The organism is Streptomyces sp. 4N509B, assembly GCF_052245655.1.
GTDB lineage: Bacteria > Actinomycetota > Actinomycetes > Streptomycetales > Streptomycetaceae > Streptomyces.
The window spans coordinates 57,672-114,484 of sequence record NZ_JBQQBZ010000006.1; the positions used below are offsets into that span (position 1 = coordinate 57,672).

49 protein-coding genes (2 of these 49 cut by a window edge) are annotated in these 56,813 nt (G+C 74.3%); 29 read left to right on the forward strand and 20 right to left on the reverse strand.

Annotated elements, in window-relative coordinates:
- From ACTWP5_RS09005 to ACTWP5_RS09015, 3 genes are all read right to left on the reverse strand, one after another.
- Positions 1-1,367, reverse strand: partial view of a GAP1-M domain-containing protein gene (locus tag ACTWP5_RS09005; RefSeq protein WP_443220261.1) — the 5' portion only. Its footprint begins 259 nt before the window's first position; 1,367 of the gene's 1,626 nt are visible here — the first part of the coding sequence; its start codon is at positions 1,365-1,367; its stop codon lies beyond the left edge, outside the window.
- Between the two features lie 178 nt (positions 1,368-1,545).
- Positions 1,546-1,653 carry a methionine/alanine import family NSS transporter small subunit gene (locus ACTWP5_RS09010; RefSeq protein ID WP_443220262.1) on the reverse strand — a complete coding sequence of 36 codons (108 nt, stop codon included), beginning with the start codon at positions 1,651-1,653 and terminating at the stop codon, positions 1,546-1,548.
- Positions 1,653-3,215 carry a sodium-dependent transporter gene (locus ACTWP5_RS09015; protein WP_443220383.1) on the reverse strand — a complete coding sequence of 521 codons (1,563 nt, stop codon included), beginning with the start codon at positions 3,213-3,215 and terminating at the stop codon, positions 1,653-1,655. Before ACTWP5_RS09015 ends, ACTWP5_RS09010 begins: the two co-directional genes overlap by 1 nt.
- 285 nt (positions 3,216-3,500) lie before the next feature.
- Between ACTWP5_RS09015 and ACTWP5_RS09020 the strand changes: the two genes are divergently transcribed.
- From ACTWP5_RS09020 to ACTWP5_RS09035, 4 genes are all read left to right on the forward strand, one after another.
- Positions 3,501-3,860 (forward strand): histidine triad nucleotide-binding protein, encoded by a 360-nt coding sequence (locus ACTWP5_RS09020; RefSeq protein WP_443220263.1) that lies wholly within the window; start codon positions 3,501-3,503, stop codon positions 3,858-3,860.
- Positions 3,861-4,045: 185 nt separating this feature from the next.
- Complete coding sequence (locus ACTWP5_RS09025) at positions 4,046-4,963, forward strand: ribonuclease Z (protein WP_443220264.1); 918 nt, start codon at positions 4,046-4,048, stop codon at positions 4,961-4,963.
- A gap of 252 nt (positions 4,964-5,215) precedes the next feature.
- Positions 5,216-6,295 carry a carbohydrate kinase family protein gene (locus ACTWP5_RS09030; protein ID WP_443220265.1) on the forward strand — a complete coding sequence of 360 codons (1,080 nt, stop codon included), beginning with the start codon at positions 5,216-5,218 and terminating at the stop codon, positions 6,293-6,295.
- A gap of 149 nt (positions 6,296-6,444) precedes the next feature.
- Positions 6,445-7,260: an alpha/beta hydrolase gene (locus tag ACTWP5_RS09035; RefSeq protein WP_443220266.1), complete on the forward strand. Its 816-nt coding sequence runs from the start codon at positions 6,445-6,447 to the stop codon at positions 7,258-7,260.
- Positions 7,261-7,265: 5 nt separating this feature from the next.
- Here the strand turns inward: ACTWP5_RS09035 and ACTWP5_RS09040 are convergent, their stop codons facing one another.
- Genes ACTWP5_RS09040 through ACTWP5_RS09055 form a run of 4 tightly spaced genes read right to left on the reverse strand, consistent with a single transcriptional unit; the run spans position 7,266 to position 11,410 of the window.
- Entirely contained in the window at positions 7,266-8,240 is a 975-nt protein-coding gene (locus tag ACTWP5_RS09040) for a tryptophan 2,3-dioxygenase family protein (protein WP_443220267.1), read from the reverse strand.
- The gene (locus ACTWP5_RS09045) at positions 8,233-9,204 is read right to left on the reverse strand and encodes a diiron oxygenase (protein WP_443220268.1); all 972 of its coding nucleotides are present in this window, start codon (positions 9,202-9,204) and stop codon (positions 8,233-8,235) included. Before ACTWP5_RS09045 ends, ACTWP5_RS09040 begins: the two co-directional genes overlap by 8 nt.
- The gene (locus ACTWP5_RS09050) at positions 9,201-10,526 is read right to left on the reverse strand and encodes an aminotransferase class I/II-fold pyridoxal phosphate-dependent enzyme (protein ID WP_443220269.1); all 1,326 of its coding nucleotides are present in this window, start codon (positions 10,524-10,526) and stop codon (positions 9,201-9,203) included. Before ACTWP5_RS09050 ends, ACTWP5_RS09045 begins: the two co-directional genes overlap by 4 nt.
- On the reverse strand, positions 10,523-11,410 hold the full coding sequence (locus ACTWP5_RS09055; RefSeq protein ID WP_443220270.1) for an SDR family NAD(P)-dependent oxidoreductase: 888 nt from the start codon (positions 11,408-11,410) through the stop codon (positions 10,523-10,525). Before ACTWP5_RS09055 ends, ACTWP5_RS09050 begins: the two co-directional genes overlap by 4 nt.
- A 276-nt stretch (positions 11,411-11,686) precedes the next feature.
- Between ACTWP5_RS09055 and ACTWP5_RS09060 the strand changes: the two genes are divergently transcribed.
- The 7 genes from ACTWP5_RS09060 to era all read left to right on the forward strand — a co-directional run bounded on the left by ACTWP5_RS09060 (position 11,687) and on the right by era (position 18,175).
- Complete coding sequence (locus ACTWP5_RS09060; RefSeq protein ID WP_443220271.1) at positions 11,687-12,808, forward strand: IS701 family transposase; 1,122 nt, start codon at positions 11,687-11,689, stop codon at positions 12,806-12,808.
- Between the two features lie 123 nt (positions 12,809-12,931).
- Complete coding sequence (locus tag ACTWP5_RS09065; RefSeq protein ID WP_443220272.1) at positions 12,932-13,957, forward strand: PhoH family protein; 1,026 nt, start codon at positions 12,932-12,934, stop codon at positions 13,955-13,957.
- A gap of 12 nt (positions 13,958-13,969) precedes the next feature.
- Positions 13,970-14,467 (forward strand): rRNA maturation RNase YbeY, encoded by a 498-nt coding sequence (gene ybeY, locus ACTWP5_RS09070; protein ID WP_443220273.1) that lies wholly within the window; start codon positions 13,970-13,972, stop codon positions 14,465-14,467.
- Positions 14,468-14,497: 30 nt separating this feature from the next.
- A complete protein-coding gene (locus ACTWP5_RS09075) occupies positions 14,498-15,805 on the forward strand; it encodes a hemolysin family protein (protein ID WP_443220274.1) in 1,308 nt (435 codons plus the stop codon).
- Positions 15,806-15,901: 96 nt separating this feature from the next.
- Positions 15,902-16,792 carry a hypothetical protein gene (locus tag ACTWP5_RS09080; RefSeq protein WP_443220275.1) on the forward strand — a complete coding sequence of 297 codons (891 nt, stop codon included), beginning with the start codon at positions 15,902-15,904 and terminating at the stop codon, positions 16,790-16,792.
- 28 nt (positions 16,793-16,820) lie between these two features.
- Positions 16,821-17,183 carry a cytidine deaminase gene (locus tag ACTWP5_RS09085; RefSeq protein ID WP_443220276.1) on the forward strand — a complete coding sequence of 121 codons (363 nt, stop codon included), beginning with the start codon at positions 16,821-16,823 and terminating at the stop codon, positions 17,181-17,183.
- Entirely contained in the window at positions 17,180-18,175 is a 996-nt protein-coding gene (era, locus tag ACTWP5_RS09090) for a GTPase Era (RefSeq protein WP_443220277.1), read from the forward strand. The genes ACTWP5_RS09085 and era overlap by 4 nt, the downstream gene beginning before the upstream one ends.
- Positions 18,176-18,325: 150 nt before the next feature.
- On the opposite strand, the gene ACTWP5_RS09095 is transcribed toward era, so the two are convergent.
- Together ACTWP5_RS09095 and leuA are read right to left on the reverse strand one after the other, a co-directional pair.
- Complete coding sequence (locus ACTWP5_RS09095) at positions 18,326-19,090, reverse strand: TerB family tellurite resistance protein (protein ID WP_443220278.1); 765 nt, start codon at positions 19,088-19,090, stop codon at positions 18,326-18,328.
- 128 nt (positions 19,091-19,218) lie between these two features.
- Positions 19,219-21,015, reverse strand: a complete 1,797-nt coding sequence (leuA, locus tag ACTWP5_RS09100) for a 2-isopropylmalate synthase (protein WP_443220279.1) — start codon at positions 21,013-21,015, stop codon at positions 19,219-19,221.
- A 532-nt stretch (positions 21,016-21,547) separates the two neighbouring features.
- Between leuA and ACTWP5_RS09105 the strand changes: the two genes are divergently transcribed.
- The 3 genes from ACTWP5_RS09105 to ACTWP5_RS09115 all read left to right on the forward strand — a co-directional run bounded on the left by ACTWP5_RS09105 (position 21,548) and on the right by ACTWP5_RS09115 (position 25,747).
- On the forward strand, positions 21,548-23,725 hold the full coding sequence (locus tag ACTWP5_RS09105) for an MMPL family transporter (protein ID WP_443220384.1): 2,178 nt from the start codon (positions 21,548-21,550) through the stop codon (positions 23,723-23,725).
- Positions 23,726-23,732: 7 nt separating this feature from the next.
- Positions 23,733-25,055: a sensor histidine kinase gene (locus ACTWP5_RS09110; RefSeq protein ID WP_443220280.1), complete on the forward strand. Its 1,323-nt coding sequence runs from the start codon at positions 23,733-23,735 to the stop codon at positions 25,053-25,055.
- Positions 25,056-25,123: 68 nt separating this feature from the next.
- Positions 25,124-25,747: a response regulator gene (locus tag ACTWP5_RS09115; RefSeq protein WP_443220385.1), complete on the forward strand. Its 624-nt coding sequence runs from the start codon at positions 25,124-25,126 to the stop codon at positions 25,745-25,747.
- Positions 25,748-25,877: 130 nt separating this feature from the next.
- Here the strand turns inward: ACTWP5_RS09115 and ACTWP5_RS09120 are convergent, their stop codons facing one another.
- Positions 25,878-26,786, reverse strand: coding sequence for a formate/nitrite transporter family protein (locus ACTWP5_RS09120; RefSeq protein WP_443220281.1), 909 nt, complete (start codon positions 26,784-26,786; stop codon positions 25,878-25,880).
- Between the two features lie 281 nt (positions 26,787-27,067).
- Here ACTWP5_RS09120 and cynS point away from each other — a divergent pair, with 281 nt between their 5' ends.
- Together cynS and ACTWP5_RS09130 are read left to right on the forward strand one after the other, a co-directional pair.
- Positions 27,068-27,526, forward strand: coding sequence for a cyanase (gene cynS / locus ACTWP5_RS09125; protein WP_443220282.1), 459 nt, complete (start codon positions 27,068-27,070; stop codon positions 27,524-27,526).
- Positions 27,527-27,577: 51 nt separating this feature from the next.
- Positions 27,578-27,937, forward strand: coding sequence for a hypothetical protein (locus ACTWP5_RS09130; protein WP_443220283.1), 360 nt, complete (start codon positions 27,578-27,580; stop codon positions 27,935-27,937).
- Between the two features lie 43 nt (positions 27,938-27,980).
- On the opposite strand, the gene ACTWP5_RS09135 is transcribed toward ACTWP5_RS09130, so the two are convergent.
- Entirely contained in the window at positions 27,981-28,316 is a 336-nt protein-coding gene (locus ACTWP5_RS09135) for an antibiotic biosynthesis monooxygenase (RefSeq protein ID WP_443220284.1), read from the reverse strand.
- Positions 28,317-28,427: 111 nt separating this feature from the next.
- Between ACTWP5_RS09135 and recO the strand changes: the two genes are divergently transcribed.
- From recO to pip, 3 genes are all read left to right on the forward strand, one after another.
- Positions 28,428-29,177 carry a DNA repair protein RecO gene (gene recO / locus ACTWP5_RS09140; RefSeq protein WP_443220285.1) on the forward strand — a complete coding sequence of 250 codons (750 nt, stop codon included), beginning with the start codon at positions 28,428-28,430 and terminating at the stop codon, positions 29,175-29,177.
- A 51-nt stretch (positions 29,178-29,228) separates the two neighbouring features.
- Entirely contained in the window at positions 29,229-30,104 is an 876-nt protein-coding gene (locus tag ACTWP5_RS09145) for an isoprenyl transferase (RefSeq protein ID WP_443220386.1), read from the forward strand.
- Positions 30,105-30,216: 112 nt separating this feature from the next.
- On the forward strand, positions 30,217-31,182 hold the full coding sequence (pip, locus tag ACTWP5_RS09150) for a prolyl aminopeptidase (protein WP_443220286.1): 966 nt from the start codon (positions 30,217-30,219) through the stop codon (positions 31,180-31,182).
- A gap of 41 nt (positions 31,183-31,223) precedes the next feature.
- Here pip and ACTWP5_RS09155 read toward each other — a convergent pair whose 3' ends face one another.
- Positions 31,224-31,901 carry a DedA family protein gene (locus ACTWP5_RS09155; protein ID WP_443220287.1) on the reverse strand — a complete coding sequence of 226 codons (678 nt, stop codon included), beginning with the start codon at positions 31,899-31,901 and terminating at the stop codon, positions 31,224-31,226.
- A 106-nt stretch (positions 31,902-32,007) separates the two neighbouring features.
- Positions 32,008-32,448 (reverse strand): cupin domain-containing protein, encoded by a 441-nt coding sequence (locus ACTWP5_RS09160; RefSeq protein ID WP_443220288.1) that lies wholly within the window; start codon positions 32,446-32,448, stop codon positions 32,008-32,010.
- Positions 32,449-32,632: 184 nt separating this feature from the next.
- Between ACTWP5_RS09160 and ACTWP5_RS09165 the strand changes: the two genes are divergently transcribed.
- Entirely contained in the window at positions 32,633-33,790 is a 1,158-nt protein-coding gene (locus tag ACTWP5_RS09165; RefSeq protein WP_443220289.1) for a histidine kinase, read from the forward strand.
- Positions 33,790-34,464, forward strand: coding sequence for a LuxR C-terminal-related transcriptional regulator (locus tag ACTWP5_RS09170; RefSeq protein ID WP_443220387.1), 675 nt, complete (start codon positions 33,790-33,792; stop codon positions 34,462-34,464). The genes ACTWP5_RS09165 and ACTWP5_RS09170 overlap by 1 nt, the downstream gene beginning before the upstream one ends.
- A 63-nt stretch (positions 34,465-34,527) precedes the next feature.
- On the opposite strand, the gene ACTWP5_RS09175 is transcribed toward ACTWP5_RS09170, so the two are convergent.
- From ACTWP5_RS09175 to ACTWP5_RS09190, 4 genes are read right to left on the reverse strand one after another with little or no spacing between them, the layout of a single operon-like run.
- Positions 34,528-34,953: a Fur family transcriptional regulator gene (locus ACTWP5_RS09175; protein WP_443220290.1), complete on the reverse strand. Its 426-nt coding sequence runs from the start codon at positions 34,951-34,953 to the stop codon at positions 34,528-34,530.
- 37 nt (positions 34,954-34,990) lie between these two features.
- Positions 34,991-35,971: a metal ABC transporter permease gene (locus ACTWP5_RS09180; protein WP_443220388.1), complete on the reverse strand. Its 981-nt coding sequence runs from the start codon at positions 35,969-35,971 to the stop codon at positions 34,991-34,993.
- Between the two features lie 42 nt (positions 35,972-36,013).
- Positions 36,014-36,862 (reverse strand): metal ABC transporter ATP-binding protein, encoded by an 849-nt coding sequence (locus ACTWP5_RS09185; protein ID WP_443220291.1) that lies wholly within the window; start codon positions 36,860-36,862, stop codon positions 36,014-36,016.
- A gap of 60 nt (positions 36,863-36,922) precedes the next feature.
- The gene (locus ACTWP5_RS09190; protein ID WP_443220292.1) at positions 36,923-37,972 is read right to left on the reverse strand and encodes a metal ABC transporter substrate-binding protein; all 1,050 of its coding nucleotides are present in this window, start codon (positions 37,970-37,972) and stop codon (positions 36,923-36,925) included.
- Between the two features lie 176 nt (positions 37,973-38,148).
- On the opposite strand from ACTWP5_RS09190, the gene ACTWP5_RS09195 reads away from it, so the two are divergent.
- The 3 genes from ACTWP5_RS09195 (at position 38,149) to ACTWP5_RS09205 (ending at position 44,150) form a co-directional block, all read left to right on the forward strand.
- Entirely contained in the window at positions 38,149-39,531 is a 1,383-nt protein-coding gene (locus tag ACTWP5_RS09195; RefSeq protein ID WP_443220293.1) for a glycine--tRNA ligase, read from the forward strand.
- 101 nt (positions 39,532-39,632) lie between these two features.
- Positions 39,633-40,793 (forward strand): tRNA dihydrouridine synthase DusB, encoded by a 1,161-nt coding sequence (gene dusB, locus ACTWP5_RS09200; protein ID WP_443220294.1) that lies wholly within the window; start codon positions 39,633-39,635, stop codon positions 40,791-40,793.
- Between the two features lie 174 nt (positions 40,794-40,967).
- Positions 40,968-44,150, forward strand: coding sequence for an AfsR/SARP family transcriptional regulator (locus ACTWP5_RS09205; protein WP_443220295.1), 3,183 nt, complete (start codon positions 40,968-40,970; stop codon positions 44,148-44,150).
- A gap of 171 nt (positions 44,151-44,321) precedes the next feature.
- Here ACTWP5_RS09205 and ACTWP5_RS09210 read toward each other — a convergent pair whose 3' ends face one another.
- On the reverse strand, positions 44,322-44,903 hold the full coding sequence (locus ACTWP5_RS09210) for a GNAT family N-acetyltransferase (protein ID WP_443220296.1): 582 nt from the start codon (positions 44,901-44,903) through the stop codon (positions 44,322-44,324).
- 714 nt (positions 44,904-45,617) lie between these two features.
- Between ACTWP5_RS09210 and ACTWP5_RS09215 the strand changes: the two genes are divergently transcribed.
- From ACTWP5_RS09215 to ACTWP5_RS09225, 3 genes are all read left to right on the forward strand, one after another.
- On the forward strand, positions 45,618-46,319 hold the full coding sequence (locus tag ACTWP5_RS09215) for a TetR/AcrR family transcriptional regulator C-terminal domain-containing protein (RefSeq protein WP_443220297.1): 702 nt from the start codon (positions 45,618-45,620) through the stop codon (positions 46,317-46,319).
- A gap of 134 nt (positions 46,320-46,453) precedes the next feature.
- A complete protein-coding gene (locus tag ACTWP5_RS09220; RefSeq protein ID WP_443220298.1) occupies positions 46,454-47,137 on the forward strand; it encodes a hypothetical protein in 684 nt (227 codons plus the stop codon).
- Positions 47,138-47,751: 614 nt separating this feature from the next.
- Positions 47,752-48,744: an NAD(P)-dependent alcohol dehydrogenase gene (locus tag ACTWP5_RS09225; protein WP_443220299.1), complete on the forward strand. Its 993-nt coding sequence runs from the start codon at positions 47,752-47,754 to the stop codon at positions 48,742-48,744.
- 265 nt (positions 48,745-49,009) lie between these two features.
- Here the strand turns inward: ACTWP5_RS09225 and ACTWP5_RS09230 are convergent, their stop codons facing one another.
- Positions 49,010-51,067, reverse strand: a complete 2,058-nt coding sequence (locus ACTWP5_RS09230; protein WP_443220389.1) for an amylo-alpha-1,6-glucosidase — start codon at positions 51,065-51,067, stop codon at positions 49,010-49,012.
- 185 nt (positions 51,068-51,252) lie between these two features.
- On the reverse strand, positions 51,253-52,680 hold the full coding sequence (locus ACTWP5_RS09235; protein ID WP_443220390.1) for an MGH1-like glycoside hydrolase domain-containing protein: 1,428 nt from the start codon (positions 52,678-52,680) through the stop codon (positions 51,253-51,255).
- A 226-nt stretch (positions 52,681-52,906) separates the two neighbouring features.
- On the opposite strand from ACTWP5_RS09235, the gene ACTWP5_RS09240 reads away from it, so the two are divergent.
- Positions 52,907-54,166, forward strand: a complete 1,260-nt coding sequence (locus ACTWP5_RS09240; protein ID WP_443220300.1) for an ROK family transcriptional regulator — start codon at positions 52,907-52,909, stop codon at positions 54,164-54,166.
- Between the two features lie 445 nt (positions 54,167-54,611).
- A protein-coding gene (gene ppdK, locus ACTWP5_RS09245) for a pyruvate, phosphate dikinase (protein WP_443220391.1) crosses the window boundary here: on the forward strand, positions 54,612-56,813 show its 5' portion. It continues 426 nt past the right edge of the window; only the first 2,202 of its 2,628 coding nucleotides appear in the window; it begins with the start codon at positions 54,612-54,614; the stop codon falls past the right edge of the window.

The following is a 56,813-nucleotide window of genomic DNA, read 5'->3' on the forward strand; positions in this document are numbered from 1 at the left end:
ACCGTCTCGTCCTGCGACAGCCGCCGCAGCACCGCGAGGCGCAGCTCCGCGTCGGTGACGACGGCGGGTGTGCAGGTCTCGACGATCGCGCGGGCCCCGGCCAGGTCGGGGGCCCAGGCCGACCAGACGATCTCGCGCACCTGTCGCAGCTCGGCCGCGGTCTCGGGGTGGCGGGCGGGCAGCCGGCCGATCAGCGCGCGGTAGAGCTCGGCGGGGTGCTGGGCGTAGCGCGCGGCGTGCGGCCCGCTGCGCAGCTGGTGCGCGGCGTCGGCCAGGGCACCGACGGGATGCCTGGTGCGGGCGCCGGAGGGCGCGGGGGTGGGTGGCGGGGCCGTCCTCGGGCGCGGTGGCGCGGCCGGCTCGGGCGGCCACGCCACCGTGACGGTGTCGGCGCCGTCGTGGGCCGGGGGCGAGGAGGAACGCGGCGGCTGCGGGGGAGGCGCGCCCGGAGTCCTCTGACCGGAGGAGGGGAGGGGCCGTTCCTGCTGCTGCGGCAGCGGCTGCTGCTGGCGGGGCTGGCGCGAGGGCTGCCGCGTCTGCCGCGGCTGCCGCGCGCGCGGCGCGGGATCGGGCGCGGCGGCCGGCGGGACGAACGCCGGCAGGGACGTGCCCTCAAGCCAGCAGCGCGCCGCCCGCTCCGCCCACGTGTCCTCCCGTGGCGGGCTGCTCGCCTCGCCCACGCCGTCGTGAATCCGGTAGGGGAGGAGGGCGTCGGGGTCCTCGCGGTCGAGCGCCGCCTCGGGGCCGATCCCGAGTAACTGCTGCGGGGCGTCGTCCGGCCGGTCGGTGCGGGTGGTGAACGTCAGCACGCGGGCGTGGGGCTCTCCGAGGGAGCGGCACGCCAGCGCGACCCAGCGCGCCACCGTGTCCGGGTCGCGTTCGACGATGACGAGCTGGCGCCCGGCCGGGTGGGCGAAGAGCCGACGCACGTCGGCGAGGAACGGCGCGAGCCGGTCCCGCCGCTCGCGGGCGAACTCGGTCAGCGACTCCCTGTCGAAGACCCCGACGGCCGGCCGCGGCCCGCCGTCGCCGTCCGCCTCGCCGTCGAGCCAGGTGGGGGAGCGCCACAGGTCGATGGGCCACATGTGGTCCATCGACCGCCCACCGGGCGGCAGGTACAGCACCTCCACGCCGCCGGGATCCGCTCCCGCCCGGCACACCATCGCGCCGCCCCGCGGCAGACGGGTGTGGGCGAGCGAGTCGCGCCCCACCGGGGCGGCGAGGTCGAGCAGGGAGCCGAGCTCCTCGGCGAGCTCCGGCGGTGTGCCGGGGTCCGGACGGGCGCCGGCCAGCCGGTAGCCGCCGCTGCCGTCCCGCGCGCGCTGCCGGGCGTAGCTGAACCGGTGAACCTGGCGACCGTCGCCCATGCGCCCCCCTCGACCCTCCGTGACCGGCCGTCGCGACCGGTGTGGCGAAGATACCCGTCGGCCGTGGGGAGTTGGTGACGTTCCCCACGTCCCGTGGGGAGGAGGACGCGGAACGCGGCCGTGGCGGTTTCCGGGTGGCCGGGAGCGCCTCCGCCGCGACGGGGTGGCGGTCGGCGCGTCACCCCTGCTGGTCGGGGTGGCGGGTCAGCCACACGACGGCGGCGACCAGGCCACCCCAGACGATGCCGCAGGCGATGATCATCATCGTGATGGCGGACCCGGACATCACTGGCCCCTCTCGTCGGTCGTTCCGTTCGTGCCCGTCGTGCCCGTCGTGCCCGTCGTGCCGTTCGTGCTCGTGCCCGTGGCCGTCGTCGCCCCGTCCTCCTCGGCGGCGGGCTGCCGCGGTGTGCGCCGCCACCGGACCAGCGAGAGCAGGACACCGACCACCAGCGCCCCGACCGCCGCGCCCCAGCCGGCCCACAGCAGGAACGACGTGTCGTAGCCGCCGTAGTTCTCGTCGAACTCGTCGGTGAGGCTGTCCCAGACCATCCAGGCCAGCATCAGCGGGGTGATGACGCCGAGGCAGATCCGCCACCAACGCCCCAGGCCCACCGCGGACGTGGCGTCCGCGTCCCGCTGGAGGGACTTCAGGGAGCGCGTCACCCAGGCCACGGTGACGACCAGCACCAGCGCGGCCACCACGATGCCGTACTGGTTGATGAAGTGGTCGGAGGCGTCGAGGATGTACAGGCCGCTGTCGTTGGCGAAGAGGAGGACGGAGACCACTCCCACCGCGCCGCCGACGCTCAGGACGGCCGCGCGACGGCCGAGCCCGACGCGGTCCTCCACGGCCGAGACGATCACCTGCGTGATGCTGATGAGCGAGGTGAAGCCGGCGATCACCAGCGAGGCGAAGAACAGCACGCCGAAGAAGGCGCCGCCCGGCATCTCCGAGATGATCTGGGGAAAGACGACGAACGCCAGCCCGACGCCGCTGTCGCTGACCTCGCTCACCGCGACCCCGGCCTGGGCCGCCATGAAGCCGAGGGTGGCGAAGACGGCGATGCCGGCCAGGATCTCGAACGAGCTGTTGGCGAAGCCGGCCACCAGCGCGGAACCGGAGAGGTCGGAGCGGCGGTGCAGGTACGAGGCGTAGGTGATCATGATGCCGAAGCCGACGGAGAGCGAGAAGAAGATCTGCCCGTAGGCCGCGACCCACACGCCGCCCTCGTCCAGCGCGCTCCAGTCCGGCGAGAACAGCGCGTCGAGGCCGTCGCCGGCGCCGTCGAGTGTGAGGGCGCGGACCACCAGGACCAGGAAGAACACCACCAGCAGCGGGATGAAGACCAGGTTGGCGCGCTCGATGCCGCCGCGGACGCCGGCGATGAGGATCGCCAGCACCAGCACCCAGATCAGGATGAGGGGCCAGGCCACGCCCGGGACGAACGTGGAGATCTCCCCCGGTGTCTCGGCGCTCTCGAGGAAGTCGGTGAAGAAGAAGCCCTCGGGGCCGTCGGGGTTGTCCTCCCACGCCTGGGTGACGGAGAAGCCGATGTACCGCACGGCCCAGGCCAGCACGGCGGCGTAGTAGACGGCGATGACGAAGCAGATCGCCACCTGCCACCAGCCGATCGCCTCGGCGGGCCGGGTCAGCAGGCGGAGCGCACCCGGTGGGGAGGAGCGGTAGCGCCGGCCCAGGGTGTACTCCAGGATCAGGAGCGGGATGCCGGCCGTGAGGAGGGCCAGCAGGTACGGCACGATGAACGCGCCGCCGCCGTTCTCGTAGGTCACCGCGGGGAAGCGCCAGATGTTTCCGAGGCCGATGGCCGAGCCGATCGCGGCCATCAGGAAGCCCAGGCGCGATCCCCACTGTTCGCGTGCTGGCTCGCCGGTCCGCGAACCCGACACCTTCGCCATGGTGGATGCAGCCCCTTGAACGCTAGATCGTTGGATCGCTAGGTCGCTTGATTGCTTGATTGCTTGATTGTTTTTCGGTCGAATCGTCCGGGTGTGACGCGGCGGACGTTACCACCGTGACGGACGTGGGGACCGCCCGCGCGTCGGCGTGGGGCGGAGTACCATCCGTGCGTACCCGAAGCTGACGTGACGCGTGTGTTGGGAGCCCGATCCGTGGCGGGAGAAGCCCAGGCCGACTGCCTGTTCTGCAAGATCGTGTCGGGGGACGTCCCGGCCACCATCGTCCGGGAGACCGCCACCACGGTCGCCTTCCGGGACATCAACCCGCAGGCGCCGACCCACGTGCTCGTCATCCCGCGCGCCCACTACCCCGACGCGGCGACGATGGCCGCCGCCGACCCGGGCCTCGCGGCCGACCTGCTGCGCGAGGCGGGGGTCGTGGCCTCGGAGGACAAGGTCGACGGCACGGGCTATCGGGTGGTGTTCAACACCGGCACGGGCGCCGGTCAGACGGTCTTCCACACCCACGCCCACGTGCTGGGCGGCCGTGGCCTGGAGTGGCCTCCCGGCTGAGCGCCGGCGACCACGCGGTGGGCCGACGCCGTGGGGCGGTCAACGCCGCGGGTCCGACGCCGTGGGGCCGACGCCGTGGGGCCGCCGGCGCCGTCGGGTCACCGAGTCCGACCAGTTCCCGGCGCACATGACCGAATCAGAACGATTCTGGCCGAAACCGGTCGGACGCCTGGAGGGTTGATCCGTTGTCCGCGGCCCGCGAGCTGGTCGTCCTCGGCACCGCCAGTCAGGTGCCCACCCGCCACCGCCACCACAACGGGTACGTGCTGCGCTGGGACGGTGAGGCGCTCCTGTTCGACCCCGGTGAGGGCACGCAGCGACAGATGCTGCTGGCGGGGGTGAGCGCCCACGACCTGACGCGGATCTGCGTCACCCACTTCCACGGTGACCACTCCCTCGGCCTGGCCGGGGTCATCCAGCGCATCCACCTCGACCAGGTCCCGCACCCCGTCGTCGTCCACTACCCGGCCGGCGGCCAGTCGTACTTCGACCGGCTGCGCCACGCCACCGCCCACCGCAGGACCGCGCGGCTGGTGCCCGAGCCCGTCGCGACCGACGGCGGCCCCCAGCCGTCGCCGCCCGCCTACCGGCTCTCCGCCCGCCCGCTGTCCCACTCCGTGGAGACCGTCGGCTACCGCCTCGTCGAGCCCGACGGCCGCCGCATGCTGCCGGAGCGGCTCGCCCACCACGGCATCCACGGCCCCGACGTCGGCGAACTCCAACGCCGCGGCAGCCTGCGCGGCGTCCGACTGGCCGACGTCAGCGTCCCCCGCCCCGGGCAGCGTTTCGCGTTCATCATGGACACGCGGCTGTGCGACGCGGCGTTCGCCCTCGCGGAGGGCTGCGACATGGCCGTCATCGAGTCCACCTTCCTCGACGCCGACGCGGCCCTGGCCCGGGAGCACGGCCACCTCACCGCCGGGCAGGCGGCGCGCGTGGCCGCCGAGTCGGGCGTGCGGCATCTCGTCCTGACCCACTTCTCGCAGCGCTACACGGACCCCGACGCCTTCGCCGTCGAGGCCCGCGAGGCGGGGTTCGAGGGCGAGTTGACGGTGGCGGAGGATCTCGGGCGGGTGCCGTTTCCCCGGCGCCGCGCGACGTAGCGGGCCGCCCCCGCCGACGCGGATCGCCGGCGAACCGGTCGCCTGCCCGTAATCTGGAACCATTCGGGTGGACCAGGGCAATAGTGGCGCCGACGGGGAGGGGGACGGGGACGGCGGGGGAGAGGCGTCGGGAGAGGCCCGGCGCGCGACGTGGGACGGACGACGAGGGTGACGGGCCGACGAGGTCTCGAAGGCCGTGAGGCCGTGAGGGAGCGAGGCCGTGAGGCCGTGAGGCGAGGAGCAGGAGGGCTGATGGATCCGCTGGCCGCCGTGCGGGCGGAGGGGGACCCGGCGTGCGACGTGTATCTGACGGGGACGGTCTTCCTCGACATCGTCTTCACCGGTTTCGACGCCGAACCCGTGCGGGGCGGCGAGACGTGGGCCAGGGGGATGGGCTCCAGCCCGGGGGGCGTCGCGAACATGGCCGCCGCCCTGTCCCGGCTGGGCCTGCGCACCTGCCTGGCGGCGGCCTTCGGCGACGACAAGTACGGCGAGTACTGCTGGGAGACCCTCGAACAGGGCGAGGGCATCGACCTGTCGCGCTCCCGCACCGTGCCCGGCTGGCACTCACCCGTCACCGTGTCCCTGGCCCACGACGGCGAGCGGACCATGATCTCCCACGGCCACGAGCCACCGCCCCTCGACCCCGACCACCTCGCCGAGGCGCCGCCCGCCCGCTCCTGCGTCGCCAGCCTCCGCCCGGGACACACCCAGGAGTGGGTCCGACGAGCCGCGCGTGAGGGCGCCCTCGTCTTCGGCAGCACCGGCTGGGACGAGACCGGCAGCTGGGACCTGGCCGGGCTGCCGGACCTTCCGCACTGCGACGCGCTGCTGATGAACGCGGAGGAGGCCCTGCGCTACACCCGTGCCGCCTCGCCCCAGCTCGCCGTGCACGCGCTCGCGGAGCACGTGCCGGTCGCGGTCGTCACCCTCGGCGCCCAGGGGGCCTGCGCGGTCGACGGGCGCACGGGGGAGAAGGCCGAGGTCCCCTCGATCCTCGTCGACCCGTTGGACACCACGGGGGCGGGCGACGTCTTCATGGCGGGCTTCGTCACCGGCACCCTCGCGGGCTGGCCTCTGGCCGACCGGCTGGCCCTGGCCGGCCTGACGGCCGCGCTCTCGGTGCAGGAGTTCGGCGGCTCGCTCTCGGCGCCCGGCTGGGGGGAGATCGCCGCCTGGTGGGAGCGGGTGCACGCGGTGGAGGAGGGCGAGGAGAACGCGCCGACGCTGGAGCGGTACGCCTTCCTCTCCCGCCTGGCCGGCCCGCTGCCCGACGTGACGACGCCCTGGCCCCGCCGCAGGGCCGTGCCGACCCTCGGCTTCCGGGGCTGACGGCTGTCCCGGCCCCACCTCCGTCCTCCGGATCTCCGGGGAGGCCCACGCCGCCTGGCATCAACGGGGCGAGGTGGGGGAGTGAGCGCGTGAGGCGTGTCAGAGGCGTCCGCCACACTGGTGTGAGACTCGATGAGGAGGCGCGGAGCGTGACGACGGAGAGCCCGACGGCGGGGGAGGACCGCTCGGTCTTAGGGCGCGCGGCGCCGCCCCCGCCGCTGAGCGTGCGGTACGGGGACGAGCCGGAGCACGTGGCGGACGGCTGGCGGGGCGACGAGCGGGCCGCCGGCCGGCCGCTGCTGCTCCTCCTCCACGGCGGCTTCTGGCGCCCGGAGTACGACCGGGTCCACACCCGCCCGATGGCGGCGGCCCTGTCGCGGTCCGGATGGTCGGTGGCGTCCGTGGAGTACCGACGGCGCCCCGGCGACCCGCGGGCCACGTTGGACGACGTGCGGGCGGCGCTGGCCCGACTGCCGCGGCTGCTGGCGGGTGAGGGCGCCGCGTTCGACGGGTCGGTGCTGACCGTCGGGCACTCGGCGGGGGGACACCTGGCGCTGTGGGCCGCGGCCACGGCCGCGCCGCCCGGCCTCGTCGGCACGCTGGCGCTGGCCCCCGTCTGCGAGCTGGCCATGGCCCACGAGCTCGGCCTCGACGAGGGCGCCGTCGAGGACTTCCTCGGCGGCCCGCCGGGCGAGGCCGCCGAGGTGGACCCGGCGCGGCTGCCGGCCCCGGGCACGCCGGTCCACATCGTCCACGGCACCCACGACATCCGCGTCCCGCTCGCCCTCAGCGAGGCGTACGTCGCCGCGCATCCCGCCGCCCGCCTGCTGCGGGTGCCCGGCACGGGACACTTCGAGCTGATCGACCCGCTCAGTGGTGCCTGGCCGGTGGTCACCGAGGCGCTGACCGGGCTCATACCGGCCCTCCGTCGGGACGCCACCGGCGCCGGCACCGGCACCGGCTGAGAACGTCAGCCGACGGCGGTCGCGTCGGCCCGCGTGACGGGGTCGCCGACCTCCCACAGCTCGGGGAAGAAGCGACGGTCCAGCATCGCCCGCAGGTGTGGCACGCCGGAGGTGCCGCCGCTGCCGGGGAGCCTGCCGATCTGCCGCTCCACGAGCAGCACGTGGGCGTTGCGCCACTCGGCCCACAGCGCGTCGTGTTGCACGAGCAGTTCCGCCACCTCCGCCACCTCCGCCAGATCCACCGCACCCGACGGGCCGGTGGCCTCGGTCGGCTCGCCCGGCTCCGGGGCGGGGGCCTGCCCCCGCGCCAGCCGGGCCAGGCTCGCGGCCCGCTCCGCCCGCGTGTCCACCGCGAGCCCCGCGCCCCGCAGCAGGTGCAGGAACGCGTCCCAGAGGCTGGGTTCGGCCTGGCGACGGCGCAGCCGGTTCCGCTCGGCGGCGGTGAGGCCGGGCGGCAGGCGGTCGACGCGGAACCAGGGCGCACCGCACAGGGCCTCGATCTCGCGGTACTGCGCGGACTGCGCGCCGCTGGCCGTGCCCAGACGGCCCCGGAAGGAGTGGAACGCGTGCGGCGGCAGCGTCCCGAGTGGGCGCAGGCTCGCCACGAGCGTGCGGTCCACGACCAGGCAGCGGCCGAGCCGGCTCCGCGCCCACCGTGGCCGACCGGCGAGCATCAGGTCGCGAGCCTGCGCGAGCTCCGTCAACAGCCGGGCGAACCACAGCTCCTGCACCTGGTGGGTGACGATGAACAGGGCCTCCTCGGCGTCCTCGGCCACGGAGGGGGTCTGGAGGGCGAGTAACTCGGGGACGCGGAGGTAGCGGCTGTAGGTCAGGCCGGGCTCCGTGACGTGACGGCCCTCGACCTCCACCCCGACCCCGGGACCGGGACCGGGCCCGGGCCCGACCGCGCCGTCCGGACCGCTTCCGTCCGTGGCGTTCGCCACCCCCGAGGCCTCCGTCATCTGCGCCGTCTCAGCCATGGGTGTCCGTGTCCTCCGGTTCGTGGAGCCCGTACGCGGCGAAGGCGTCGGAGACGCCCGGCAGGTCGAAGGCCCCGACCTGGGCGCACAGCCGCACCGTCGCCCGCGAGACCGTCTGGATGCGTGCGGCGCCCGCGTCCCCGCCGTAGCAGTCCGCGACCACCGCCCGCGCCCGCTCCTCGTCGAGCCCCGCCAGGCGCAGTGACGCGAGCACCGGGCGGACGTCCCAGTCCAGTGCCGCGCGGATCATCGCCGGCAGGGCGCGGCCCGCCGCGATCCTGCGGTCGCGGTCCAGCCGCGCCCACAGCTGGAGCAGGAAGTCGGAGAAGAAGCGGTGATGTCGGCCCTCGTCCCTGGCGTGGTCGCGCATCAGCTCGCGCACCGTGCTGACGACGGTCGGGTCCTGCGGCACCTCGTTGAGCACCGCGGTGACGAGCGTCTCGAAGACGACGGCCTGTAACTGCCCGGCCAGCAGCGGGTCGTCGGGCAGCAGCGCGCGCCCGGCGGACCTCAGCGCCGTGACGAAGCCGCCGTAGTCCAGGCGCGGCACGGCGATCCCGGTGACGGCGGCGACCTGGTCGGCCAGGTCCAGGCTGTAGAGGGCGTGGTAGCCCTCGTCGCAGTAGACCTTGAAGGCGTCCATGCGCAGCGCCGTGGGGAAGTCCATGCCGGCGCGGCCGTTGGCGACCGGCTCGGCGGCGCCGTTGACCACCCGGGTCTCCAGGTGGGTGGTGGAGTGCAGGAACTGGTAGAGGTGGCGGACCGTCAGCTCCCTGATCCGCTCCGGGCCCAGGCCGCGCACCTCGGGGTGGTCGAGGTGGGGCACGAGCCGCGCGGGGAAGAAGACCCTGCCCTGCTCGGCCTCGGCGTGGAAGATCCGCCGCACGCCGCCGCGCACGCCGGCGGACTCGTACCAGCGGTCCAGCGGCCCGGGGGCCGCCGCGGACGATGGCGTCGTGGTCACGGACGGGCTCCGTTCGTCTCGGCGTTCGTCTCCGCGTACTTCTCGGCGTACTTCTCGGCGGCGCCCTGGGTCCGCAGGTGGGCGGCGACACGTCGGACCGCCTCGGCCACGAGCGGGGCGTCGACCGTGTGACACAGCCGGAACCAGCCGGGCTTCGGGCAGTGGAACGCGGCGCCCGGCAGGACGTTGACCCGGGCCTGTTCGAACAGGCCGCGCCGCAGCCGCTCCTCGGCCGCGAAGCCCGCCGCGCTCCCGTCGGCCGCGTCGGCGCCCGGCAGCCACCTGCCGAGGTCCAGCCAGACGGAGAACCCCGCCTCGGCCGGGACGAACGGGATGCCCCACTCCGTCAGGCACGCCACGGCGTGCTCGTAGCTCGCGGCCAGCCGGGCCCGCCCCTCGGCCAGCACCCCGGACACCCACGCCCGGTCCGCCAGCATCCGGGCCAGCAGGTCCTGGGTGGCCGTCGACACCGGCGCGAAGTACGCCAGCGCCCGCGCCGCCGCCAGCACCCCGGGGTGCCGGGTGTGGAGCACCCCGACCTTGAGCCCCGGCAGGGCGAAGTCCTTGGCGAAGCCCCACACCAGGTGGGTGCGGTCGGCCCAGTCGGGGTTCACCGACGGGTCGAGGGCGCTGGTGAACGGCCGCGGGCCGAAGACCGCGTGCGCGTAGATCTCGTCCGCGACCAGGTCGACGTCGTGCTCCCGCACCACGCGCAGCACCTCGGCGAGGACGTCGGGCGGGTGCACCTCGCCGACCGGGTTGGACGGCGAGGACAGCGCGACGGCGCGCACCACCACGCCCGCGCGCCGGGCCCGTTTCAACGCCCGGTCCACCGCCCGGGCCGTCAGCCGGAAGCCGTCGGCGGCCGACAGGGGGGCGGGCAGCAGGCGGGCGCCCGAGCGGCCGGCGAGGTCCGTGTCGAAGGCGCCGTAGTACGGGGCGGGCACCACGATCGCCTCGCCCGGGTCGCACAGCGCGGTGGCGACGACGTCCAGCGCGGCGGTGGCGCCGGAGACCACCACCAGCTCCTCCGCCGCGAGGGGGGCGCGGCAGGCGTCGGAGAGCAGGGCCGCGACCCGTTCGCGCAGCACCGACGTGCCGTGCAGGGGCGCGTAGCGGACGGCCTCCTCGGTCAGCCCGGCCGCGAGCCGCCGCAGCCGCTCCCCGACGGCGTCCCACAGCAGCCGGTTCTCCGCGGTGCCGAGGTTGAGGTAGCCGTTCGGCCGCAGGCGTGGGTGGTAGGGCTCGGCCTCGGCACGGAAGTGGGCGTCGGCGATCGCGGGCGTGTCCGCGAGGAGCCGGGCGGCCTGGCGGGACGTCACGGGGCCCCCTCGGCGTGGTCGTCGGGGGCCGCCCCCGCCGGGTCGTCGGGGGCCGCCTCCGCGTCGTCTGCGGCCTCGTCCATCAGGTCGGGCCGGACGCCGAGACCCATGGAGGCGTCGATGACCGCGCCGTGCAGCGCGGCGGCGTGGTCCCCCGCCAGCCACCACACGAGCTCGGCGATCTCCTCCGGGGTGATGAGCCGGCCGCCGGGCAGCCGCGCGGTGAACGCGGCCCGCCGCTCGGGCGTCAGCCGCGCCAGCGTGCTGGCCTCGAACATGCCGGTCTCGACCGCCCCGGGGCACAGCGCGACGACACGCACCGGCGTGTGCACGAGCTCCGCGGCCAGATGCCGCGTCAGGTACGCGAGGGCGGCCTTGCTCATGCCGTCGGCCGCACGCATGCCGGGGAAGTGGGTGACGCCGCCACCGACGCTGGCCACGTTGACGATCGTGCCGCGGCCCCGCTCCAGCATGCCGGGCAGGAGCTGCTCGACCAGCCACAGCGGCCCCACCGCGTTGATCTGGAAGAACGCCGACGCGTGCCGGTGCGGGGGACCTGGTGCGTGCCACTCGACGGTCTTCGAGCCGACGGCGGCGTTGTTGACGAGCACGTCCACCGGGCCGGGGAGCGCGGCCAGCAGCCGCTGGTGGCTGTCCCAGTCCCCCTGGTCCAGCGCGAACGCCGCGACGTCGCCACCGCCCCCGCCTCCCGTGCCGGCGGCGCGGGCCTCGTCGCGGAGCCGCTCCACCAGCTCCCGCGCCCGGTCGGCGCCGTGGCGGTAGGTGAACCACACGCGCCAGCCGTCGGCGCGGGCGAAGCGCTCCACGGCGGCGCGGCCTATGCCCGCGGAACCACCGGTGATGAGCACGTTGCGAACCGTCATCGATCCCTGCCCGTCTCTCCCCGCCACCTCGTCACGCCCACGCTAGGCCGCGGGACCGGCGGCGGGTACGGGGGCCGGGGAATCCGGTGTGACTTGTGCAGATCCACGGGCGTGGTGCCCCTTCGGGGTAGCTGATGCTCCCCACCGGTCGTGCCTGGTGCGGCCGGTGGCGGGCCGTTAGCGTGCGGGCCGAGCCGAGCAGGGAGACAGCGGGCAGTCAGGGGGACAGCGGTGTCTTCACGTTCCTTGGTCCCGACGGCGACGGTCCCGATGTCCGTGCCCCCGTCGTCCGGGTGTCCGACGCCCCGCGCGCCGGCCGCCCCGGGCGAGGAGACCCCGACCGCCCTCGCGTCCTTCGCCGCGCGGGTCTTCCGGTCGCTGCCGAGGGCCGACCAGCGCAGGTGGGCCGAGGTCTACCTCCGTGGCCTCCTGCACACCGAGGGCAGGAAGTCCGTCAGCAGGATGACGGACGGCCCGCCGTCCCCGCGCGTCACACAGTCCCTCCAGCAGTTCGTCAACCAGAGCCCGTGGGAGTGGGCACCCATCAGGGGCGCCCTCGCCCACGAGTACCTCGGGCGTGGCGAGGCGCGCGCCTGGGTGGTGGGCCGGGTCGTGATCCCGAAGAGCGGCAGCCACTCCGTCGGCGTGGCACGGCGTTTCGTGGCCGAGCACGGCAGGGTCGTCAACTGCCAGATCGGCGTCGCCCTCTTCCTCGTCACGCCCGGCGCCGTGGGGCCGGTCACCTGGCGCCTCCTGCTCGGCGGGAAGTGGGACCACGACGCGGACGCGCGGGAGCGCGTCCACCTGCCCGACGGCGTCAGGGGCCGCGCCGCGTGGGCCGAGACCGTCTCGCTGGTGGACGAGGCATCGCGGCGCTGGGGACTTCCGCCCGCGCCCCTCGTGGCCACGGTGGCGGCGGCGCACGCCCCGTCGTTGGCCGGGGCCCTTCGGGCACGCGGCGTCGACCACGTCCTCGGCGTCGACGCCGCCTCCCCCGGCCACGTGGCGGGCGGCCTCCCCATCAGCCCCTCCGGCCCCACCAGCCCCGGCCCCCCCGCCGTCGGCGTGAGGACGGGGGCGGGGCCGGGCCCGACGTGGCTGACCAGCCTCTCCCACGGCAACCCCGCGGCCGACGTCCCCCGCCTGGCGGCCCTGACCGCCCGCGTCGCCCGCGCGACGCGGCGGCTGGAGTCCGACTTCGGGCTCCGCGACTTCGAGGGGCGCTCCTTCCGCGGCTGGCACCACCACATGACGATGGTGTCGGCCGCCTGGGCCTACAGCCAGCTCCACGGGCAGCCGCACGGGCGGTCCCACAGGCCACCGGACGGCCCGCGCGGCGGGTCGCGGCACGAGCACGGCCACGAGCCGCCCCACGGCCCGCCCGACGTCCCCTGGTGAACAGGGCGGATCGTGTGTGATGCACACGGTTATTCCCTACGGGTCTGTCGGTCCCGCGTCGTACGCTTGGAACCTGTCGTCCAGGAGCACAGAGAGGGATGAGCAGGCCCACGGCGGCCGCCCATGACGCAAACACCGACACACCAGGCACCCGCGCCCCCGGCCGAGCAGGCCACCGCCCGCTTCACCGTGCCGGCCAAGCACCCGATGGTCACCGTGCTGGGCTCCGGCGACGCGCTGCTGCGGGTCATCGAGAAGGGCTTCCCCGACACCGACATCCACGTCCGGGGGAACGAGATCAGCGCCACCGGCGCACCGGCCGAGGTCGAGCTGGTGCAGCGTCTCTTCGACGAGATGATGGTGGTGCTGCGCACCGGTCAGCCGCTGACGGAGGACGCGGTGGAGCGGTCCATCGCGATGCTGCGCGGCAGCGCCGACGGCTCGGGCCCCACCAGCCCCGCCCAGGTCCTCACGCAGAACATCCTGTCCAACCGCGGCAAGACGATCCGTCCCAAGACGCTGAACCAGAAGCGGTACGTCGACGCCATCGACCGCCACACCATCGTCTTCGGCATCGGCCCCGCCGGCACCGGCAAGACGTACCTGGCGATGGCGAAGGCGGTGCAGGCCCTCCAGTCCAAGCAGGTCACCCGCATCATCCTCACGCGGCCCGCGGTGGAGGCGGGGGAGCGCCTCGGCTTCCTCCCCGGCACGCTCTACGAGAAGATCGACCCGTACCTGCGCCCGCTCTACGACGCGCTCCACGACATGCTCGACCCCGACTCCATACCGCGCCTCCTCAGCGCGGGCACGATCGAGGTCGCGCCGCTGGCGTACATGCGCGGCCGGACGCTCAACGACGCCTTCATCATTCTCGACGAGGCGCAGAACACCAACGCCGAGCAGATGAAGATGTTCCTCACGCGGCTCGGCTTCGAGTCCAGGATCGTGGTCACCGGCGACGTCACCCAGGTCGACCTCCCCGGCGGCACCCAGAGCGGCCTCAGGCAGGTGCAGAGCATCCTCCACGACGTGGACGACGTCCACTTCGCGCGCCTGACCAGCCAGGACGTGGTTCGCCACAAGCTGGTCGGCCGCATCGTGGACGCCTACGACCGCTACGAGGACCGCGACCGGAACGGAAAGTAGCAGCGGCTGACCATGGCCATCGAGGTCAACAACGAGTCCGGCGTCGAGATCGACGAGCGGGCCCTGCTGGACATCGCCCGTTACGCCCTCGCCAGGATGCGGATCCACCCCCTCTCCGAGCTGTCGGTGATCGCGGTGGACGCGGCGGCGATGGAGCAGCTCCACCTCCAGTGGATGGACCTGCCCGGCCCCACCGACGTGATGTCGTTCCCCATGGACGAGCTGCGGCCGCCCAGCCGGGACGAGGAGGAGCCGGCGCAGGGCCTCCTCGGGGACATCGTGCTCTGCCCCGAGGTCGCCCGCCGGCAGGGTGAGCAGGCGCCCACCCGCCACTCCATGGACGCGGAGCTCCAGCTGCTGACCGTCCACGGGGTGCTGCACCTGCTCGGGTACGACCACGAGGACCCCGCGGCCAAGGCGGAGATGTTCACGCTCCAGAAGGCCATCGTCGACGGTTGGCGCGCCGAGCGCGGGCTCTCCGGGCCCTCACCCGCGCCCACCACCACGTGACGGCGGGCAGGGGCCCCGGAGGGACATGAGATGAGTGCCGTGCTCCTGCTCTGGGTGGTGTGCCTGCTCGTCGCGGCCTGGCTGGCCTCGTGTGCCGAGGCCGCCCTGACCTCCGTCACCGGGTACCGCGCCGAGCAGGCGGCGGCGGCCGGGCGGCGTGGCGCGGCCCGGCTGGCGAGCCTGGCCGCCGACCCCACCCGGTACCTGAACCTGGCGCTGCTGCTGCGCGTCGCCAGCGAGACCGGCGCGGCGGTCCTCGTGACCTACGCCTGCCTGGAGGAGTTCCGCGAGGTATGGCAGGCCCTGGCGGTGGCCTTCGTCGTGCTCGTGCTGCTGTCGTTCGTCGCCGTCGGCGTCTCGCCGCGCACGATCGGCCGCCAGCACCCGCTGACCACCGCGATCGCCGCCGCGCACGTGCTGGTGCCGCTGGCCCGCGTCCTCGGGCCGCTGCCGCAGGCCCTGATCCACCTGGGGAACGCGCTGACCCCGGGGAAGGGCTTCCGCAGGGGGCCCTTCGCCTCCGAGGCGGAGCTGCGCGCCATGGTCGACCTGGCGGGGCGGGAGTCGCTGATCGAGGACTCCGAGCGGCGCATGGTGCACTCGGTCTTCGAACTCGGCGACACCCTCGTGCGCGAGGTGATGGTGCCGCGCACCGACCTCGTCTCGATCGACCGGCACAAGACGCTCCGCCAGGCCCTCAGCCTCGCGCTGCGCTCCGGCTTCTCCCGCATCCCGGTCACCGGCGAGAGCGACGACGACATCGTCGGCATCGTCTACCTCAAGGACCTGGCGCACGCCGTGCACCACAGCCGGGAGGCCGAGGCCGAACTCGTCGAGAACGCGATGCGCCCGGCCACCTTCGTCCCCGACACCAAGAACGCCGGCGACCTGTTGCGCGAGATGCAACGCGACCGCATCCACGTCGCCGTCGTGATCGACGAGTACGGCGGCACGGCCGGCATCGTCACCATCGAGGACATCCTGGAGGAGATCGTCGGGGAGATCACCGACGAGTACGACACGGAGCAGCCACCCGTGGAGGACCTCGGCGGCGGCGCCCACCGCGTCACCGCCCGCCTCGACCTCGGGCAGCTCGGCGAGCTGTACGGCCTGCGGCTGGATGACGAGGACGTGGAGACCGTCGGCGGGCTGCTCACCAAGGTCCTGGGCCGGGTGCCGATCGCGGGCGCCGAGGTGGTCGTGCGGATGCCGCAGGACGCGCCCCTGCCCGCGCTGCGGCTGGTCGCCGAGGCCCCCTCGGGCCGCCGTAACCGCATCGAGTGGGTGCGGGTCGCGCCGGTCGAGCCGCCGGTCGAGCCGTCCGCGGACCATCCGTAACCGGCTGCGACGCGGCGTCGGGAACCGGCCCCGGCCTTCACCCGAACAGCGGATCGACGGTGGCCGGTGCGTCGCCCGAGTGGCGCCATGGAACGCATGGACGCAAGCCATCGACCCCGCCGCCGTCGCCCCGCCGACCGCCCCGGCCCCACCCGGCCGGGTCGTCCCCGACGGGTCTCGGCGGCGGCCTGCGCGGGCCTCGCCGTGGCGTGTCTGCTGCCCGTCGCCGCGCCCGCCGCGCTCACTCTCCCCGCTCTGACCCCGCTGACCCCGCAGCCTCCCGACACCCTCGGCCCGGCCCTCGCGCCCGCCCCGCAGGGGCCGGCCGAGGAGTCGGAGGGCCAGCCGCTGACCGAGCGCGAGCTGCGCGCCGCGCTCCTGGACCACATGGACTTCCCCGCCGGCTGGGCCAGCGACAGCCCCCGCGCCGCCGACCGGCGCGGCATCGGCGTGCCGCGGCCCGAGGAGACGGACTGCCGCGAGCTGTTCGACGGCGAGGAGGAGACGGCGGCCCGCGCCGGGTTCGCCCGCAGCCAGACCGGCCCGTTCATCACCACCGTCGCCGCGGCCCACGAGGACGTCGAGGCCGCCCGTGGCGCCGTGGCGGACGTGCGCGACGCCGCCTCGGGACCGTGCGGCACCTTCCGCGCCCGCGAGGGACCCGAGGGCAGCGACGTCACCGTGGCCTACGAGGCGGGTCGGCCGAACGAGCTGGGCTCCGAGCTGGAGCGGCTGACGGCCACCGGGCACGACAGCGCCGCCCTGCGCTACCACCGGCGGGAGGGCGACGGCACCCCGATCATCGCCGACGTCGTGATCGTCAGGGTCGGCACCCACACCGTGCGGGTGGCCCAGGCCGGCCGGGACGACGCCGGCACCGGCAGCGTCGCGGAGATCGCGGGCCGCGCCGTGGAGAAGCTGGAGGAGGTCCACGCCGGCCGCCTCCCCGCCCCCGACCCCAACCAGCCGGGCACCACCGAACTGTGAGCTCGCCCGACCGCATAGGCTCGGGCCCATGACGACGCTCGACGACGCCATCGACCCGGAGGACCGCAAGATCATCACGCTGGCGCGCTCGGCGCGCGCCCGCCGCCCCGGCGTGCCCGAGGGCGCGGCGGTGCGTGACGAGACCGGCCGCACCTACGTCGCCACGACGGTGGCCCTCGACGCGCTGCGGCTGAGCGCGTTGCAGGCCGCCGTCGCCATGGCCGTGGCCAGTGGCGCCGGATCGCTGGAAGCCGCCGCCGTGGTCTCCGACTCCGAGGACACCGTGCCGGCCGGCGACCTCGCCGCCGTCCGCGAGCTGGGCGGGCCCAGCACGCCCGTGCTGCTGGCTGGCCCCGACGGTCAGCTCCGTGCGACCATCACCGGATCATGACCGCATCGCCCCCGCCCTCAGCCGACCGGCCCTCCGCCGCTCCGCCACCCGCCGAGACGGCACCCGCCGACGAGGCGCCCGAGCACCGCTCCGGCTTCGCCTGCTTCGTGGGCCGCCCCAACGCCGGCAAGTCCACCCTGACCAACGCGCTGGTGGGCACGAAGGTCGCCATCACCTCCACCCGGCCCCAGACCACGCGCCACTCGGTGCGCGGCATCGTGCACCGCTCCGACAGCCAGCTGGTGCTGGTCGACACCCCCGGCCTGCACAAGCCCCGCACCCTGCTGGGCCAGCGGCTCAACGACGTGGTCCGCGCCACCTGGGCCGAGGTCGACGTCATCGGCTTCTGCCTGCCCGCCGACGAGAAGACCGGCCCCGGGGACCGCTTCATCGCCCGCGAGCTGGCCCGCATCACCCGCACCCCGAAGATCGCGATCGTCACCAAGACCGACCTCGTCGCGAGCGACGTGCTGGCCGAGCGGCTCATCGAGGTCGACCAGCTCGCCAGGGAGGTGGGCCTGGAGTGGGCGGAGATCGTCCCCGTCTCGGCCGTGGCGGGACGGCAGGTCACGCTGCTGGCGGACCTGCTGGTGCCGCTGCTGCCCGAGGGGCCCCCGCTGTACCCGGAGGGGGAGCTGACCGACGAGCCCGAGCAGGTCATGGTCGCCGAGCTGATCCGGGAGGCCGCCCTGGAGGGCGTGCGCGACGAGCTGCCGCACTCCATCGCGGTGGTGGTGGAGGAGATGCTGCCGCGTGAGAACCGGCCCGCGGACCGGCCGCTGCTCGACATCCACGCCAACCTCTTCATCGAGCGCTCCAGCCAGAAGGGCATCGTCATCGGCCCCAAGGGCAGGCGTCTGAAGGAGGTCGGCACCACGGCCCGGCGCCACATCGAGGCCCTTCTCGGCACGCCCGTCTACCTCGACCTGCACGTCAAGGTCGCCAAGGACTGGCAGCGCGACCCCAAGCAGCTGCGCCGGCTCGGCTTCTGACCGGCTCCTGACCGGCTTGTGAAACCGGCTGGCCAGAAGGCCGGCGTCACCGGCCGTCGGGCTGGCCGGCCGTCGGCCCGCGACGCACGCGGCCGGCCAGGCACCCGTGAGGTGCCCGACCGGCCGCCTCTGCCGTCCGGACGCGTCGCGTCAGGCGCCGCTCGCCGTCGCGGCCTGCACGAGCAGCCGCTCCGTCTCCACCGGGTGGAGCCGCAGCGTGGCGCCGATGTCCGCGAGGATGTCACGCTCGGCCGGAAGGTACGGACCGTCCGCCAGCGCGACGCGCGCCCCGTGGAGGAGCAGCTCGCGCCGCCCCGGCGTCGCCAGGTGAGGCGCCAGCGCGGCCAGCGCCTCCCGTGTCTCCGGCTCCAGGCTCAGCCCGGACGCCATTCCAGGTCCCCCGCCGGACCCTCCGGCGGGAGACGCCCCCGGAACCGGCCCTCGGCCCGGGACGCGCCCTTCCCACAACGCGGCCTGAAGTGTCAACAGCCGCTCCTCGGTGCACTCGGGAAAACCGGCCGCGCGCACCGATGCCACCGCGGCCCGTCGTGTCGTGTCCTGTTCAACGCCGTCGACCGCCAGCATCGACAGCGCGATCGTGTGCACGGCGTCCCGCAGCAGTGCCGCGAGCCGCGTCGTCGTCGGCAACTCCAGGTCCGCCACCGGGAACCGGTGGCGGCAGCCCGAGCAGCACACCACCGGCCCCGCCGTGCCGTGCCGCCGCAGCGGCACCCCGAGCACCGTCACACGTCTCATGCCTTCGAGCAGCTGGTAACTTCGGTCGCCGCCGCAGCCGGTACAGAAGAACTCGCCGTCGTCTATCGAGCGCCACGCCACACGGACGCCCGTCACCTTGCACTTGATCCGCTGGGTGAGCGTCGGCCTGAAGCCGCCCCGGCCCCTGGAGCGCACCACGCCGTACCTCCGTATTTCACTGCAACTCTGCCGTGGAACGTGATGTTAACCACACATCCTCGGCGGCGTCAGCACTACGGAGGTACAGAAGTGGCAAACTGTCCAGGAATCTGCCGGCCTCAACACCCTTACCGCTGGGCGCGGTTGACCGCTGACACGACGGCCTTGAGCGACGCTCGAACGATGTTCGCGTCGATGCCCACGCCCCACAGCACCCGGTCACCGACCGCGCACTCGATGTACGCGGCCGCCTTCGAGCCGGCGCCCTCGCTCATCGTGTGCTCCACGTAGTCCAGCAGCCGGACCTCCTGTCCCGCCGCCTCGCCGATGACGCCCGCCCGCTCCAGGGCGTCGAAGAACGCGGCCAGGGGCCCGTTCCCCGTCCCCGTCAGCACGGTGTCCGCCTCGTCGACGACCGCCTCGACGGTGAGCTGGTCCCGGCCGTCCACGCTCGTCGAGGTCTGCGCCTCGCGCAGCGCGATGCGGCCCCAGCCCGCGCCCGGCTCGGAGGAGGGCAGGTACTCGTCGGCGAAGACCCGCCAGATCTCCGCCGGGGTGATCTCGCCGCCCTCGGCGTCCGTCTTCTCCTGGATGATCCTGGAGAACTCCACCTGCATCCGCCGCGGCAGGTCCAGGTGGTGGTCGCTCTTCAACACGTAGGCCACCCCGCCCTTGCCGGACTGGGAGTTGACCCGGATCACGGCCTCGTAGGAGCGGCCCACGTCCTTGGGGTCGATCGGCAGGTACGGCACGTCCCACGGCAGCCGCTCCACCGGCACGCCCCGCTCCGCGGCCTCCGTCTCCATCGCCTCGAAGCCCTTCTTGATGGCGTCCTGGTGGGAGCCGGAGAAGGCCGTGTACACCAGGTCACCCACGTAGGGGTGGCGCGGCGGGACCTGCATCTGGTTGCAGTACTCCCAGGTGCGGCGGACCTCGTCGATGTCGGAGAAGTCGATCTGCGGGTCCACGCCCTGGGAGAAGAGGTTCATCCCCAGCGTGACCAGGTCCACGTTGCCGGTCCGCTCGCCCTGGCCGAACAGGCAGCCCTCGACGCGGTCGGCGCCCGCCATCAGCGCCAGCTCCGCCGCGGCCACCGCCGTGCCCCGGTCGTTGTGCGGGTGCACCGACAGGCACACGTGCTCCCGGCGGGAGAGGTGCCGGCCCATCCACTCGAAGCGGTCCGCGTGGGTGGACGGCGTGGAGCGCTCCACCGTGGCCGGCAGGTTCAGGATGATCTCCCGCCCCTCCTCCGGCTGCCAGACGTCCATGACGCCCTCGCAGACCTCCAGCGCGAAGTCCAGCTCGGTGTCCGTGAAGATCTCCGGGCTGTACTGGTAGCCCAGGACGGTCCGGTCGTCCAGCAGCTTCTCCGCGCACTTCAGCACCATCCGGGTGCCGTCGACCGCGATCTGCCGCACCTCCGAGCGCCCGCCGCGGAACACGACCCGGCGGAACGTCGGCGCGGTCGCGTTGTACAGGTGCACCGTGGCGCGGGGCGCGCCGACCAGGGACTCGACCGTCCGCTCGATCAGCTCCTCGCGTGCCTGGGTCAGCACCGAGATCGTGACGTCCTCGGGGATCGCGCCCTCCTCGATGATGGAGCGCACGAAGTCGAAGTCGGTCTGTCCCGAGGAGGGGAAGCCCACCTCGATCTCCTTGTACCCCATGCGTACCAGCAGGTCGAACATGGTGCGCTTGCGGGCGGGGGACATGGGGTCGATCAGGGCCTGGTTCCCGTCCCGCAGGTCCGTCGACAGCCAGCGGGGGGCGCGGGTGATGCGGTTGTTCGGCCAGGTGCGGTCGGGGATGTCGACCGTCTCGAACGGCCGGTACCGGTGGACGGGCATCCCGGAGGGGCGCTGGCGCACGGTGGCGGCGGTCTGCGGGGTGGGGGCGGCGGCCTGACGCGGGCTGCTCTGGCTCATGGCGGTGGGTCTCCTGCTTCTGCGACGGCGGTCTGTCGAGGAACCTGGGCCGACGCAGCGCCGAACTCCGCGGGGAGGGGGTCGGCCTGGTGACTACAGACCCTCGCCGCGGCGGCTAAGGAGAAGCATCCCGAATCGCATCGCCTCACAGCCTACCCCGCGCCTCGCGCGTCCCCGGCGGTTCGTATCACCATGCGAGACGTCGCATGCCCTCCCGTGGCCGGGGCGCGGGCCGTCCCTGGCCGCCCGCCGGAGCCCGTCGCGGACCCCCGGGACCGCCACCCCCGGGTGTACTCCGCGGGGAGTAACCGACCCGCGCGGCCCCCGACCGCAGTAGCGCGGACCTCGCTCCGGTGGCCGACGAATTCGCCCTGATCGAACGGGAGTCTGGAGCGCGTACGACACCACCACCACGAACCACCGGACGAACAAGGAGGCGCACGTGGGCGCCGTCACCGTAGAGACCAGGCCGCCCGAGGCGACGCCACCCCCGCCACCCCGGCGGGCGGCCTCGCCCTCCGGGCGCGGCCGCATGCTGGCGTGGGGGATCATCGCGCTGTGGGTGGGGCTGCTGGCCGTCGCCGTGCCGCTCGGCGGCAAGATGGAGGAGGTCCAGCGCGACGAGACCGTCGACTACCTCCCCGACAGCGCCGACTCCACCCAGGTCGTCACGCTGGAGGAGCAGCTGCCCGGCGGCGAGGCCACCGAGCTGATCCTCGTGTACGAGCGGGCCGAAGGGCTCACCGAGGCCGACCGCGAGGTGGCGCGGGAGCAGCTGGCCGACATCGCCGCCACCCACGAGCTGGCCGGCCAGGGCGAGGGCCTGCCCGAGGGGGTTCCCTCCCAGGACGGCACCACGGAGATCTTCCCCGTCGTGCTGTCCGGCCTCGCCGAGCAGGAGGAACGGCTCGAGGCCGTCGGCGACGTCCGCGACCGCGTCGCGCAGGGGCTGCCCGAGGGGCTGACCGTGCACGTCGGCGGCTCCGGCGGCCTGGAGTACGACAACGAAGAGGTCTTCTCCTCCGTCGACGGCACGCTGATGATGGCCACCGCCTCGATCGTCGCCGTGCTGCTGATCATCACCTACCGCAGCCCCGTGCTGTGGCTGCTGCCGCTGCTGGGCGTGGGCGTCGCCACGATGGCGTCGATGGCGCTGGTCTACGGCCTCGTCGAGGCGTTCGACCTGACCGTCAACAGCATGAACAGCTCCGTCATGACGGTGCTGATCTTCGGCGCCGGCACCGACTACGCCCTGATGCTCGTCGCGCGCTACCGCGAGGAGCTGCGCCGCCACGAGCGGCCCTACGACGCCATGCTGCGGGCGGTGCGCGGCTGCGGCCCCGCCCTGCTGGCCTCCGCCGGCACGGTCTCCGCCGGTCTGCTGTGCCTGACCGCCGCCGACCTCAACAGCACGGCGGGCCTGGGCCCGGTCGGCATCGTCGGCATCCTCTGCTCGCTGCTGGTGATGCTCACCCTGCTGCCCGCCCTGCTGGTGCTCTGCGGTCGCCGCGTCTTCTGGCCGTTCGTGCCCCGCTACGGCGTCGAGGGCAGGCAGCGGCTCGGGTACTTCGCCCGCATGGGCGGCTCCGTCAGCCGGCGTCCCGTGGCCATCCTCGTCGGCGGCACGGCGCTGCTGGGCGCCCTCGCCCTCGGCACCCTCAACATGCCGGGGACCCTCGACAGCGAGGACTCCTTCGTCGACACCCCCGAGTCCATCGTCGCCATGGAGCACCTGGCCGAGGTGTACCCGGAGCAGAGCACCCAGCCCATCACCGTGATGGCGCGGGCCGAGCACGCCGAGGCGGTGGTCGCCGAGGCCCTCGCCACCGAGGGTGTCGCCGAGGCCGAGGCCACCGGACGCAGCGGCGGCGGGTGGAGCGAGATCACCGTCTTCGCGGAGGCGCCGCCCGAGTCGGCCGGTGAGAAGGCGACGATCGAGGCGCTGCGCGACGGGCTCGGCGCGGTCGAGGGCGCCGAGGCGCTCGTCGGCGGCTCCACGGCCCAGCAGATGGACATGGCCGACACCAACGACCGGGACAGGATCGTCGTCATCCCGCTCGTTCTCCTGATGGTGCTGCTGATCCTCATGGCCCTGCTGCGCAGCGTCACCGCCCCGGTGATCCTGCTGGCGGCGGTCGTCGCCTCCTGGGGCGCGGCCCTGGGCCTGGGCGGCCTGCTGTTCGAGTCGGTCTTCGGCTTCGAGGGCGTCGACTCGGCGCTGGCGCTGATCACCTTCGTCTTCGGCGTGGCGCTCGGCGTGGACTACGGCATCTTCCTCATGCACCGCATGCGGGAGGAGAACCTGGGCGGGCTGTCGACGCGGCAGTCGGCGCTGGCCGCGCTGCGCACCACGGGCGGGGTGATCGCCTCGGCGGGCATCGTGCTGGCCGCGACGTTCGGGGTGCTGATGTCGATGCCGATGGTGATGATGATCGAGATCGGCTTCGTCGTCGCGGTCGGGGTGCTGCTGGACACCTTCGTCGTCCGGCCGTACATCGTCACCGCCGCCAGCTGGCTGCTCGACCGCCGGGTGTGGTGGCCGGGGCCGCTGTCGCGGACCTCGGTCCCGGACTCGGGCACGGGCACGGGCACGGGCACCGACTCGGGCACGGCATCGGGCACGGGTTCGGCATCGGTCGCGGACGAACGAGCCGTGGCCGCCGCGGGGTCGGCGACCGGCCGGTCCGCGCCGGCGGCCGATGACCGATGATGACCCCATGGTGAGAGCCTTCATGGCGCCGCAGGACCCGGGCAGTCCCTGGGTCCTGCGGCGGGACGCCGTCATCGCCGCCGTCGTGGGCGTGGTCTGCGCGGTGGAGGCGCTCGTCGCCAAGGCCGACGGCAGACAGCTGGACCTGACGGGCTGGCTGCTGCTGGCGGCCCTGGTGGCGCCGCTGGTGTGGCGCAACCGGCGGCCGATCACGGTGCTCGCGGCCCACCTCGCCTTCGCCGCCCCGTACCACGGGCTGGACTACGTCCACGTCGTGACGATGATCCCGAGCGGACTCGCCCTCTACACGGTGGTGGTGACGGGCACGCTCGTCCGCAGCATCGTGCTGGCCGTCGGGGTCAAGTTCATCATCGCCCTGGTGTGGCTGCGGGACGCGGCGAACGGCGCGGAGATGCTGCGGGTCTCGGGCTGGTTCCTGGTCGCCGTGGTGCTGGGCGAGGCGGTGCGCTGGCACGGCCAGTACATCGCGGCCATCAGGGAACGCGCCGAGCGCGCCGAACGCACCCGCGAGCAGGAGGCGGCCCGCCGCGTCGCCGAGGAACGGCTGCGCATCGCCCGCGACCTGCACGACCTGCTCGCCCACAGCATCACCCTCATCGGGGTGCGCGCCTCGGTCGCCTCCCACGTCCTCATCGCCGACCCGGGCCGGCTGGACCGGGCCGCGCTGGCCGAGGCGTTGGAGAGCATCTCCGACACCTGCCGCGACGCCCGCGCGGAACTCCGCACCACCCTCCAGGTGCTGCGCGGCGACGAGCCGGGGTCGCGCGCCACCGGCGGGGAGCGGGAGCGCCTCGGCGACGGGGACCGCCCCCACGCCCCGCTGCCCGACCTGTCCGGCATCCCCGACCTGATCCGGGCGGCGGAGGCGGCCGGCGCGAAGGTGTCGTTGACGCTCGACGCGCCCGGCTCCGTGCCGCCGGTCGCGGGCGCGGCGGCGTACCGCATCGTGCAGGAGGCGTTGACCAACGCCGTGCGCCACGCCGGCTCGGACGTCGTCGTCGACGTCGTCCTGCGCCGCCGCGACGCGATCCTGCACCTCAGCGTCACCGACAGCGGCCCCGCGTCCCTCGTGCGGCGGCCAGCGGACCGCGCCGCCGGCCGGGAGGGCGCGGACGGGGCGGAGGGCGCGGAGCGGGCGGAGGGAGCCGAACCGGGCTTCGGCATCACCGGCATGCGCGAGAGGGCCCGCAGCGTCGGCGGCACCCTCCTGGCCGGGCCCCGGCAGGACGCCCCCGGCTTCGCCGTCTCCGCCGAACTGCCCGTCGCCGTCGCCGTGGCCGCCGCCGCACCCGAGGAGAAGCAGCCGTGACCGACACGACCGGCGACATCCGGGTCCTGCTCGCGGACGACCAGACCCTGGTCCGCTCCGCCTTCGCCATGCTCGTCGAGTCCGCGCCGGGCATGGCCGTCGTCGGCCAGGCCGGCACCGGCAGACAGGCCGTCGAACTCGCCCGCACCACCCGGGCGGACCTGGTGGTGATGGACATCCGCATGCCCGACCTCGACGGCATCGAGGCCACACGCCGCATCGCCGCAGACGAGGACCTCGCGGGCGTGCGGGTGCTCGTGCTCACCACCTACGACACCGACGAGCACGTGGTGGAGGCGCTGCGGGCCGGGGCCTCCGGCTTCCTGGTCAAGGACACCAGGCCCGCGGAACTGCTGGACGCCATCCGCGTCGTCGCGGCCGGCGAGGCCCTGCTCTCGCCCGGCCCCACCGCCCGCCTCATCGCCCGCGCGCTGCGCGCCCCCGAGGCCCCGGCCGCGCGCGGCGCGGCGCCGCCCAGCCTCTCCCCGCTGTCGGAGCGCGAGCGCCAGGTCCTCTCCCTGGTCGCCCGCGGCCTGAACAACGCGGAGATCGCCGACATCCTGCGGCTCTCGCCGCTCACCGCCAAGACCCACGTCAGCCGCATCATGGGCAAGCTCGCCGCCCGCGACCGGGCGCAACTGGTCATCGCCGCCTACGAGTCCGGCCTGGTCACCCCCGGAGGCGCCGCGTGAGCCCCCCGTCCCCCGACGTCGCGGTCCACGTCGAGCCCAACGTCTGGGTCCGCCACCGGCTCGCCCCGGCGCACTCGGTGGCCCCGGACGCGGCGCCTCCCGGCCGGGCGCCCTGACGGCGTCCGCTCGGTCAGCTCACGGGAGCCTTCGGGGACTTCGTCGCCTTCCCCGTCCCCTCCGCCTTCCCCGTCTTCTCCTCCCCGGCCGTCTTCGCCGTGCCGGCCGCCGCCGGGCGGGGGCGCGGCTGGCGTGTCCGCCCGTGGGTCGCATACAACGTGAGGCCCACGAAGGTCAGTCCGCCCACGAGATTGCCGACAACCGTGGGGATCTCGTTCCACACCAGGTAGTCGCCGAAGTTGAAGTCGCCGCCGAGCATCAGGCCCGACGGGAACAGGAACATGTTCACGACCGAGTGCTCGAAGCCCATGTAGAAGAAGAGCAGGATCGGCATCCACATGGCGATGACCTTGCCCGACACCGACGAGGACATCATCGCGCCGACGACGCCGGTGGAGACCATCCAGTTGCACAGCACGCCGCGTATGAAGAGCGTCAGCATGCCCGCGGCACCGTGGTCGGCGTACCCGACGGTCCGGCTCTCGCCGATCTCGCCGAGCCGCTGCCCGACCTCGTTCGGGTCGATGGAGAAGGCGTACGTGGAGATGATCGCCATCATCAGCGCGACCATCACGGCGCCGGCGAAGTTGCCGACGAAGACCAGGCCCCAGTTGCGCAGGACCGCGCGCGGGGTGACGCCGGGCCGACGGTCGATCAACGCCAGCGGCACGAGCGTGAACACGCCGGTCAGCAGGTCGAACCCCAGCAGGTACAGGATGCAGAACCCGACCGGGAAGAGCAGCGCCCCGACGAGGGGCTCGCCCGTCTCGACGCTGACGGTGACGGCGAACGCCGCGCCCATCGCGAGGATGGCGCCGGCCATGAACGCCCGGATCAGCGTGTCGCGGGTGGACATGAAGACCTTCGACTCGCCCGTGTCGATCATCTTCTTGGCGAGCTCGGGGGGGCTCGTGTAGGACATGCGTCGTCACTCCTCGCCTGGGGCGTGCGGTGGTCCGGGACCCGTGCTGTGGTCGGGGACCATCGGTCGAGCCTGAACACCCGAGTTTTCCGCGCCATCACGGTCCGGGAAGCATCAGATCACGTGAGTCTCACAGGCTGACAGGAGTACGGGACGGCTTTGTTTCCCCGGAGTTAAGGGTTCGGCCCGCGGGGCCGGTCCCGTCCGCCCCCAGGTAAACACTTCGTGTCGCGCGGGGGTCCGAGCTGGCCTGAACGCGCCCTTCGGGTGAGAGTCTCGCCATGACCGACCAGACCCCGATCCTCAGCAAGTCCGCCGCCGCCGAGCTGATCGTCGCCGCCCGGATCCGCAAGGGCCTGAGCTGGGCCGCGATCGCCGAGGAACTCGGCACCGCTCCCGTGTGGACCACGGCCGCCCTCCTCGGCCAGCACCCGATGACCGCCGAGCAGGCCGACCGCGTGTGCCGCCTCCTCGACCTCGACGCCGCCGTGGCGGAGAGCCTGCGGCTCCAGCCCTCCCGCGGCGCGGACGAGGCGACGATGGCGGACCCGACGATCTACCGCTTCGTCGAGGCGCTGCACGTCTACGGCCCCGCGCTGAAGGAGCTGATCCACGAGGAGTTCGGCGACGGCATCATGTCGGCCATCAACTTCCGCGTCGACGTCAGCCGTCGCCCCGACCCGGACGGGGACCGGGTCGTCGTCACCTTCGACGGGAAGTTCCTCGACTACCGCTGGTAGACGCCGGGCCACCGCGCGGGGGGCGCGGTGTCGCGTGACATGCTCGGACGCGTGACGAGACAGGTGAGGGCGGCCGCCGCCCACGAGATCCCCGAGCGCGCCCCCCTGCGGCTGGCCGTCGGCGACCAGGTGCGGGCGGGCGAACGCAGCGAGGAGTGGCCCGCCTTCGTCTTCGTGACGGCGTCGACCGGCACGGGCTGGGTTCCCGACCGTCACCTGTCCGCCCCCGCGGGGCCCGCGGTGGTCAGGGAGGCGTACGACACCACGGAACTGCCCACGGCGGCCGGCGAGATCCTCGACGTCCTCCGGGAGGACCCGCTCAGCCGCTGGACCTGGTGCCGCAACGCGGAGGGCCGCGAGGGCTGGGTCCCCGACCGGACGCTGGAGCGGCCGGACCCCGCCGACGGCTAGGGCGGCACGCCCCGACGGGCCCACCGCGCCGGTGACGTGCCGCCTACCCCTCCCACGGCGACGCGTGCACCACCTCCACGTGCCGGACACCGCCGGACTCCGCGATGTGTCGGAACCACTCCCGGCACGCGGGCACCGTGTCGACCAGCCGCGCCGCCTCCTCGGCCTCCGCCCGGCCGCGCCACAGCAGCACGTCGAGCCAGCCGCCGTCGTCCTCCCGCGTGAGGTACGCGGCCAGGCACCCGGGGAAGCGTTCCCGCAGCGCCGCGACCATCGCCGGCCGCTCCGCCAGCAGCCTGGCCTCCGCCCCCTCGTGGATCCGGAACCGCGCCAGCTCGATCGCCATGCCCGCCCCCGGTCCCGCACTCGTCTCCGTCATGGCGTGAGAAGCTACGCCACCCCCCGCGGCGACCGGCGCGGAGACACGTGGGGTGGCGCGGTGCTCGCCCGGGCGGGGGCGGAGTGGGCCGGGTGGGTGAGAATGACGGGCATGAGTCTGTTCCGCGACGACGGCATCGTGCTGCGCACCCAGAAGCTGGGTGAGGCGGACCGGATCATCACCCTGCTCACGCGCGGCCACGGCCGCGTGCGGGCCGTCGCCCGGGGCGTGCGGCGCACGAAGTCGAAGTTCGGCGCCCGGCTGGAGCCGTTCACCCACGTGGACGTGCAGTTCTTCGCGCGCGGCAGCCAGCTCGTCGGGCGGAGCCTGCCGCTGTGCACCCAGACCGAGACGATCAGGCCCTACGGCCGGCACATCGTCGACGACTACGCCCGGTACACCGTGGGCACGGCCATGCTGGAGACCGCCGAGCGCTTCACCGACCACGAGGGCGAGCCGAACGTCCAGCAGTACCTCCTCCTCGTCGGCGGCCTGCGGGCGCTCGCCGCCGGGGAGCACGCCCCCGGCCTGGTGCTGGACGCGTTCCTGCTCCGCTCGCTGGCCGTCGGCGGGTACGCGCCGAGCTTCGACAGCTGCGCCCGCTGCGGGCTGCCGGGCCCGAACCGCTTCTTCTCGATGGCGGCCGGCGGCGTGATCTGCGGCGACTGCCGCGTCCCCGGCAGCGTCGTCCCGTCGCCCGAGGCGCTGCGGCTGCTGGGCGCGCTGCTGAGCGGCGACTGGGAGACGGCCGAGGCGACCGAGCCGCGCCACGTGCGGGAGGGCAGCGGGCTGGTCTCCGCCTACCTCCACTGGCACCTGGAGCGGGGCCTGCGCTCGCTCAGGTTCGTCGAGAAGAGCTGAGCGGATACGCTCGACGAGGAAGTCCGTTCGACCAGTGGAGTGAGCAGCCCGATGGCCCGCCGCGGCACGTTCTCCCGGCCCCCACGGCAGCGTCGCGCGTACCGCGCGCCCGAACCGCACCCCTCGGGTGCGCGTCCCCCGAAGCTCCCCGGCGAGCTGGTGCCGCGCCACGTGGCGATCGTCATGGACGGCAACGGCCGTTGGGCCAAGCAGCGCGGCCTGCCCCGCACGGAGGGGCACAAGGTCGGCGAGGGCGTCGTGCTCGACGTCGTCAAGGGCTGCCTGGAGCTGGGCGTGAGGAACCTCTCGCTCTACGCCTTCTCCACGGAGAACTGGAAGCGCTCCCCGGACGAGGTGCGGTTCCTGATGGGCTTCAACCGCGACGTCATCGACCGCCGCACCGACGAGCTCGACGCGCTGGGCGTGCGCATCCGCTGGGCCGGCCGCGAGCCGCGGCTGTGGCGCTCGGTCGTCCGCAAGCTCCAGGTCGCCGAGGAACGCACCCGGGACAACGACGCGATGACGCTGTACATGTGCGTGAACTACGGCGGGCGCGCCGAGATCGCCGACGCCGCCGCCCGCCTGGCCGCCGACGTCCGGGCCGGCCACCTCGACCCCTCGCGCGTCAACGAGCGGACCCTCTCCCGCTACATGTACTTTCCCGACATGCCGGATGTCGACCTCTTCCTCCGTCCGTCCGGCGAGCGGCGCACCTCGAACTACCTGCTCTGGCAGAGCGCGTACGCCGAGATGGTCTACCAGGACGTCCTCTGGCCGGACTTCGACCGGCGCAACCTCTGGGACGCCTGCGTCGAGTACGCCTCCCGCGACCGCCGCTTCGGCGGCGCCCTCCCGAACGAGGTGGCGAGCGGGATGGCGGGCGAGGCGGCGAACGAGGCGCCGGACCGCTCCCCGGCGGAGGGCTGAGACGTCCCGGCTCCCCGAACGTCCCGCCTCCACGGAAAACGACGGGAGTCACCGGGCCGGCTTCGTTAGCCTCGCGAGGTCGCTGACCACGCCACCAGGACGGAGAGCACCCGTGCCCGAGCCCTTCCCGCCCGTCGAGCCGTACGCGCACGGCCTGCTCGACGTCGGCGACGGCCAGCGGATCTACTGGGAGACCAGCGGCTCCCCCGAGGGGCTGCCGGCCCTGTGCGTGCACGGCGGGCCCGGCAGCGGCGGGCGCCGCGGCAGCCGCAGGATGTTCGACCCCGACGTCTACCGGATCGTCCTGTTCGACCAGCGCGGCTGCGGCGGGAGCCTGCCCCACGCCGCCGACCCGGACGTCGGCCTGGAGCACAACACCACCGAGCACCTGATCGCCGACATGGAGCGGCTGCGCGAGCACCTCGGCGTGGAGCGCTGGCTCCTGTACGGCGGCTCCTGGGGCTCGACGCTGATCCTCGCCTACGCCGAGCGCCACCCCGAGCGCGTCGCCGCGATCGTCATCGCCGGCGTCACCCTGACCCGGCACGAGGACATCCACTGGCTCTACCACGGCGTCGGACGCTTCCTCCCCGGCCCCTGGGAGACCTTCCGCGACGCGCTCCCCGAGGCCGACCGGGACGGCGACCTGGTGGCCGCGTACAACCGGCTGCTGAACGACCCCGACCCGGCGGTCCGTCAGAGGGCGGTGCGCGACTGGTGCGCCTGGGAGGACGCCGTCATCGCGCACGAGGCGCTCGGCAGCCCCGGCGCCTACAGCGACAGGGCCGACGACGCGCTCGTCGCCTTCGTCCGGATCTGCGCGCACTACTTCGCCCACGACGCCTGGCTTCAGGAGGGGCAGTTGCTGCGCGACGCCCACCGGCTCGCGGGCATCCCCGGCGTGCTGATCCACGGCCGGCTCGACCTCGGCGCCCCGTTGGAGGCGGCGTGGGAGCTGGCGAAGGTCTGGCCGGACGCGGAGTTGAGGGTGATCGACGACTCGGGACACACCGGCAGCCCCGCGATGAGGGACGCCATCCTGGAGGCGACGTCCCGGCTCGCCGGAACCGGCTGGTGACGCCAGCCTGCCGCGCGGCGGCGACGGCGCCGGGGCCCGCCTCACGGGCGGCGGCGATGCGCGCCGCCGCGACGCGGGAACGGCCGGCGCGAGGCCCGGCGGAGGCGTAGCACGACGAAGACCACGACCGCCAGCGCGGCGGCGAGCAACACGATCCGGGAGTACGTGCCGACGAGGTCGGAGACGCGGTGCCAACGTGTGCCGAGGGCGTACCCGGCCAGGACCCAGCTCGTGTTCCACACCCCGCTGCCCACCGTCGTCAGGGCGAGGAAGACCGGCAGCCGCATCCGCGCCGCCCCGGCCGGGAGCGAGATCATGCTGCGGAAGATCGGGATCATGCGGCCCAGCAGGACCGCCCTGGTGCCGTGGCGGGCGAACCACGCCTCGGTCCGCTCGATGTCGGAGACCCGCACCAGCGGCAGCCGGGCGGCCCACGCCGCCGTGCGGTCGCGGCCCACCAGCGCGCCGAGGGCGTAGAGCGCGAGCGCGCCCACCACCGAGCCCGCCGTGGTCCACAGCAGGACGGCGAGCAGGTCGAGCCGGCCCTGGCTGGCGGCGAAGCCGGCGAGCGGCAGGATGATCTCGCTGGGCAGGGGCGGGAAGAGGTTCTCCAGCGCGACGGCCACACCGGCTCCGAACGCGCCGAGCGAGTCCATCAGGCCGGCGGCCCAGCCGGCGACGCCCCCGGAGGGCGTGGAGGAGGAAGACGAGGCGAGCATGCCCCCGACCGTAGGAACGGGCCGGGAGCGGCGGGATGGGGCCGGCCGCAGAGCGGGGTGGGGTTTTCCGCAGGTCCGAGGACGGGGACGCGCGGCTCGGCGGCGCTCAGCCGATCCCGCAGCCGGGGTCCGGCGCGTCGTTCGACAACGGCGCACCGGCCGGCAGCACGTACAGCACCCGGAGCACCAGCGGCTCCGTCCCGAGGTTCCGCCCGAGGTGGACGTAGTCGGCGCCCGAGGGCTCCTCGATGAGCTCGCCCGTCCCGTAGACCCCGTCGACCGCGCAGTCGGGACCGTGGTGGGTGAGGGTGCCGGCCGCGACCAGGCCGTGGATCATGCCGTCGTGGTAGTGCCAGCCGGTGCTGCCGCCCGGCTGGAGGGTGACCTCCCGCAGGTGGTAGTCCCTGCCGTCCGCGCTCCACCGCGCCAGCGTCGTGCCCGTCATCCCGGACGGCGGTGTCGCCCGCGCCGTGCCGAGCCCGCCACCGAGGGCGAGCAGGACGCTGAGCCCGGCGCCGAGCGCGGCGCGCGTTCCGTTCCGTGCCACGGTGTCTCCGTCTCCCAGGTGTCCCCGTCGCCGCGTCGTGGGTCGAGCGTGCGCGGCCCCTGGCGGTGTCTACCACCGAGGCCGCCGCCCCACGCGCGTCACCGCGGGAACCGGACACGGGCCGGCTGGTCGTGGGGTTTTCCGCAGTCCGCCGGCGCCGGCCGCTCGGCTAGCGTGGGGCGCCATGCATCCCGTTCTGCGTCGTTGGTTCCATGCCGCCGCCGGCCTGCTGCTCGGAACCCTCACCGCCCTCGCGGAGTTCGGCCTCGTCCTCGTGGCCGGGCCGTGGCTGCTGGCCACGCGGGGCAGGGCGCCGCGGCTGCTCGCCGCCGCCCGCCGGCTGGTCGAGGCCGAGCGGCGCCGCATGGCCACCTGGTACGGCGTCGAGGCGCCCGAGCACGGCGCGTCCGGGCGCAGCGGCGCCGGCCTGCTGGTGTACCTGGCGCTGCGCGCGCCCGTCGGCCTCACGGGCGGGGCGGTGCTGCTGTGCGCCGCCGTCGGTGGCGCGTACCTCTCCCTCCCGACCTGGCTGTGGCTGTGGGCGCTGACCGACGTCGACCACCCCGTCACCGTGCTGTACACGGCCGCCAGCGGCCTGTTCCTGCTGTTCCTGTGCGTGCAGGGCGTCCACGGCGTGGCGTTGCTGGACGAGCTGCTGGCCCGGCGGTTCCTCGACGGCGGGGGCGGCCGGCAGGCGCTGCGCCGCCGCATCGACGAACTGGCGGCCAGCCGTGCCGGCGTGGTCGTCGCCGTCCACGACGAGCGCCGCCGCATCGAGCGCGACCTGCACGACGGCGTGCAGCAGCGGCTCGTCGCCCTCGGCATGCTGCTGGGCCGGGCCCGCCGCGCCGCCGCCTCGGAGCCCGCTCGGGCCAACGAGCTGCTGCGTCAGGCACACGAGGAGTCGCGGCGGGCGCTGACGGAGCTGCGCGAGGTCGCGTGGCGGGTGTACCCGGCCGCGCTCGACGAGGGCGGGCTGCCGCAGGCGCTGGAGGCCATCGCGGAACGCACCGCGATACCCGTCCGCCTCAGCTGCGCCGTGGGCGAGCCGCCGCCACCCGCTACCGTGCAGGCCATGGCGTACTTCGTCGCCGCTGAGGCGGTCACCAACGCGGTCAAGCACTCCGGAGCCGACCGGATCACCGTCCAGGCGAGGCGGCGGGCGGCGACGCTCGTCGTGGAGGTCGCGGACGACGGGTGCGGCGGCGCCGACCCCGCCGGCGGCGACGGCAGCGGCCTGCTGGGCCTGACCCGGCGCGTCGAGGCCCTCGACGGCCGGCTCACCGTCACGAGCCCGCCCGGCGGGCCCACCGTCGTCACCGCGGAGCTGCCGTGCGCGTGATGCTCGCCGACGACTCGACGCTGCTGCGCGAGGGGCTGGTGCGGCTGCTGGCCGAGGAGGGGCACGAGGTGCTCGCCTCGGTCGGGGACGGGGACGCGCTGTTGGCCGAGCTCGCCCTGGCGGCGGCCGACGCCTCCGGGACGGGCCCCGGCCTGCCGGACGCCGTCGTCGTGGACGTGCGGATGCCCCCCACCCACACCGACGAGGGGCTGCGGGCGGCGCTGGAGATCCGCCGCCGCTGGCCGGGCGTGGGCGTGCTCGTGCTCTCGCAGTACGTGGAACGCCGCTACGCCACCGAGCTCTTGACCAGCGCGACGGCCGGCGCGGAGGGCGTGGGCTACCTGCTGAAGGACCGCGTCGTGCAGGTGGACGAGTTCCTCGACGCGCTGGAGCGGGTGGGCGCCGGCCGCACCGCGTTCGACCCGGAGGTGGTGCGGCGGCTGCTGGCCCGCAGCGGCCACGCCGACCCGCTGCGCCGGCTGACGCCGCGCGAGCACGAGGTGCTGGCGGCGATGGCCGAGGGGCACGGCAACGCGTCGATCGCGCGGCAGCTGTACGTGTCGCAGAGCGCGGTGGAGAAGCACATCAACGCGATCTTCGACAAGCTCGGCCTCTCCGGCACGAGCGGGTACAGCCGCCGCGTCCTCGCGGTGCTGCGTTACCTCGGCGCCTAGCGGCCCCGCGCCCCGCTCCGCGCCGGTGGGGCCGGAGCCCGTGAGGTCAGGAACCCTGTGAGGTCAGGAACCCTGGGCGGCGGCGCAGTCACCGCAGGTGCCGAAGATCTCCAACGTGTGGCCGATGTCCACGAAGCCGTGCTCCTTCGCGACGGCGTCGGCCCACCGCTCCACGGCGGGGCCCGCCACCTCCACGGCCTTGCCGCAGGTCCGGCAGACCAGGTGGTGGTGGTGCTCCTCCGTGCTGCACCGGCGGTAGACCGCCTCGCCCTCGGAGGTGCGCAGCACGTCGACCTCGCCGGCGTCGGCCAGCGACTGGAGGGTGCGGTAGACCGTGGTCAGACCCACCGAGTCACCCCGGTGCTTGAGCATGTCGTGCAACTCCTGGGCGCTGCGGAACTCGTCCACCTCGGCGAGAGCCGCCGCGACCGCCGCGCGCTGGCGGGTCGACCGGCCGCGCACCGGGGGTCCTGCCGTGCCCGTTCCCACGTGTCTGCCTCCCTGCTCCTGCTCGTCCCCCGCCTCGTCAGCGTATCGGCTCTCCCGCTCTTTCCCCGCGCCGCCCAGTCTGCGGCCGTGTCCCTGATCCGCCCTGAAGCGGCGCTGTCTCCCGGCCCGCCGCGCGCCCCCGGCCCTTCTCCGACGCCCTCCCCGACGCCTCCTGTGGCTCCCCGTCCTCCTGCTCCCGCTCGGCCGCCGCGTGGCGCTCGGCCACGGCGGCGCGCCGCCGCGCCAGCGGCAGCGCCAGCAGCGAGACGAGGAGGAAGACGCCGAGCGCCAGCAGCACGATCGTCGCGCCCGGCGGCACGTCCTGGTAGTAGGAGGTGACCGTGCCGGAGAGCGAGACGAGCACGCCGACGCCGGACGCCAGCGCCAGCGTCGCGGCGAAGCCGCGCGTCAGCTGCTGGGCCGCGACGACCGGGATCACCATCAACGCGCTCACCAGCAGCAGCCCGACCACCCGCATGGCGACGGTGACGGTGGCCGCCGCCGTGACGGCCAGCAGCAGGTTCAGCAGCCGGACGGGGAGGCCGGTGACGCGGGCGAACTCCTCGTCCTGGCAGACCGCGAACAGCTGCCGCCGCAGTCCCAGGCAGACCGCCAGCACGAACATCGACAGCAGCAGGATGGCGGTGATGTCCTCGGGCGAGACGGTGGTGACCGAGCCCCAGAGGTAGCTCGTGAGGTTCGCCGTGGAGCCGCCGGGCGCCAGGTTGATGATCATGACGCCGCCGGCCATGCCGCCGTAGAAGAGCATGGCCAACGCGACGTCGCCGCGCGCCCTGCCCGAGGAGCGCAGCAGCTCCATCGCGACGGCTCCGACAGCCGAGACCAGCACGGCCGTCCACACCGGGTTCGTGCTCATCCAGAACCCGAGCGCGACGCCGGTCAGCGCCACGTGCCCGATGCCGTCGCCCATCAGCGCCTGCCGCCGCTGCACGAGATAGATGCCGACGGTGGGGGCGGCGACCCCGATCAGCAGGGCGGCCAGCAGCGCCCGCCGCATGAACTCGTAGTCCAGGACCTCAAGGAACACCAGGACCCCTCCTCACAGGATTCCGGTCTGGAGCGGCAGCTCGGAGGGATGCTCCGCCTCGTGGTGGTGGGGGTGCTCACCGGCGCGGTGGTCCTCGCAGCTCGGGTCGGTCGTGAGGGCGCCCTCGGGCTCTGCGGCGCCCTCGGGCGCGGCGGCGGCCACGGTGCGCTCGACGCGGCCACCGGCCAGGACCACGGACTGGTTGATCAACGGCTGCAACGGCCCGAGCTCGTGCAGCACGACGAGGACGGCGGTGCCCCGCGCCGTCTCGGCGCGCAGCGTCTGAGCCAGCACCCGCTGGCTGGCCAGGTCCATCCCGGTCAGCGGCTCGTCCATGATCAGCAGCTCGGGCGCGCCGGTCAGCGCCCTGGCGACGAGCACCCGCTGGTGCTGCCCGCCGGAGAGCGCGGAGACGGAGTCCCCGGCCCGGTCGGCGAGGCCGACCAGCTCCAGGGCGCGGTCCACGGCGGCCCGGTCGGCGCGGGTGAACGGCCGCAGGCCGCGGCGGGCGAGACGGCCGGCGGAGACGACCTCGCGCACCGTGGCGGGCACGCCGGAGGCGGCGCTGGAGCGCTGCGGCACGTAGCCCACGCGGTGCCACGCGCGGAAGCGGCGGACGGGGGTGCCGAAGAGCCGCAGCTCGCCGCCGGTCACCGGGACCTGGCGGACGGCGGCACGCACGGCGGTGGACTTGCCCGAGCCGTTCGGGCCGAGCAGGGCGGTCACCTCGCCGGGGCGCACGGTCAGGTCGACGCCGCGCAGCACGGGCCGGCCGCCGAGCTCGGCGGTGACGCCGGCCAGCGAGACGACCGGCGCGGTGGCCGGCGTGGTGGCCGGTATGGCGGGTTCCTTGCCCTTCATGGCGGGCTCCTTACGGGCTTCCCGCGGCGAGTTCCTCGCCGCGGGTCGCGGCTGTGGTGTTCAGGACGCGCCGAGCGCGGTGCGCAGGGCGTCGAGGTTGGCGCGCATCACCGCGAGGTAGTCGTCGCCGGCCGACTCGTCCGTGATGCCCTCGACCGGGTCGAGCACGGCCACCTCCAGGCCGAGGTCGTCGGCGAGGGTGCGGGCGGTCTCGTCGCTCGCGAGGGTCTCGAAGAAGACGGTGGTGACGTCGTTCTCCCGCGCGATGTCGTTGAGCTCGCGCATCCGCTCGCCGCTGGGCTCGGACTCCGGGTCGAGGCCGGCGATGGACTCCTCGTGCAGATCGTAGCGGTGGGCGAGGTAGCCGAACGCGGAGTGGTTGGTGATGAAGGTGCGGGTCTCGGTGGTGGCCAGGCCCTCGCGGAACTCCGTGTCGAGGGTGGCCAGCTCGTCCGCGAGCCGGTCGCCGTTGCGCTGGTAGGCGTCGGCGTGGTCGGGGTCGGCCTCGGCCAGGGCGTCCGCGACGCCGTCGGCGATCTCGGCGAAGCGCACCGGGTCGAGCCAGACGTGCGGGTCCGTGCCGCCGTGGTCGTGGCCGTCCTCCGCGTGCTCGTCCTCCGCGTGCTCGTCCTCCGCGTGCTCGTCCGCGTGCTCGTCCTCCGCGTGCTCCTCCTCGCCGTGCTCGTGCTCGTGGGCGCCGGCCTCCAGCAGCGTGGTCAACGAGGTGGCCTCCACCACGTGCTCCACGCCGGACTGGGCGACGGCGTCGTCCACGGCGGGCTGGAGCCCCTCCAGGTACAGGACGAGGTCGGCCTCGGTCAGCTCCGCGGTCTGCTGCGGGCTGATCTCCAGGTCGTGTGGCTCGACGCCCGGCTCGGTGAGGGTGCTGACCGACACGTGCTCGCCGCCGATCCGCTCGGCCAGGAACTCCAGGGGATAGAACGACGCGACGACGTCGAGCGAGCCGCCGCCCCCACCCCCGCCCGCGTCGTCGGAGCCACAGGCGGACACACCGAGCAGTCCGAGGGCCGTCACACCCGTGACCAGCGCGGCTCGGGCGGGGACGGTCGCTCGGACGGAGCGTATTCGGGGGCGGCGGCGAGGTGTCATGACAGCCATTTTCAAATCACATGGAAACCATTGTCAAATGAAGTGACGCGTTTCTCAGCAGGTCCAGACCCCCGCCGCCCGCCCGTGACCGGGGCGTGAACCGATTTGCTGCCGCCCCCACGGACGCCGGTAACCTAAACCAATCCCATCTCGTCCTTCGTCCCGAAGAGAGCACCGTGGCCGCCGACAAGATCGACACCATCGTCAGCCTCAGCAAGCGCCGTGGCTTCGTCTACCCGAGCAGCGAGATCTACGGCGGCACGCGCGCCGCCTGGGACTACGGGCCCCTCGGAGTGGAGCTGAAGGAGAACGTCAAGCGCCAGTGGTGGCGGGCCACGGTCACCTCCCGTGACGACGTGGTCGGCATCGACTCCTCCGTCATCCTCGCCACCGAGGTCTGGCAGGCGTCCGGGCACGTGGCCACCTTCACCGACCCGCTCACCGAGTGCACCTCCTGCCACAAGCGCTTCCGCGCCGACCACCTGGAGGAGGCGTACGAGGCCAAGCACGGGCGCCTCCCCGCGGGCGGCCTGGCCGACATCAACTGCCCCAACTGCGGGAACAAGGGCGGCTTCACCGAGCCCAAGCAGTTCTCCGGCCTGCTCTCCACCCACCTCGGCCCCACGCAGGACTCGGGCTCCGTGGCGTACCTGCGGCCCGAGACCGCCCAGGGCATCTTCACCAACTTCGCGTCCGTGCAGCAGACCTCGCGCCGCAAGCCGCCGTTCGGCATCGCCCAGATGGGCAAGTCCTTCAGGAACGAGATCACGCCGGGCAACTTCATCTTCCGCACCCGCGAGTTCGAGCAGATGGAGATGGAGTTCTTCGTCAAGCCCGGCGAGGACGAGCACTGGCACGGGTACTGGATGGAGCAGCGCTGGAACTGGTACCGCGACCTCGGCCTGTCCGAGGAGAACATGCGCTGGTACGAGCACCCCAAGGAGAAGCTCTCCCACTACTCCAAGCGCACGGTCGACATCGAGTACCGCTTCAACTTCATGGGCTCCGAGTTCGGCGAGCTGGAGGGCATCGCCAACCGCACCGACTACGACCTCGGCGCCCACTCCAAGGCGTCCGGCCACGACCTGAGCTACTTCGACCAGGAGGCCGGCGAGCGCTGGACCCCGTTCGTCATCGAGCCGGCGGCGGGCGTGGGCCGCACCATGCTGGCGTTCATGCTCGACGCGTACCGCGAGGACGAGGCGCCCAACGCCAAGGGCAAGATGGAGAAGCGCGTCGTGATGCGGCTGGACCACCGCCTCGCGCCGGTCAAGGTGGCCGTGCTGCCGCTCTCCCGCAACCCGCAGCTCTCGCCGAAGGCCAAGGACCTGGCCGCCGCGCTCCGCAGGAACTGGAACATCGAGTTCGACGACGCGGGCGCGATCGGCCGCCGGTACCGCCGGCAGGACGAGATCGGCACCCCGTACTGCGTCACGATCGACTTCGACACGCTGGAGGACAACGCCGTCACCGTCCGTGAGCGTGACTCGATGAAGCAGGAGCGGGTCTCCCTCGACCAGGTCGAGGGGTACCTCGCCACCCGCCTCGTCGGCTGCTGACCGCCGCGCGCGACGTGCCACGGGCCACGGCCCCGGGTCCCCACCCGGGCCGTGGCCCGTGGCACGTCGGCCGGGCCCCCGGGCTGGGCGACAATGGAGGCGTGACCCAGTCCTCCCACGCCCCTCGGCACACCCTGCAGATCGGCCCCCTCACGGTCGACCCCCCCGTGGTGCTCGCGCCCATGGCCGGGATCACCAACGCGCCGTTCCGCACGCTGTGCCGGGAGTTCGCGGGGGGCCGCGGCCTCTTCGTCAGCGAGATGATCACCACCAGGGCCCTGGTGGAGCGGAACGACAAGACGATGCGGCTGATCCGGTTCGACGCCGCGGAGAAGCCGCGCTCCATCCAGCTCTACGGCGTGGACCCCGGCGTGGTCGGCCGCGCGGCGCGCATGGTCGCCGAGGAGGACCTCGCCGACCACATCGACCTCAACTTCGGCTGCCCCGTCCCGAAGGTCACCCGCCGCGGCGGCGGCTCCGCCCTGCCGTACAAGCGGCCCCTGCTCCAGGCCATCCTGCGCGCCGCCGTGCGCAACGCGGGCGGCCTGCCGGTCACGATGAAGATGCGCAAGGGCATCGACGACGACCACCTCACGTACCTGGACGCCGGGCGGATCGCGGCGGAGGAGGGCGTCAGCGCCGTCGCGCTCCACGGCCGCACCGCCGCCCAGCACTACGGCGGGAACGCGGACTGGTCGGCGATCGCGCGGCTGCGGGAGGCCGTGCCCGCGGACATCCCCGTGCTGGGCAACGGCGACATCTGGTCGGCCGAGGACGCGGTGCGGATGGTCCGCGAGACCGGCTGCGACGGCGTGGTGGTGGGCCGAGGCTGCCTGGGGCGGCCCTGGCTCTTCGCCGACCTCGTCGCCGCGTTCGACGACCCCGGAGCGGGCCCGGCACGGCCGACACTGCGCGAGGTCGCCGACGTGATGGTGCGGCACGCGCGGCTGCTGGGGGAGTGGCTGGCCGACGAGGAGCGCGGGGTGATCGACTTCCGCAAGCACGTCGCGTGGTACCTCAAGGGCTTCGCCGTCGGCTCCGCGCAGCGGCGCCGCCTGGCCGTGGCCGCCTCGCCGGCGGAGCTGCGCGAGCTTCTCGACGAGCTGGACCTCGACCAGCCCTGGCCCAGCGGCGCGGAGGGGCCGCGCGGCCGCACCTCGGGTAGGAACCGCGTGGCCCTGCCCGACGGCTGGCTCGACGACCCCTGCGACGCGTCGGCGGTGGTCGGGGCGGACGCGGAGCTCGCCACCTCCGGAGGTTAGGCCCCGGCCTTCGTCGGCTCGGGCTGCCGGCGATCGCTCCCCTCGCGGCCGTCCCCGCCCCACCCGTCGACGGCGCCCGCTCCCTTCGGTCTCACATTCCCGGCGAGGACCACGCGGACCCCGGGACACCGTCACACTGGTGAGTCCCCGGACGGAAGAAGGAGAACGCGGGACGTGAGGTTCCAGGTGCTGGGCTCGGTGGCGATCCGGCTCGACGGGCGGGAGGAGACGCTCACCGGCCGGCTGGAGCGCGCGCTGCTCGCCCTGCTGCTGGCCCACGCCGGCCAGTCCGTGCCCGCCGACGTCCTGACCAACGCCCTGTGGGGCTCCTCGCCGGATCCCCGCCTCCGGCAGCGGCTCCAACTCCAGGTCCACCGACTGCGCCGCAAGCTCGGGGAGGAGCACGGCCTCGCGTCGGGCCCGGTCGGCTACCGGCTGACCGTGGGACCGGGCGAGCTCGACGCGGAACGCTTCGAGTCGCTGGTCGACGAGGCGCTCGTGGCCGTCGCCCACGACGATCCGCGCGGCGCGGTCGGTCCGCTGCGCGCGGCGCTCGGACTGTGGCGGGGGACGCCGTTCGCCGGCCTGGACGTCCCGATCCTCGACGACTGGAGGCACCGCCTCGCCGAACGCCGCCTCGTCGCCCTGGAGACGCTGTACGAGTCCGAGCTGGCCGGCGGGCGGCACACGGAGGTCGTGGCGGAGCTGACCTCGCTGGTCCGCGAGCATCCGCTGCGCGAGCGGTTCCACGGACTGCTGATGACCGCGCTGTCCCGGGCCGGCCGCCAGGCCGAGGCGCTGGCGGCGTACCACACCGCCCGGAAGGCGCTGGTCGGGGAGCTGGGGCTCGAACCCGGGCCCGAGCTGCGGGAGCTGGAGCGCCGCATCCTCGCCGGCGAGGAGGTCGGCCGGGAACGGCCGGGGCCACCACGCGAGTCGTACCGGCCACCGGCCCGGGAGAGCGCCCGGGGAGCCCTTCCCTCCCCGCCCGGGGAAGCCCGTCGGAGCGCTCCGCCACGGGCTCCCGAGGCCGCGTCGCGCGCGCGGGGCGGTCACCTCCCGGCCCAACTCCCGCTGGAGGTACCGGTGTTCGTGGGCCGGGACGCCGAGCTGTCCGAGCTCGACGACCTGCTGGCGACGACACCCGCCGCCGTCGCGGCGCTCGCCGGCACCGCGGGCGTCGGCAAGACGGCCCTGGCGGTGCACTGGGCCCACCGCGCCCGCGACCGCTTCCCCGACGGCCAGCTCTACGTCGACCTGCGCGGCTACGGCCCCGACCAGCCCCTGGCCCCGCAGGACGCGCTGGCGGGCTTCCTGCGCGCGCTCGGCATGGAGGGCCGGGCGCTGCCCCAGAGTCTCCCCGAGCGCGCCGCCCGGTTCAGGACGCTGACCGCTGGCCGCCGGATGCTGATCGTGCTGGACAACGCCCACACCGTCGCGCAGGTGCGCCCGCTGCTGCCCGGCGGCCCGTCCTGCTTCACGCTGGTCACGAGCCGCGACGCGCTGGCCGGTCTGGTCGCCAGGGAGGGCGCCCACCGCGTCCGCCTGGAGCGGCTCCCCCCGACGGACGCCCACCGCCTGCTCCGGGAGCTGCTCGGCGGGCGGGCGGGGTCCGAACCCGAGGCGGCCGAGGCGCTGGTCGAACGGTGTGTCCGGCTCCCGCTCGCGCTGCGCATCGCCGGCGAGCTGATCAGGTCCCACCCCGCCCTCACCGTCGCCGGGCTGGCCGAGGAACTCGCCGAGCGGCAGGGAGTGCTCGACCTGCTCGACCTCGACGACGACCCCCACACCGCCGTGCGCCCGGTGTTCTCGTGGTCCTACGGGCGGCTCGCTCCCGCCGAGGCCCGGGTCTTCCGGCTCGTCGGCCTCCACCCGGGACCCGACACCGACGCCCACGCCGTGGCGGCGCTGGCCGGGCGCGGTGTCAGGGAGACCCGTCGGTCCCTGGACGTGCTGCTCCGCGCCCACCTCGTCGAACAGACCGGGAAGGGGCGGTACCGGCAACACGACCTGCTGCGGGACTACGCCGCCGAACTCGCCGCCGACGAGGCCGAGACCGAGGCCGCCGACGCCGACGGAGCGGGCCCCGCCGCCGAGCGGCCGTCCGCCCTGGACCGCCTGCGCGGCCACTACCTCCACCTCGCCTCGGCCGCCATGGACCTCTTCGCGCCCCACGACTACGCGCCCAGGCCCAAGGTGCCCTCGCCCGACGGCCCGCCGTGGGACGGCCCGCAGCCCCTGTTCGCCGACCACGAGCGCGCCCGTCACTGGCTGGAGCGCGAGCGGGCCAACCTGCTGGAGGTGACCCGGCACGCCGACCCGGCGTACGTCATCGCCATGTCGGAGACGCTCCACCTCTACCTGCGCGTGGGCGGCTACCTCGACGAGGCGCTCACCCTCCACCGCCGGGCGCTCCGCGCGGCCCGCACGACGGGCGACGCCGTCGCCGAGGCCCACGCGCGGCGCGTGCTGGGCACCATGACACACCTGTCGGGCGGCGACCTCGCGGAGGCGACCGACCACTTCCGGCGGGCGCTGACCACGTACGAGGAGACCGGCGACCGGGCCCTGCACGCGTCCGTGCTCAGCAGCCTCGGGTTCGTCCGCCAGAGGTCCGGCGACCTGACCGGAGCGATGAGCCTGTACGAACGGGCGCTGGCCCTCAACGGCAGCGACGGGAACTGGCGGGTGCGCTGCGCGGTCCTGGTCAACATGGGCCGCACGCTGCGCACCCTCGCCCGGCTCGACGAGGCGCGGGCCTGCCTGGAGAAGGTCCTCGCGCTCTGCGAGAGCCACGGCGACCGGTCCGTCGAGGCCAACGCCCACTGCGTCCTGGCCGACGTGCACACGCGACGGGGTGACGAGGACGCGGCGTTCGCCCACGCCCACCGCGGCATGGCGCTGGCCCGCGAGTCCGGCTACCGCCAGATGGAGGCCGTCTGCCTCACCAAGCTGGGCACGCTCCACCGCGGGCGCGGCGAGCTGGAGCCGGCGCTGCGGCTGCACGAGGAGGCGCTCGCCCTCGCCCGCGAGGTGGGCGACGGCGACCTGACCGCCGAGGCGTTGAACGCCCTCGCGACGACCCACGCCGCCGCGGAGCGGCCGGAGCGGGCGCTGCGGCTCCACCAGGAGGCGCTCGCCCTGGCCACCCGGGCCGGGGAGCGGACCGTGCAGGCCCACGCCCACAGCGGGATCGCCGAGGCCCACACCCGCCTCGGCGACCCCACCGCCGCCCGCGACCACCTGCGGCGGGCCCTCGCCCTCTACACGTCCTGCGGCCTTCCCGAGGCCGAGCGGGCACGGACCCGCCTCGACCGTCTGGAGCGCGCGACCACCCGGGTCACTCCGGCACGCTGACGACACGCCCGTGTCCGGCCGCGGTGAGGGCCCGGAGCCGGGAGCGGGTCCCGTCGGCCCGTGTGACGCGGCGCCGGCCTGGAGTCCCACCCGGACCTGTCCGCCGCGGTGGTCGCGGCGACACAGACCTTCGGCGTGCACCTGTCGGGGCGGAGCGGTGAAGGGCACCGGTCAGTGGGCGGTGGTCTCCCCGCCGGCCCTGCCGCCGCGGGCCCTCCACTCGTCGGCGAGCATCGCGTAGAGGGCGAGGTCCGCGCGCTCTCCCTTGAGCATCTCGCCCTGGACGAAGAAGCCCTCCCTGCGCATGCCCAGCCGCTCCATCAGCCGCATGGAGGGTGTGTTGTTCCCGTTGCACAGGCCGATGACACGGTGGAAGCCGTACTCCTCGAAGCCGATCCTCAGCACCTCGCGGCCCGCCTCGGTGGCGTACCCGCGACCGGCGTAGTCCGGGTGCAGCACGAAGCCGATCTCCGCCCGTCCGAGTTCGGCGCTCAGCCACTCCAGGTTGAAGTCGCCGATGAGGACGCCGGATTCCCGGTGGACCGCGGCGACGGCGAGGTTGTCCCCTTCCCGCGAGATGGCGGTCTGCCTCACACGCTCGGCGAGCGCCGTCCTCGTCTCCTCCCGGCTGCGCGCATTCCAGAGCAGGTACCGCGCCACGTCGGGACGGCGCTGGATGTCGTGGAGTTCGTCCAGGTCCTCCTCGGTGAACGGGCGCAGCAGCAGCCTTCTGGTCTCAACGCGAAACGTCATGCGGCACATGGTTCGCCAGCATGTGAGATCGCGTCAATTTCGCCGCCGCGATATTCAGGGGCGGGACTCCCCCCCGGGGGTCACGCCGTGAGGGCGCGGACGCCGTTCGCCGCTCTCGTCGCGGCGTGCGGCGCGTCGACGCTCGGGTCGACGACGACGTAGCGGCGGCAGCGTTCTCGGCACCGTGCTGCACGGGTGGGTTGGCGGGTCGGGCCGCCGGCGGCGCCGCGATGCCGCCGGGCCTGCTGCTCGCGGGAATCCCCCGCTCGACGTCATCGGACTGACCGGCGCGGTGCTCACCTTCGCCGCGCTGTGTCTCCTTGTCACGCCGTGCCCCGTCGTATTCCCGGCGTGGCGAAAAATGGGCGCCGGTGACAAGGGCGACCGCAACGAAAGCGCGGCCCCGGCGACCATTGCCGCGTTCGTGCCCGACAAAGCCGGCCGTGACAGACCGGATTCGAGCCTGGGACGAAGGCGCGGAAGGGATACGGCAGGAGACGGAAAAGAGGGGAACGAATCCCTGTTTCTTCGCGGTGCTCCGATCCTTCGCCCATCGTGTGCGGATCGCGAGCCGAGGAGGGGGCGGCGGCTGACCACGCCGGGTCCTCGGCCCGTCGGCGCCGGCCGGGCGCCCCACCCTGGGTGCGCGCCGTCCGCCCCGGGTGGCGTCCCCGGTGGCGCTGTACATTCGTCGAGGAATCCGGTGGAGAGGAGATGGTGGAGATCGCCACGCAGGCCGGCGCGGTCGCGCGGTCCCGCGCGCCCCTGAGCAGGGAGCGTGTCCTGGGCGCCGCCGTCGCCCTGGCCGACGAGGGCGGGGTCGAGGCGCTGAGCATGCGCAGGATCGCGCAGACGCTCGGTGTCGTGCCCATGGCGCTGTACAAGCACGTGGCCAACAAGAACGAGCTGCTGGACGGCCTGATCGACGTCCTCGTCGGCGAGATCGACCCACCCGACCGCGACGTCGACTGGCGGACCGCCGTTCGACGGCGGGTGCTGTCGGCCCGCCGCATGCTGCTGCGCCACCCGTGGGCGGCCCAGGTCATCGAGTCGCGGATCAAGGCGCGCACCACGCCGACCCCCGCGGTCATGGAGTACCTGGACTCGATGATCGGGATCTTCCGGGCCGGGGGCTTCTCGATCGATCTCGTCCATCACGCGATGCACGTCATGGGCAGCCGTCTGCTGGGCTTCTCCCAGGAGCTGTTCGAGGAGGCCCCCGACGGCGAGCCGGAGCCGGACGCCGTGCGGCCGGAGGAGATGGCCGCGCGCTACCCCCACCTCACCGAGCTGGCCATGGCGGTCACCCACGACCGGGACTCCGTCGTCGGCTCGGGCTGCGACGACCAGGCGGAGTTCGAGTTCGCCCTGGATTTGACGCTGGACGGCCTCGACCGCCTGCGGGACTCGGCCTGACGCGGTCGCGTTCACGGAAGCCCGTCCCGCGGGCGGCCGGTGTATCGTTTCGCCCTCCGTGGGGCGGGACCGTCCGCGCCATGGAGTGGGCGCTGCCGGCGCCGCACCCGCCCCAGCACGAAGGAGCGCGTCGGGTGAGCAACGTACTGACCATGAGCAGCAAGCAGGAACGGGTCGGCCCCGGCGAGCCCCTCGCGCCGGTCAGGCACCGGGTCGACCTCTCCGACGGGTCGGGACCGGCCCGGGTGGTCGCGCACGTGGCGCGCGAGCTGCCGCCGGGCGGCATACCCGCGTACCGCGCGGCCCGAAGGAGCGGCGCCCGCTCCTTCGTCCTGTGGGCCGACGAGCACCACACGGAGCGGGTGGCCACCCTGGTGACGCTGTCAGCCGCCGGCGGTGTCGCGAGGTTTCAGGTGCTCGGCGCCCAGGGCGAGCTCATCGGCACGCTCGTGCGGGAGAAGGCGCTGCGCGGCAGGGGCCTGCGCACCCGCTGGACCGTGACCCAGCCCGGCGGCCCCGAGGCGGTGGGCTTCAAGGGCCGGATCTTCTGGTGGTGCGTGTGGTGGCTGGCGTTGCCCTTGATGGCACTCGTCCTCGTGTTCACCGTCTTCGACAGCGTCCCCGGCAACGAGGGGGGTGTCGCGCGCGGCCCCCGGCGCATCAGGTGGCGCGGGGGTGGCCAGGTGCCGCTGGAGTTCCGGTCCAGGGGCAACAAGCTGCAGGTGCGCGCGCCGGGAGTGGACTGGCGGCTCGCGGCCGCGCTGATCGTCCTGCTGCGCACCTTCTCCGCCGACGCGTGGGACGCCGGGAAGAAGTGACCTTGTGAACGACCAGCGGCCGGCCACTCACCCGGCCTGGAGGCCCGGTGCGCCCGGGGCGTACCCGTCGCCACAGGCCAGGCCGGTCAGCGCGGCCTACCGGCGATGCGCCCGCGCTCTCGTCTGGCTCGCGGTCACCCTCGCGGTCCTCGTGGTGGCCGCGTTCGTGGTGAGTCTCGTCCTCCTCGCACGGGCGGACGAGGACACGGGGGACGCCGCCCTCGGTTACCTCGCCGTCCTTCTCTGGTTCGGGATCGCCGCCGCGGTCCCGGTCCTGCTCGCGGTTGCTGTCCCCGGCGCGGTCATGACGCGGCGTGTGCGGCGGCAGCGTCAGGCGGGGATCACACCCGACGCCACGTCTCGGAGGTAACGCCTCCCGGAGCCCGTCTCCCGGCCGTCGCCGTCGACACCCTCCCGTCGACACCCTCCCGTCGACACCCTCGCGTCGCCACCGCCGTTCCCGGCCCAACTCCCGCACACCCCCTTGACGGTGTACGCCGTACACCTATGCTGGGTGCGAGAGCTGGTGTACGCCGTACACCTCGGCTCGCCGCAGGCGAGCCGGCGGGGGCGCGGCGGACCGCGAAGCGGTTCCGAGGAGATGGGGAGTCCTGATGAAGGCAATCGTCCAGGAGCGGTTCGGACCGCCCGACGTCCTGCGGCTGGTCGACACCGACCGGCCCGGCGTCGACGCTCCCGACCAGGTGCTGGTGCGGGTGCGCGCCGCCGCGCTGAACCCCTACGACTGGCACATGATGCGCGGCGACCCGTACGCGGCCCGCCTGATGGGCGCCACGGGGCTGACCCGGCCGAAGTCCCGGGTGGCGGGGATCGACGCCGCCGGAGTGGTCGAGGCGGTGGGCGCCGACGTCCGGGGTCTGGAGCCCGGCGACGAGGTGCTGGGCTTCTGCCCCGGCTCGTTCGCCGAGTACGCGCGCACCACCGCGAGGCTGCTGGTGCCCAAGCCCGAACACCTGAGCTTCGAGCAGGCCGCGGCCGTGCCGATGGCGGCGGTGACGGCCCTGCGGGGCGTGCGGACCGTGGGCCGGGTGCGGGCGGGGCAGCGGGTGCTGGTCAACGGCGCCGCCGGCGGCGTGGGCACCTTCGCCGTGCAGATCGCGGCGGACCTGGGCGCGGAGGTCACCGGGGTCTGCGGCACCCGCAACGTCGAGCTGGTGCGTTCACTGGGCGCCGCGCACGTCGTCGACCACACCCGGGAGGACGTCACGGACGGGCGCGTGCGCTACGACGTGATCCTCGACAACGTCGGAAACCACCCGTTGAGGCGACTGCGCCGGGTACTCACCCCGGCCGGGACCCTGGTGGCCAACGGCGGCGGCTCGCCCGGCCACGTCGTCGGCGCGATCGGTTCGATGCTGCGCGTGGTCGTGGCGAACGCGTTCGTCCGGCAACGGCTCAGCCCCATCAACCCGGCGGCCCCGGCCGGGCCGACCCACGAGGACCTGCTCGCCGTCACCGCGCTCGTCGGGGCCGGCACCCTCACCCCGGTCGTCGACCGGACCTACCCCCTGGCGGACACGGCCGACGGCATGCGCCACGTGGAGGGGGGCCACGCCCGCGGCAAGGCCGTGGTCACCGTGCCGTAGGCCCCGCCCTCCCACGGCCGAGGGTCCCGGGCCAGCCTTTGAAGGCTGTCCCGCAGTCCCTGGCGGGTTCGCGACGCCCTGCGACGTCCTCCCCCAGACCCCTCCGGGGTCCGGGCGGTGCCCCCAGCCGCGTTGTCGTCGGTCGCCAGCCTGCAAGGCTGACTCCCTCCTCCGCCTTGCTGGGGGCACCCCGCGCCGCGGAGCGGCGTGGGGGAGAAGCCACAGGACGCCGCTCCCTGGTCCACCAGGGATTGCGGGACAGCCTTCAGCAGCTCGGCGTGGGCGTGTCCGAGGGCGTGGCCGCCGTCAGGGCGGTCAGGATCGCGAAGGGCGTGGCCGCGGACCACGCCTGGGGCGAGCAGGCGTGCGGGTACGGCACGGGCTCGGCGTGCTCCTCGCGGCCGTACCCGGCGATGGCCTCGGGGATGTGGAAGTCCGCGCTGGCCGCCAGGTCCAGCAGCCCGCGGCAGACCTCCCGCGCCTCGTCGTGCAGCCCGTACCGTGCCAGGCCCAGCGCCGCGATCGCGCTGTCGTGGGGCCACACGCAGCCGCGGTGGTACGACAGCGGGTGGTACGCCTCCTGACCGGCCGCCAGGGTGCGGATGCCCCAGCCGGAGAAGAAGTCGGGCTCCAGCAGGCGCCGCCCCACCGCCTCGCCGTGCTCGGCGTCGAGGATCCCGGTCCACAGCAGGTGCCCCGCGTCGGAGGCCAGCGCGTCGACCCGGCGGCCCTGGCCGTCGAGCGCGAGCGCGGTGAAGCCCTGCTCCGGCAGCCAGAAGTCCGCCACGAAGCGGGCGCGGAGCGACCGCGCCTCCGCCTCCATGCGCTCGGCGTACGCCGCGTCGTCCCAGTGGTGACGGGCCAGGTACGCGGCCTGGCGCAGCGCCTCGTAGGCGTACCCCTGGGCGGCCGCGGCGGTGATGACGCCCTTGGCGCGGGTGCCGTCGGCGAAGCAGATCGAGCCGGGGGAGTCCTTCCAGCTCTGGTTGGCCAGCCCGCCCTCGTCCGCCCGGTACCGCAGGTACCCGCCGTCGGCGAGGCCGCCGTGGTGGAACATCCAGTCCACGGCCGCCCGTGCGTGCCGCTGGAGCCGGAGCGCCAGCTTGCCGTCGTCGGTGGCCGCCGCGTGCGCGCCGAGCAGCGCCAGGAACAGGGGGGTGGAGTCGACCGAGCCGTAGTACCGCCCGTAGGGCACCTGGCCGAAGTGTGCCAGCTCGCCGTGGCGCAGCTCGTGGACGATCTTCCCCGGCTGGGCGACGCGCTCGGGCTCCTCCGTGGTGGCCTGCGAGCCGGCGAGCGCGAGCAGCGTGGCGGAGGCCAGCTCGGGACGGCTGTGGACGGTGAAGAGGGAGGTGACGACCGCGTGCCTGGCCAGCAGCGCGAGGAACCACGGGACGCCGGCGGCCGGCACCTTCAGCGGCTCGCCCTCGGGGCCCGTGGCCGACACCCGCAGCGCGGCGAGCTCGGCGAGACCCTGCGCGCAGGCCCTGGCGAGCTCGGGCCCGGACCATCCCTCGTCCGGGCCGCCCGCCTCGTCGACGCCGGCGAGGTCGGGACGGGCGTCACGGCCGAGGTCCGGGCCGAGGTCCGAGGGCAGGCCCGGGGTGGCGCCGCGGCCGGGGAGGCGGGGCAGGGCGGGGGCGGAGAGGAACGGGTCGGCGCCGGTCGTCGCGGGCTCGGGCGCGCCGTGCGGGTGCGCGTCGACCCTCAGCGCCACCTCGGCGGCGCCGTGCGGCGCCAGGCGCAGCAGCCACACCAGCCGCCGCGCGCCGCTGCCGGTCTCCTCGACCGCGTCGGGCGCCGGCTGCGCGGTCACCACCGTGCGGGAGCGCCACTCGCTGCGCCGGTACCCGAACTCGACGCCGTCCGGCAGCGCGGCACGGGTGCGCACGGCGTGCGGCTTCTCGTACCACCGGTGGTCGCTGCGCAGCTCGAACTGGTCGACGAAGTCGGCGTCGACCGTGAGGGCGAGCATCGTGGTGGAGGGCTCGCCGCGGTTGCTGCTGAGGCGGATGCGTTCGGTGAACGCGCCCTCGGTGACCGCCTGTTCGCGGAAGACGGTGTGCGCGGGCGCCTCGGCCCGGCTGCCGGGCGGCGTCAGCACCGCGAAGGCCGTGGCGGGGGCGCCGGGCCCGGCGGGCGACGCGGGCACGAGGACGGTGGGGGTGCTGCCGTCCACGGTCAGCTGCCAGCGACTGAGGTGCCGTGCGTCCCGGGCGAAGAGCCCGTCCGGCTGTGCACCGCGATCTCCGGTGATGTCGCCGGAGGGCCCCAACGCGACGAACGTCCCGTCGCGGACGAGCAGGCAGTGCTGCGTGGTGATCACCGCGGTTCCCTCTCCCTCTCCGATCCCCTCGGATCCCCTCGGATGCTCCCCGGGCCCCTCAGCCAGCGCGGGTCGCGCGCCGCCGGGCCCCCGGGGCCCGTCTCCTTGCTGTGGTGCGTCCGGCTCCGCCCGCCTGCCCGGCTCCGGTCACCCGTCGGCTCCGCCCAGCCGTCCGGCTCCCGTCACCCGTCCGGGCTCCGCCGTCCGGCCGGCACCGCCCGTGCGGCCCGCTCCCGCCGCCCGGCGGACCCGGCGCGCGGCGCGGCGAGCAGGTCGATGGTGAGCGCGGCCGTCCAGCCGAAGCCGCGGGCGCCGCGGGCCCGGCCGGTGAACGGGTCGACGTACTCGGCGCAGTCGGTGGCGCCGGCGGTGGTGACGGCCGCGGCGCGCAGCCGCTCGGCCAGCTCGTGCTCGCCGTGGCGCGTGAGTCCCAGGTGCAGCAGCCAGTTGACGTTGAACCAGGCCGGGCCGCGCCAGTACCTGGCGGGGTCGAACGCCCGCCCCGTCAGGTCGTAGCTCGGGGCCAGCCGCGCCGGCCCCGTGGGCCCCAGGCCGAAGTGCGGGCCGCGGGCGGTGCGCGCCAGCGCGGCGGCGATCTCCCTCGGCAGACCGGGCAGCAGCAGGGGGAGCAGGCCCGCGGCGCTGCGCTCGCCGATCGGCTCGTCGGTCAGCACGTCGTGGGCGAGGAAGAGCCCCTCCTCCGGGTGCCACAGCCGCTTGACGAGGGCGGTGGTGCGCTCCTCGGCGCGGACCTGGTGGTCGGTGGGGTCCTCGCCGAGCGCGGCGGCGATCTCGGCGAGCGCGTGCTCGGCGGCCACGAGCAGGGCGTTCAGTCCGGGGTCCTCAACGGCGAACGGCGGCTCGGGGCCGCCGTCGAGGTGATCGTCGAGGTATCCGTGGGCGCGGTAGTGCTCCGCGAGCCGGACGTACCGGCCGTAGTCCAGGTCGGTGGGGCGGTCGGCCGGGAGGCCGTGGTCGAGGTCGGCGCGGCGGAAGCTGCTGGAGGCCGCCGGCTCCACCCGGGCGAGCGGGCCGTCCCAGCACGGGCTGTTGTCCATGCCGGACTCCCACGGGTGCACGATCGAGGCCAGGCCGCGCCCGCCGAGGTCGCGGCGCTCGGTGAGGTACCGCTGCCAGGCGACCAGCCGGGGGTAGACGCGGGCGAGGAAGCCGTGGCGGGCCGAGGCGGCCGGGTCCGCCTCGTGGACCAGCCAGGCCGCGAGGGCGTGGATCGGGGGCTGCACGATGCCGGAGGTCTCGACGGCCGCGGGGGCGCCGGCCCTGGCGCCGGCGGCGGAGGAGCGCCAGAAGTCGGGGCTCGGGAAGTACGCCTGGTGGGGGACGGCGGGGTTGAAGACGATGTGCGGGATGCGGCCGTCGCCCCACTGGGCGTCGAGCAGCGTCTCCAGCTCGCGCTGGGCGCGCGGCGGCGAGACGTGGCGCAGGCCGATCGCGATGAAGCCGGAGTCCCAGCTCCACTGGTGGGGGTAGAGCGCGCGGGAGGGGACGGTGGAGGCTCCGGTCCAGTTCCGTTCGAGCACGGCGCGGGCGCACGTGTACGCGTGGTGGGCGCTCTCCGCGGTGTACGCCGTGTATGCGTTGTATGCGATCGGTCGGTCTGGGACGGGGTGGTCAGCGCGTTCCACGTGCTCTCCGGAGGGGCCGTGTCGTCTCCGCGGCGTTACCGCGCTGTCACGCGCGGGCCGGTTGTTTTGTCGAAGGTACCGCAGGGTTACGTCTACTTAACACGCAAAAGTAGCGCTGTAATATCTACTTGACAAGCTAAAGGGGGTGTGAAGTACCCGACCGAGGACGACCGGGAAGGCACGGCGGGCGATGACGCAGGCGAGCGCGGGACACCTGTTGCGGTTGATCCGCGACGGACGGGCGACGACGCGTGGGGAGATCCAGCGGCTGACGGGTCTGTCGCGCACCACGGTCGGGCACCGGCTTGACCAGCTCTTCCGTGCCGGGTGGGTGCGGGAGGCGGCGGGTGATCCGGTGGAGGCGCCGACCGGGGGACGCCCGGCGCTGCGACTGACGTTCGACGCGGGACACGCCGTCGTCCTCGCCGCCGACCTGGAGACGCGCCACGCGCGGGCCGCCGTGCTCGACCTCGCCGGCGTGGTGCTCGCGGAGCACGCGGGGGAGATGCTGGTCAGCGCGGGTCCTGACGAGGTGTTGGACCGTCTGGGTCAGTGGTTCGCGGCGCTGTTGGAGAAGGTCGGCGCCGACCCGGCGACGGTCGGCGGCGTGGGGCTCGCCGTGCCGGGGCCGGTGGACTTCACCTCGGGGCGGCTCGTGGAACCGCCGATGATGCCGGGCTGGGACGGCTTCCCCGTGCCCGAGCGGATGCGCCGTGCGCTCGCGCGGCACGTGGCGCGGACTCCAGGGCTTGAGGCACAGGGGGGCGCACAGGCGCACTCAGGGGGCGCGCGAGGGGTGTTCGGCGGGGAGCTGCCCGTCCTCCTGGAGAACGACGCCAACCTGATGGCCTACGCGGAACAGCGCCGGGGATTCCCCGACTGCGCCGCGTTCCTGCTGGTCAAGGTCTCCACCGGCATAGGAGCGGGCGTCGTGGTGGACGGCGGGATGTACCGGGGCATCGACGGCGGCGCCGGCGACATAGGGCACATACGCCTCGCCGACCATCCGAACGCGCTCTGCCGCTGCGGGAACTACGGCTGCCTCGCCGCCGTGGCCAGCGGCCGGGCGCTGGCGGAGCGGCTGACCGCCGCCGGCATACCCACCGCCTCGGGGTCCGGCGTCCGCGACCAGCTCTCGATCGGCCATCCCGAGGCGGTGCGGCTGGCCCGCGAGGCCGGCCAGCTGGTCGGCGACGTGCTGGCCACCGTCGTCACCCTGCTCAACCCCGGCGTCCTGATGATCGCCGGCGACCTCGCCGGCCCTCCGTTCCTCACCGGGGTGCGCGAACTGCTCTACCAGCGGGCGATGCCCCGCACCACGGCCTACCTCCAGGTGGTCACCTCCCGGCTCGGCGAACGGGCCGGCCTCGTCGGGGCGGGGGCGATGGTCGTCGAGCACCTCTACGCTCCCGAACGCGCGGACGCCCGCCTGGCGGCGATGGGCCTGTAGGCGTCGCGTCCAGCCGCCGCCCCGCCCCGCGCCGCCGCCGCGCCCCGATCGCCTCGCCGTCGGCCCTCCGCGTTCCCGCGTCGTTCCCCGGACGTCCGCCCGCCCCCGGCCCCGTAGCCCTGTCCGCCTCCCCACCGGCCTCGTGCGCACCTCGCCTCCCTCGCCCTCCATCCGTGCGCGGAAGGGCCCTCTTTGCCTGCCGTCGCGCCCTTTGTGTGCGTGATGCCTGCCACGTATGATGAAAGCGGCGCTCAAATGAGCGGATGGGCGGGTACCCTCTCGCCGTCAGGGCAGCCGTACGCGAGGAGTCAGTCCCGTGCCGGAAACACAGACCCACCCTCATCCCCACCCCCCGCACCCCATAGCGCCGACACCCCCACCGTCCTCCCCGCAGCCGTCCCCCTCCCCGAAGCTGGTCTACGACCTCGCCGAGGGCAGCCGGGAGATGAGGGACCTCCTCGGCGGCAAGGGCGCGGGCCTCGCCGAGATGACCCGCCTCGGCCTCCCCGTACCTCCGGGCTTCACCCTCACCACCGAGGCCTGCCGGACCTACCTGGCCACCGGCGCCGAACCCCCCACCCTGCACGGCGAGGTGAGTGCGCACCTCGCCGCCCTCGAGGAGCGCATGGGCGGCCGGCGCCTCGGCCGCGGCGACGACCCGCTGCTGGTCTCCGTCCGCTCCGGGGCGAGGTTCTCCATGCCGGGGATGATGGACACCGTCCTCAACATCGGCCTCAACGACACGGCCGTCCACGCGCTGGCCGCCCGCTCCGGCGACGAGCGCTTCGCGTGGGACTCCTACCGGCGCCTCATCCAGATGTTCGGCCACACGGTCCTCGGCATCGACGCCGACCGCTTCGAGGAGAAGCTCGCCATCGCCCGCGACGCCGTCGGCGTCGCCACCGACGCCGAGCTGAACTCCCGCCACCTGCGGGGCGTCGTCCGGCAGTTCAGGGACCTCGTGGTCGAGCACACGGGCCACGACTTCCCCCAGGACCCGCGCGAACAGCTCGACCTCGCCGTCCGCGCGGTCTTCGACTCCTGGAACGGCGACCGCGCCCGCCTCTACCGCCGCCAGGAGGGCATCCCCGACGACCTCGGCACGGCCGTCAACGTCGTCGCGATGGTCTTCGGCAACCTCGGCCCCGACTCCGGCACCGGCGTCGCCTTCACCCGCGACCCGGCCTCGGGCGCGCAGGGCGTCTACGGCGACTACCTGCCGAACGCCCAGGGCGAGGACGTCGTCGCCGGCATCCGCAACACCGTCCCCCTCGCCGAACTGGCGCGCCTGGACCGCGCCTCCTACGACGAGCTGCTGCGGATCATGGAGGTCCTGGAGAACCACTACCGGGACATGTGCGACATCGAGTTCACGATCGAGCGCGGCCGGCTGTGGATGCTCCAGACCCGGGTCGGCAAGCGCACGGCCGCCGCCGCGTTCCGCATCGCCACGCAAGCGCTGGACCAGGGCCTGATCGACGCCGAGGAGGCGCTGCGCCGCGTCACGGGCGAGCAGCTGACGCAGCTGATGTTCCCCCGCTTCGACGTGAACCACCACGCGCGGCCCGTCGCCACCGGCATCCCGGCCTCACCGGGCGCCGCCGTCGGCGTGGCCGTCTTCGACTCCGCGACGGCCGTGGCGCGGGCCGCGGCCGGCGAACGCGTCGTGCTGGTCCGCCGCGAGACCAACCCCGACGACCTCGACGGCATGCTCGCCGCCGAGGGCATCCTCACCTCACGCGGCGGCAAGACCTCCCACGCGGCCGTCGTCGCCCGCGGCATGGGCAGGACCTGCGTCTGCGGCGCCGAGGAACTGCGCGTCGACGCCGCCGCCCGCCGCCTGACCCTGCCCGACGGCACCGTCGTCGCCGAGGGCGAGACCCTCTCCGTCGACGGCTCCACCGGCCACGTCTACCGCGGTGAGCTGCCCGTGGTGCCCTCCCCGGTGATGGAGTACTTCGAGGGCGGCGGCACCCCGCCCACGGCAGGCGACGCGCCGGACGAGCTGGTCACCGCGGTGCACCGCCTCATGACCGAGGCCGACCGCCGTCGCCGGCTCGGCGTCCGCGCCAACGCCGACACCGCCGAGGACGCCGCCCGCGCCCGCCGCTTCGGCGCCCGCGGCATCGGCCTGACCCGCACCGAGCACATGTTCCTCGGCGAGCGCCGCGCGCTCGTCGAACGGCTCATCCTCGCCGAGGACGACGCGGAGCGCGGCGCCGCCCTCGACGCGCTGCTGCCGCTCCAGCGGCAGGACTTCCGCGAGCTGTTTCAGGCCATGGACGGCCTGCCGACGACCATCCGCCTCCTCGACCCGCCGCTCCACGAGTTCCTGCCGGACCTCACCGAGCTGTCGGTCCGCGTCGCGACCGGCGAGGGCGGCGCGGCCGACGACCGGCTGCTCGCCGCCGTCCGGCGCCTCCACGAGCAGAACCCGATGCTCGGCCTGCGCGGCGTCCGCCTCGGCCTCGTCGTGCCCGGACTGTTCAGCATGCAGGTCCGCGCCATCGCCGAGGCCGCCGCCGCGCACCACGCCGCCGGCGGCGACCCGCGCCCGGAGATCATGATCCCGCTGGTGGGGACCGTGCGGGAGCTGGAGCTGGTCCGCGCCGACGCCGACCGCGTCGTCGCCGAGGCCGCGCCCTCG

Bases quoted from the DNA above. Each gene is read 5' to 3' on its own strand.
- ACTWP5_RS09240 (WP_443220300.1), top strand. From the start codon at position 52,907: ATGACGCAGGCGAGCGCGGGACACCTGTTGCGGTTGATCCGCGACGGA.
- ACTWP5_RS09215 (WP_443220297.1), top strand. From the start codon at position 45,618: ATGGTGGAGATCGCCACGCAGGCCGGCGCGGTCGCGCGGTCCCGCGCG.
- ACTWP5_RS09075 (WP_443220274.1), top strand. From the start codon at position 14,498: ATGAGTGCCGTGCTCCTGCTCTGGGTGGTGTGCCTGCTCGTCGCGGCC.
- ACTWP5_RS09085 (WP_443220276.1), top strand. From the start codon at position 16,821: ATGACGACGCTCGACGACGCCATCGACCCGGAGGACCGCAAGATCATC.
- ACTWP5_RS09030 (WP_443220265.1), top strand. From the start codon at position 5,216: ATGGATCCGCTGGCCGCCGTGCGGGCGGAGGGGGACCCGGCGTGCGAC.
- recO (WP_443220285.1), top strand. From the start codon at position 28,428: ATGAGTCTGTTCCGCGACGACGGCATCGTGCTGCGCACCCAGAAGCTG.
- ybeY (WP_443220273.1), top strand. From the start codon at position 13,970: ATGGCCATCGAGGTCAACAACGAGTCCGGCGTCGAGATCGACGAGCGG.
- ACTWP5_RS09145 (WP_443220386.1), top strand. From the start codon at position 29,229: ATGGCCCGCCGCGGCACGTTCTCCCGGCCCCCACGGCAGCGTCGCGCG.
- ACTWP5_RS09065 (WP_443220272.1), top strand. From the start codon at position 12,932: ATGACGCAAACACCGACACACCAGGCACCCGCGCCCCCGGCCGAGCAG.
- ACTWP5_RS09190 (WP_443220292.1), bottom strand. From the start codon at position 37,972: ATGACACCTCGCCGCCGCCCCCGAATACGCTCCGTCCGAGCGACCGTC.
- ACTWP5_RS09110 (WP_443220280.1), top strand. From the start codon at position 23,733: ATGGTGAGAGCCTTCATGGCGCCGCAGGACCCGGGCAGTCCCTGGGTC.
- ACTWP5_RS09185 (WP_443220291.1), bottom strand. From the start codon at position 36,862: ATGAAGGGCAAGGAACCCGCCATACCGGCCACCACGCCGGCCACCGCG.
- leuA (WP_443220279.1), bottom strand. From the start codon at position 21,015: ATGAGCCAGAGCAGCCCGCGTCAGGCCGCCGCCCCCACCCCGCAGACC.
- ACTWP5_RS09105 (WP_443220384.1), top strand. From the start codon at position 21,548: ATGCTGGCGTGGGGGATCATCGCGCTGTGGGTGGGGCTGCTGGCCGTC.
- ACTWP5_RS09165 (WP_443220289.1), top strand. From the start codon at position 32,633: ATGCATCCCGTTCTGCGTCGTTGGTTCCATGCCGCCGCCGGCCTGCTG.
- ACTWP5_RS09210 (WP_443220296.1), bottom strand. From the start codon at position 44,903: ATGACGTTTCGCGTTGAGACCAGAAGGCTGCTGCTGCGCCCGTTCACC.
- ACTWP5_RS09120 (WP_443220281.1), bottom strand. From the start codon at position 26,786: ATGTCCTACACGAGCCCCCCCGAGCTCGCCAAGAAGATGATCGACACG.
- cynS (WP_443220282.1), top strand. From the start codon at position 27,068: ATGACCGACCAGACCCCGATCCTCAGCAAGTCCGCCGCCGCCGAGCTG.
- ACTWP5_RS09115 (WP_443220385.1), top strand. From the start codon at position 25,124: ATGCTCGTCGAGTCCGCGCCGGGCATGGCCGTCGTCGGCCAGGCCGGC.
- ACTWP5_RS09155 (WP_443220287.1), bottom strand. From the start codon at position 31,901: ATGCTCGCCTCGTCTTCCTCCTCCACGCCCTCCGGGGGCGTCGCCGGC.
- ACTWP5_RS09040 (WP_443220267.1), bottom strand. From the start codon at position 8,240: ATGGCTGAGACGGCGCAGATGACGGAGGCCTCGGGGGTGGCGAACGCC.
- ACTWP5_RS09135 (WP_443220284.1), bottom strand. From the start codon at position 28,316: ATGACGGAGACGAGTGCGGGACCGGGGGCGGGCATGGCGATCGAGCTG.
- ACTWP5_RS09225 (WP_443220299.1), top strand. From the start codon at position 47,752: ATGAAGGCAATCGTCCAGGAGCGGTTCGGACCGCCCGACGTCCTGCGG.
- ACTWP5_RS09010 (WP_443220262.1), bottom strand. From the start codon at position 1,653: ATGTCCGGGTCCGCCATCACGATGATGATCATCGCCTGCGGCATCGTC.
- ACTWP5_RS09170 (WP_443220387.1), top strand. From the start codon at position 33,790: ATGCTCGCCGACGACTCGACGCTGCTGCGCGAGGGGCTGGTGCGGCTG.
- ACTWP5_RS09180 (WP_443220388.1), bottom strand. From the start codon at position 35,971: ATGCGGCGGGCGCTGCTGGCCGCCCTGCTGATCGGGGTCGCCGCCCCC.
- era (WP_443220277.1), top strand. From the start codon at position 17,180: ATGACCGCATCGCCCCCGCCCTCAGCCGACCGGCCCTCCGCCGCTCCG.
- ACTWP5_RS09080 (WP_443220275.1), top strand. From the start codon at position 15,902: ATGGACGCAAGCCATCGACCCCGCCGCCGTCGCCCCGCCGACCGCCCC.
- ACTWP5_RS09015 (WP_443220383.1), bottom strand. From the start codon at position 3,215: ATGGCCGCGATCGGCTCGGCCATCGGCCTCGGAAACATCTGGCGCTTC.
- ACTWP5_RS09055 (WP_443220270.1), bottom strand. From the start codon at position 11,410: ATGACGGTTCGCAACGTGCTCATCACCGGTGGTTCCGCGGGCATAGGC.